The following is a 57,671-nucleotide window of genomic DNA, read 5'->3' on the forward strand; positions in this document are numbered from 1 at the left end:
ATAATTCGATAAAATGATTGATTTGTTCTTTTTTTAAGAGGTTGGTGATGTTTTCTGTTAATATTTTATTAATTCTTAATTACGAAAAAGACCATTTTAGACATATAATTCTAATTTTTTTTTCAGATAATGTAGAAAAAACACCTAAATATGACTATAAAAAACCATAACATGACGTTTATTAAAAACAAAATAAAAAACTGAAAATCAATTAATTAAAATAAACAAACAGGGCATTTAGTATAACAACAGGTAAAATAATACTGAATTATGACAAAATAACATTAATCGCAATTAGCTTCAAAATTTAGCTTTGTCATCAATGTGAACAAAATGTTAATTCAAACTAAACATTAATTTCTTTTCCGTAGCAATTATGAGAAAAATAAACACCCCCTTACTAAGCCCGGTTCTACAGAATAAAGCCGCCTTATTTTTTGCATTAGCCTTTCTTCCTGTAAGTTGGGTGCATGCTCAAAAAACAAAGAGCGATACTCTAAAAGAGACAAAAATTGATGAAGTTGTAATGATAGGTTATGGCGCTCAGAAAAAAACGGATATAAACTCTGCCGTATCTTCTATTAAATCTAAGGATATTCAGGATCTGAAGCAGGTTTCCGTAGACCAGATGCTTCAGGGAAAAGTTGCGGGAGTTTCCGTAACGAACGGTAACGGACAGCCGGGAGCGGCTGCTTCTGTACGAGTGCGCGGAACGACTTCCATCAGTTCCAGTAACGAACCATTGTATATTATTGATGGTGTCCCCATTTCCGGAGATGCAACCAACAGTTCTACTACGGGAAGACCGATTGCAGGTAACGATACTTCTGCTACGGGAGGTTCGGGAAACGCCGCAGTTTCTCCGCTTACCTTTCTTAATCCTAATGATATAGAATCGATAGATGTACTTAAAGATGCTTCTGCAACGGCAATCTATGGTTCGAGAGGAGCAAACGGTGTTATTATCATTACTACGAAATCGGGCAAAAAAGGAGCGGGAAAGATAAGTTATGAAGGGTATACATCGGTTTCCAGTATTTATAAATATCTGGATGTGATGAATCTTCAGCAGTACGCAAGATATCAGAATCAATTGGCTGATCTGTTTAATCTTCAGCCAAGACCTGAGTTTGCCCATCCTGAATTGCTGGGTAACGGGACAAACTGGCAAAAAGCAATTTACAAGACTGCTTTTTCTCAAAGCCATCAGCTTTCATTTTCCGGCGGAAAAGATAATACCACATTTTATATTTCGGCAAACTATCTTAACCAGGAAGGTAATATTATCAATACCGGACTTAAAAGATATACGTTCCGTACGAATGTAGATTCTCAGGTAAATAACTGGCTGAAAGTGGGGACGAATATTACAGGCGGGGTAAGCAATGAAAACTTTACGGTAAACCAAAGTTATAACGGGCTTATCTCCAACACGCTCTTACAGGCTCCGGATATGCCAATTTATAATTTCGACGGAAGTTACGCTTCTCCTCCTGCAGGACAAAATGTTAATTATTTCAATCCTGTTGCCGAAGCTCTTACCAATACAAATAAATTAATCCGTAAAAATTTCCTTGGAAATCTGTATGCTGAAGCTAAAATTACGAAAGGACTGAAATACAGAATGGAACTTTCTGCGAATACGGAGTTTTCTGAAAACACAGAATTTCATCCTTCTTACGACAGAGGTTCTCAATTTAATCTGATCGCAGATTTGTATGTGAGAAATCAGGATTGGTATTCTGTAAACTTTAAAAATTTATTAACGTATGATTTTTCTTTAGGAAAGAATAAATTTACAATACTTGCCGGACAGGAAGCACAGGATGTTCATTATAAAGGATTCAGCTCCATAGGACAGGGATTTAAATCGAACGATGTTTACGGATTAAATCTTGCGGACGATGTTACAACAACTTCATTCCAAGGAAGTAATTCTCTTTCTTCACTTTTCGGAAGAATTATTTATGATTTCGACGGAAGATACAGCCTTACTGCTTCCATAAGAGCAGACCGTTCTTCGAAGTTTGATCCTGAAGCGGATAACGGCAAAAAACAGTTGGGATATTTTCCGGCAGTTTCTGCTTCTTGGAGAGTAACAAAAGAAAAATTCATGGAATGGATTCCTTCAAACATCATCAGTAACATCAGATTCCGTGGTGGTTACGGAGAAACAGGAAACCAGAATATTCCGAATAACAGATATACTTCCCTGCTTACTATTTACAACCTTGTAGGTAATCTTTCTAACAAAAACCTGAAGTGGGAATCTATGCAGCAGACGAACATCGGGGTAGATCTTACTTTACTGAAGAGACTTAATATAGCCTTAGACTGGTATAATAAAAAATCGAAAGATTTCCTTTTTCAGGCGCCACTTCCTAGTTACGTAACCGGAGGAGCAAATTATTACGGAGGTATTGATGCCATGTACTCGAACATCGGCTCTATGGTGAACAGAGGTATTGATCTTAATATTTCTTATGAAACAAAAGGAGAAAATTTCAACTGGACATCAAATCTTGTTGTTTCCAGATACAGAAACAAATTATTGAGTCTTGCGGACGGTTTGTCTGATATTAATACTCAGGTAAACCTGAATGGTTATCTGCCAATGGTGGCAACCAATACTTTAATCGGCGAACCTGTGGGCGTTTTCTGGGGATATAAAACCAATGATCTTTATCGTACGGCAGACCAGCTTAATAATGCACCGACTCAATTCGGAACTGCACCGAAACTGGGAGACGTTCGTTACGTGGATGTAAATGGAGATGGTAAAATCAACGAGTCTGATATGACGATCATCGGAAATCCGCACCCGGATTTTACATTCGGATTTACCAATACTTTCAGATATAAAAATGTGGATCTTTCTGTTTTTGTACAGGGTTCTGTAGGTAATGACATTCTGAATCTTACGAAAAGAAACGGTACAATGAATTCCCAGTTATATCAAAATCAACTGGTGGGTGCGCTTGATTACTGGACACCAGATAATCCAAATGCAAGTTTGCCAAGACCGGTTGCAGACAATAACAGTACGAATCTTCTTATTTCTGACCGTTTTGTGGAAAAAGGAGATTACCTGAGAATACAGAATGTAACTTTAGGATACACCGTTTCCCCTACTTTTGCTTCTCAGCTTAAACTTACAAGATTCAGAATCTACGTAAGCGCACAGAACCTGTTTACGATTACAAAATACAGCGGATACGATCCTGAAATAGGATCTTTCAACCAAAATGTCTTACTGACAGGAGTTGACAACGGAAGATATCCTTCTCCCCGAACATTTAATTTTGGAGTTAATTTAGATTTTTAATTAATTATTTATGAAAGCTTTACAATATTTTAAACATACAGGTTTAGCCGTTTCATTTTTGGGGCTTGGCCTTCTGTCTTCTTGCAGCAGAGAATTTACAGACCGTCCTTCCGAGGATTCCATCAGTCTGGAGAATTATTATCAGAACAACGAACAGGTACAGGGAGCAACAGACGGAATGTACTACAAAACATGGTTTCAGTTTAATAATAAGTTTTTCTACGCCATTTCGGAAGTAGGTTCGGGAAATATGTATACCAATTCTTCGGATGTAAATGCCATGCGTAATTTTTCCATCAACTCTTCCGATGCGGAAATGTTCAATGGATGGCAGTCGTTATGGGCGAATGTAGCACAGGCTAATAATCTCATCAATAATTTACAGAAAAGAGCCGGTGCAGGAGTTTCTCAGGCGGTGATCAATCAGGCTTTAGGAGAAGCTTATTTTATCCGCGCCACTGCTTACTTTTATTTAGTAAGATTATGGGGACCTGTTCCTATAATTATTGATAATGAAGCCGTTGCAGCCAATCCTAAAGTAAACACTAATTTTACAGAAGATGTATATGAGCTGATCCGGAGAGACTATTCCAAAGCAATAGAATTACTACCTGCAAAAATAAGAGGCGGAGATTATTCTTCGAACGCGAAGGTTTCTAAAGGTTCTGCGAAAGCTTTTCTTGCAAAAGTATATTTGTACAATAAAAATTATACAATGGCAAGACAACTTGCTGAAGAGGTGATTAACAGTGGAGAATTCAAATTATTAGGAGGAACATCCCAATATTCTATTACCAGTAAATCTTTTGGGGATCTGTTCACTTATCCTAATAACAATAATGAAGAATCTATATTCGCATTGCAGTGGAAAGGCGATATTAATTATGGATCTGCCAATAACTGCAACACACAATTTGGGATCAGCAACGGAACGTATTCTACCTCCAATGCGTCTTACGGCGGTGTTTTTGCGCCTTCTCAGGATATTTTAACGTTATATGACACCAATGACGTAAGAAGGGCAAATACGATTATGTTTCCCGGATATACGTACACAGATATAAAAGTTAAAAACGGACAGAATTTTCAGACTGGTTTCACTGTTCCGCCAGCAGACCAGATCGGAGGTCAGGGTGCAGGTGCAGCCATTAAAAAATATTGCATCGGAATTGTAAATGGTAATTCCACAGGTCCTGTAGACAGTTGGGCAATGATGAACAACAATACGTACATTATGAGATTTGCAGAGCTTCTGCTGATTGATGCCGAAGCGATTTTAGCAGGTGGAAATTCTACTTCAGACGCCAATGCCTTAAAGGTTTACAATGCTGTAAGAAACAGAGCCGGTCTGTCGAATGTTACTTCTTTCACTTTTGATGATTTGTTTAAAGAACGAAGAAGAGAGCTTGCTTTCGAAGGCGATTACTGGTTTGATCTCGGAAGGATTGACCGCAGTAAAGCCATTGCGATTATGTCTGCTCAAAACCGTGGAAATATGTTTACTGCCGAATATTTTACCCCTTCATCCAGCAGTTTCACTCTTCCTTATCCTGCAAATGATGTTGCTAAAAATCCGAAGCTTTTGGATAGCCCGGTACATTATCAATTTTAAAATTTACAGAAAATGAAAAATAAAATATTTTATACGAAATTATTAGCCTGGCTCATTCCTATCATGGGTTTGCTTTCTGTACAGTCTTGTAACAACGAGGATGATGATATGAAGGGGACGACTCCTGTTATCGAACTGGTTTCTGCATCGGTAGATGCCAACAACAAGCCTGTAGATCCTTTGGTAAGCACGCATATCGGTTATCCGTCTAATACTTACGTTATTAAAGGTTCCGGTTTTGCCAGTCTCAGACATATCTATTTTAATGATTATGAGTCTACCTTTAATCCTAATCTGGTTACAGACAATGCGATCATTATTACCATCAATATCAATACCCCTTATGTTAACGGAAGTAATAAATTAAAATTAGTGACCGCAAACGGAACTGTTGAGTATGATTTTGTCATTGCTCCACCGTCTCCGATTTTTAATGGATTCCAAAGCATCAACGCTGCCGACGGAACCAATATTACTCTTAAAGGGAACTATTTCGTTAATCCGACAGTGAAAGTAGGCAATATAGATGCAGCTATTGTTTCTTACGATCTTACCCATATTGTTGCAACTCTTCCCGCAGGATCGCAGGGTAAAAAAGTGTCTGTAACTACTTTATCAGGAACTGTTACGTACAACTCTCAGATAGGTACTTCTGTTTATGATGATGCTTTCTTTGGCGGTATTTCTAATGCTACATGGGCAGGAGATACTTATGATACGGCATACAATACAGATCCCGCAAACGTTAAACAGGGAGAAAAAGCAATAAAATGGGATGTAAAAGCATGGTCTGCATTCCAGATCGATAACAGCCCATCCATACCGTCCACTGCAAAAGGAATTCGGTTTTATATAAAATCTACCTCTGCAATAAATAGTGGATTACGTCTTATTTTAAATTACGGTTGGGGAACTACTCCATCTATAAGTGTAGGAACAGAATATCAATATTTTGAAATTCCGTGGGCGTCTTTCGGGTTATCTTCAGCACCTTCTACAATGAATGTTGTATTTAATAATAACACCGGAAATACAAATACGATATATATGGATGATATCGGTTATTACTACTAAAACAAGTTGTTATTGCTCTTGAGAGCATAGGATATTTTAACAATATTTTTTTTTATACAGTTTATCTTTAGACGTACATGGTAAATCATGTACGTCTTTTTTTTCAGCCAAATTTATTTTTATACCGACTTTCTTTCTGCCATCCAGCCTCACCATATGTGTCTACAAAGCATATTTTAACTTGTGCCATTCCTTCAGAAACTAAAGAAATAATACAGGTAGCATCCTGTTTGTTTCGTGTGATATACCAACGAGCATCACCATGAGCCGCACCCCATGAAGGAACTCTGCAAACTAATAAATCTGCCTCTTCTCTGCTGTTTACGACTGCAACCCTTACCTGTGCTTCTCCTAATGAAGCTGTCTGATATATCCTTGCCATATTTAACCGTTTTTTATGTTTTATGTTATGTACGAAATAACATTACGAAGGTTTCGCGTATTTCATTCTTTTAAGTAATTGGGTTGTGTGATAGCCGTCGAGAGAGGACCCGGCAACTGTTCCTGCCTTTTCAATATCCAAGATTCCTGTTTCTTCCCAGATCTCTTCAGGGAAGTATAAGTCTGTAATTTCGCCGACAATTAAGTGTGTATCGTTGCTTTTTACAGAAACAATTTCTTTCAGGATTAATCCCATTTGTATATTCGACTCTTTCACAAAAGGTGCTGAAAAATTATTTCTGTATTCAGCAGTTAGTCCGGAAGCATCAAATTCTGACTGTTCGCGCTTGTATCGTGCCGATGTCTGGTGTGCTTTTTCAAAAATCTCTTTATTTACATGATTAATGGTGTAATAACCTGTCTGTTGTATATTTTCCAGCGTATGTCTTTCAACGGAATCCGGTCGGGAAATAAACCCCATTAAAGGAGGATTCGCGCCAATGTGCATTACAGAATTAAAGACAGCCAGATTGGTTTGCCCATCTTTATTTGCGGTTCCAATTAAATTAAGACTTTTGAAGCCACTTAAAGAATTAACGAGTGCCGTCCTTTTCCTTTCTTCTGTTTCGGCTATCTGCTGATTGGTAAAATGAATTAACATTAAGTATTGTGATTTAAATTTTTAATTAAAATGTATTTAAAACAGAATTAATTCTGCTGATGTTGAATGATTTTTAGAGAAATGATATTACGCTTATAAAACTGTATGAGAAAATCTGTCAATTACATTATCAATTTTAAGCATAAATTTCACAGACAATGATTCATTGTCACAGTGCAGTTCTCTTTTTAAACATCTGAAAAAAGACATTCATAAAAATAACGATCGCTGTGATGATTGCCGCAATATAAACGGTCTGGTTGGCATGCTGATTGGCTACCGCAATTGCAATTAATGCCCAGACTGCCACCAAAGCAAAAGCTCCCATCTTCTGTTTCCAAACCATATACAAATGAATAATGGCTGCAACGGCAAACATAATCACCGTCCACACAGTTTCTGAAATTCCAAAGCCTGACCACTGTATTTTTTTAAGATAAGCTGCTATATCGGCAATTAAAGCTACAGAAATCCAGCCCGAATAAATATAAAAAGGCAAACGAAGGAAAATTGCTGTTTTAAGATCTTTAGATTCTAAAATATTACGGTTATTTCCTATAATTTTAAGCAGAGATATGAATAAAACCACCATAATCGGAATCGTAAGAAAAGTATATTCATACAGCCACGTAAATATCCAAAGGCTGTTTGCCACACAGGAAACGGTAAACCACCAACCGACATTTAAAATAGTTTTTTCTTTGGTATCGGTATTTTTCGTAAACGGGCCGTAATATATAACAAACCCTAAAAGCCCGAGATAAATCAGTCCCCAAATGGAAAAGGCATATCCTGCAGGAGTAAACAGGTTCTGATATCTGGCTGAAATGGTAGCCATCGTTTCATTATTAAAAATTCCGGTGTTGGAAAGATAGTTTACCACAATGGTTGCCACCAAAGCAACTGCATTTAAAATCTGAAATAGCTTTGCCATAATTTATTTTCAGTTAAATTAATCAAATTTACATCAAGCCGAGAAATTCTGCCAACAAAAAAAGTATGAATTTTAAACTCTGTGAAGATTTGAGTTGAATCTGTTTTAGCTTAGCTGAGCTTTTACGAAAGAAAAGAAAAATAACACTCCCAGTTTGAAGTTTTACTTTTAAGTCTGTTTAAACTTTTATTTAACCGCAAAAATCACAAAAGATCTACCAAATTTTTTATTTAAAGTTGATCATTATCAATGAAAAAGAACTCAATAGTTTTTAAAAATCTTTGATTTTTATTCTTTTGAGCGCTTTGATTATTTTGGAAATTCGCTTTAATATCATCTTTTGTCTCTTTTGCGCTTAATTCTGAAATTAGTTTAAACAAGTTTTTTGTTTTATTTTGGGCTTAATTTTTGACATCAGTTCGAAAAGTGTATATGAAAACTGACTTTTTTTGGTAGATTTAATTAAAATTTAGGTTGAACATTCTTCGATCATATTCGTATCGTAAACATCATATTTCATGTATTCAATTCTTGAAAAATTTATCCGGAGCAAAGGTGAAATCTCTTCCGAAAAGATAGAGATCATTACTTCCTGTTTTCAGCCGGTGAACACAAAACGAAACGAAATACTTCTTCAATATGATGAGGTATGCAAATGGTATTACTTCATCAATAAAGGATGCATCCGTCTGTTTACCACCACCAAAGACGGAACAGACAGTTCAAGGTATTTTGCTTTTGAAGGAAATTTTGCGACTGCTTTGCCCAGTTTTATCGACCAGAAACCGGCACAGGAATATCTTCAGACCATTGAAAAATCGGAGCTGCTCCGCATTTCGAGGAAAGATTTTTATCTTCTCGTAGAAAATGTACCCGAATTTGCCAAAATCTATACCGAAATTCTGGAACTCGGATTCATCATTGCCCAAAAGAGGATTTATGGATTTCAGGGTTTTGATGCTTTGGAAAGAGTAAAATGGCTGATCGAATATCAGCCGCAGCTTTTGCTTCGGGTATCGAACAGGATGGTTGCTTCTTATCTGGGAATATCGCCTTCCACATTAAGCAGAATAAAATCGAAACTATAAAAACGTTGACATAGAGCAACGTTTTTAATTTTTGGGGTGTCTAACTTTGCAAGACATCGAAGTAATTTAAAATATAGAAAAATGAAATCATTAATTTTTAGCATTCTTTTCGCTCTTTTGTCGATAGGAGCTTCTGCTCAGAAAAATAATTTTCAGCTATCCACTCACATTCTGGATGTTTCAAAAGGAATTCCTGCTCCGGGAGTTAAAATTAAGCTGGAAAAATACAATGAGCAATCGAAAACATGGTCTTTTGTGGATGAGAAAAGTACAGATACAAATGGCAGAATTCCGGATTTTCTTCCGGCAGAAAAAGAAAATCTGGGCATTTTCAAATTAACCTACTACACGAAAGATTATTTCAAAAAAGACCATACCGAAAGCTTTTATCCTTTTGTTGAGGTCGTGTTTGAAATTAAGGATAAAAATCATTATCATGTTCCCATCACGCTTTCGCCTTATGGATATTCCACATACAGAGGAAGTTAAAAATAAAACAGTATTTTGAAAACAGGCTTTAGCATTAATTTTGGTTAAAGCCTGTTTACTTCTATTAATTAAAATTGACGAATGCCCATTCCTGTTTATAATCCTACACTGAACTCACGTTAAGATACATTCGTAATTTGGGCTGTCTGTACAAATATTCATTTGCCAGTTGTACGCTGTCATCTTTCAAACCAATGAACTGATTTTCTTCTGCGTTATATTCTTTTCCGAAATGGGCGTTTTCATGCTTAAGATAGAGATCAATATCAGAAAACTTTCGATAGGTTATATATAAACGCAAAGTATCATTAATTGTTGTTATGTAATGAAAATCGGTGCTTTCATTTAGTTCGATCACCAGATGCGGCCAGTTTTTAATGGTCTGTGAATGCAGCAGAATTCCGTAATACGATGCATGATAATCAAATACATTTTTCAGGACTTTATTCTGCATAATGTATTCTTCAAAATCTGTCAGACGCAATTGAGGACCCGCACTGAAAATTCCGAATAAAAAAGCGGTAATCCACGAATTGTCAATTTTAAAATATTTAATGCTTTCCTCCGTACTCAGATCCGGATGAGGAAGAAGGTAATAAACAGGAAAATTTCTGAACTGCATTAATCCTGTAATATAATTCAGCAGCAAATCCGGAACAGCGGGAGGCTGCGTTACTAAAGCAGGCAGATAACTGTATTGGTTTTGTTCCTTTAACAGATGATGTATTTCCAGATCGTTCTTCCATTTTTTCAGCTCCTGAAGAACCTTATTGTCATTCATAATCATTAATCTGCCGAGTTGCCATGCTGCAGAATAGGTCATGTCGTACATCTTCGTATCTTCATTCAAAAGATTAAGATAATCCTGATGATCCGGAACATCCGTCCATCCTCTTTCCTGTATCCAACCATAAAGATCGAATGAATAATTCCAATTGGTAAAAGGTCCCTGATACCACGAAACTATTTTCCCTCCTGCTTTCAGTTGATGTTCCAGCGGTATTTTTGCAAGGTCAATTAATTTTCTTACCGCTTCATGATCCACATTCATGGTCATTTTAAAAGGCTGAAGCTGTAATTCATACAGATAACCTTTTAAGTTTTTACCGTTGTATCTTAAATATTCAAGGATGTAATTATTCTGCTCTTTTCCCCCGTTTTCAGTTTCTTCAAAATCGCGGACGGATTTTGGTTCCGGCAGTTTTTCCCATTCTTGTTTACGTGCTTTTAAATAGGCTTCATTCTCGGATATTAACCGGGCAAGTTCAGGATGGGCTGCTTTTTTCAATTCTTCCAAAGTTAAAACTTCCGAGTCGGCTAAGCCTTTCTGAAACTTATTGAAATCAGGATGTTCTTTCAGCTTATTGATATTAATCTGATAAAGATCTGCACTGATGCTTTCAAAAGACCATTCTGCTAAAACAACGCAGGATTTTGTCTTTTCATATTCATTTGCTCCGCTGAAATTATTTAACTGATATTTTTCTTTTTCCTGATTGTTTACTTCAGCGGAATAATAACAGACGAATACTTTATATTTGGTATCTGGTTCTACCCTTCTGTGAGAGATCACAATGGAAGTTTCTTCGGGAAGATTCAGCTTTTTCAGTTCTTCATGTTCCTGAACTCTTACGTGCGCGAGCTGCGAAACAAAATCCACAGACGGAAAAATTTCGCGGCTTCCTTTTAAAAGATTAAGAATTTTTAGTGGTTTTGGCTCCGCAATGTCTTCCAGTGAATCATTAAGATGGTTGGTATCGCTCTCCAGTATTTCAAAATCTCCGGAAGCCAGTTCTTCTTCTTTCAGCAAAACCAAAAAAATGTAGGGAATTCTGTTTCCTTTATATTGACATTCAAATTCCCAAGGCAGAGTACTTCTCCTGAACTGTATATGCGGAAAAGCTCCTGCAAAATCGCCTGTATGTTCATTGGGAGGATACATTGCCAGTATTTCATTCTGAGGAATAGCGGCGTTGTAACCTTCTACATAGAAAACAATCTCCTGTTGCTGAACTGTGGTGAGATTATTCTGAAGATCAGTCTTAATCTGGTATTTTCCTGATCCTACTGTGGGGATATGCGACGGAGCAATGCCTGTTTTTTCTTCTGCCATTTTAAGCGATTTGATAGGTTCCTAAAGATTTTCCTTTGTATTTGTAAACTTCCGTGGTATTTTCCAGATCGGAATAGTCGATTTCCTCTTCATTTAAAATTCCTAAAACAGTCATCATGCTTTTATCCGGCTGCGCAGAATTTTGATTGTATTTTGCTTCCCGTGATGTAAAATCATCCCGATAGGTTTTAGAACAGGTATCGTATAAAGATGTGGTGACAGGATTAATTCCGGATTCTGTTTTAGAAAACTCCAAACGGATGCCTTTGCATATTTCTTTCAGCAATTTTGAACCGGATAATATTTCTTCCTGATCCGGAATTGTATTTGTGTGATTCCAAATGGACTTGGGAAGCGATTTCAGCACCGGAGAAACCTGAAAGGAGGAAAAGTGCGAAACGGCTCCTGTAACCGATAACCGGAGTTTGCTGTCTAACGGAGCAGAATCTTTGTAAACAGGATAGATATTCTCCTTTTTTACACTTTCGGCAGTCAGTTGATCTCCATTGATTTCTGTAACCGGAATTTCGGAAAAGATTTCTAACGCAAATGTTTTCGGATTAACCACAATAGATTCTGTTCCGTCCTTTCTCTTTATTTTTTTTATGATTCCTGATGCAATATTGCAGACCAGAATTTTTGCAGGTTCGGGTAAAAAGCCGGCAATGAATTCTTCTCTGGTTAATGCAGTATTAATAGACTTTTTATGATTCCCGAATTTAACTTCCAGTTCATAACCCGCCACTTTAAAAGTCGCCAATCCTCTGAAATCCGGCCCTTCCAGTTGTAATCTGGCACTCAGATTAAATGTCTGGTTGATGCTAAAAAGCCATACATCCACCACTATTTTGGCATAGATCTGAACATATACTTCTGCTTTGTAATAAAACGGCTTCCATGAAATAATGAAATCTGCACTGAAGAGAAGTCCTATTTCTGCATAAACCACGCGTCCGTTCAGGATAAGATTCAAACCTCCTGCAAGACCTGCCATAATGCAGCTTGGCGTTAAAGCAAAATAGGCTTTACCGTAAAAATTAACAGACCCCAGATTAAAGCTGAATCCTAAACGCGGCGTATTATTGGGATAGTGAACGGGAACTTTAAAATTGGGATGATACCCCCCCAGAGTAAATACGAAGTCTCCTGCAGCTTCTCCTTTCAGCCACATTCCTAAAGCAAAACCGCCTGTTAATTTCAGTTGAGGCAACAATATATAGTTGTTCTCCGTGAGTTGTCCCTGTGCGAGAAAGGTTCCTTCTTCCAGATCTGCGCGCATGGAAAATGCGAATTCAAAATAATAAACTCCTTCCAGCTTCATGGTAGATAAGCCCAAAAGATGTAAAGAAGTTTTATTCCCGAAAGCTACTGCAAGTATTCCTGTAGTAAAAATCATTTTGTAGGAATCAAATTTAATTCCTGCAATAATTATATAACTGTTTTCGCGAACAGGCAAATAACGGTTTAAATCTCCAAAAATCTTTTTAATGGAATCTCCCTGTTTTAAACCTCCCTGATGAACGATTTTAATGAGGGGAAAATCCGGAATCTCGGTAATCTGAGGCATTATAAAATCTCGGTTTAATCCAAATCCCAAAGCAAATCCGTGGATGTAAAAAGCAGGATCTAAAGGTATGGGAATGCCCAAATATCCGAATGCGAATAATGAAGAATAGTTTGGCGTTTTGATGTAAGATCCAATGGCTATTATTTCAATTTTACCCAATCTGAAGGTTAATAAACCATTGTATTCTTCCGTTCCGTTGTGTATTTCTCTTAAAAATGCTCCTGCTATTGAAAGTGATGGCGTATCATAGATTATGGCAAGTCCCTGCAAAGTAAACTGAAGCTCCTTCCATAATTTTTCCAGACTGAAGTCCTGAAAAACCGTAAAAGGAACTTTAATTCCCAAGCCTAACAACTGCAAACCAAATGATCCGACATTGAAATCTGCAGATACCGCAATCTGTATGAGATTTTTTTCGATGGAGGGTTTTATCTCGTTAATTTTTACCAACGGATGCTGTTTCTCTTTTTCCTGCTGAGTATTTCCTGAAGTCCCGGAATTTTGTTTTTTTGCGGGATCTGAAGCCGGGAGTGAAGGAACTTTTATGCCTTTAAGATCAAAACCGGGAAAAGTAATTTTCTGTTCTTCGTTTCCTGTTTTTAAAATCAATCCTGCATTGAATCCCGCGTTGAGAAACAACTTATCATTGTTTATCCAGATTTTCTGACTGATGAAATTTTTCTTTGAAAGGCTGATTAATTTCTCACGATCAGGCGTTAATGGATTTTCCTCCTGCGAAAGATACACGAGTTCAAGATCTGAAATTGCATATTCTTTAAGATACTCTCCCACCAAAGGCATTTTTGAAAAACTGATGGCTTGGTTAATGGCTACTGAAAACAGTTTAAACTCTTTAGAAAATACACCTTTAAGCTTTAGGTATGGATATTTTGCTTCCAGTTGAAAAGCGGTAAGGCTTTCTGTATCGTCTGAGATTTTATAGATCCCGAAATTAAGCTTTTCCGGTACAAAAGGAATGATAATGTCTTTTACATCGCCTTCGTCTTCCAGAAGTCCGGAAATATTTTTTGAAACATCCGGCAACTGACCAACCAAAGAAGTTACGGAAACGTCATCATCAATTTTCGTTCTGTTTCCCTTAATTTTAAAGTCAATCTTTTTTATTGAGACATCAAGCTCAAGCTGAATATCAGCTTTTGATAATGACGGTTTTTCCATGATGTAAAGCTGTTTGATGGTTTTCGCGGATCATATTATAAAGATTCAGTTTTTTCTTAAAATCATTATCTTATTTTCATGATATAAGCTAATTTTACGTGCTGTGGATTCGGGACTTCCACCGGCGTTGGAGTTTCATGACCGATCGCAAATTCTGTGGCTATATTTTCGTCTGTACACCAACTGTTTTCTCTGTAAATAGTCTGATTTCTGGAAGTAGCTTTCGTTCCTAAAAAATCAAAATTATTTCCGCCTGTTCCGGCTTCTACTTTATAATATTTTGTGGTAACGGTACTCCAAACCCGCGGAATATTTTTTTCGCTTAGTGTAATGGTATTAGACCTGTTGTAAACCTGGCTGTTTTTCTGGCCGATTCCGGAGTTCCCGAGAATAAAGCTTCCTCTAAGATCCGGAGTGTTATTAAAGCCGTCGCAAAAAGCCCAGCCTTCGGGAAGCGTGGTTCCGTAAAATGCAACGATGGCTCCTACCGGTAAAGAAACCAGTTCGTTATTGGTATATAAAGAGTTGTTGACATCGGTTCTGCCGGAAGTGATCTTCACCAGTTCTTTTGATCCTTTCATAATTTTAAGCTCCTCATTAAGTAATTCTATCTGGTTTTTCAGCTTAATGAGATCTGCTGTTAAAGTACTGATGACTGTATTCTGAGAATCCAAAGCATTAATGGTTGCTTTTCCGGAAGTAAGCTTTTCAATGTCTGCTTCATTCGCTTTAAAGTCTTTGATGTTTAAATTTTCTGCCATGATTTTAATGCTTTAGAGTGAGTAAAAAATTTTGCCTGTTTTGATGTGGAATTTCATCTTTCCGTTTCTGTAGCCGGGAATATTTTTGTATTCGAGATAGAAAGGATATGCACCGGACGGATTTGCAGGGGCAGATTGTTTTGCTTTTAATCCCGATATTTCCATAATAATGGATGTTCCTTTTTTCAACAGGTATTCTTTCTGAAAACACAGGAAGTCGTTGTCTGTAGATTTGGGTTTTGCAGGTATGGTCGTGAAGGTCTGGTGTTCCAGCAATTTGGTATTGTTGCTTTGTTTTGCATCATTTTCAAGGATGGTAAAAAAGTTGCCTGTAATCCTGAAACCGCTGTTTTCCGACAGCTTAAGATCCAGCTCGGTGGTGTTGCTTATCGCCAGTCTTATGGTCTGTGCTTCGTTTGCTGTGCCATTGTACAACGTATCGTTGCCCAGAATAAATACTTCAAACGGGCTTTCGTTTTCTCCTCTTATATCCATTATTTCAAAAACTTTATCGATGATGAGAGGCTGAGATTTTGTATAGGTTTTAGAGAATTCATCTTTGGTAAGTGTTATATTATACATTTCAAGCTGCACTAAAATTCTTTCCTGATCTAAGCGGTTCACGATGGAAAGGTCATTCAATACTGCGGTTAAATTTGTATTTTCAGTGTTCTGATTTTTAAAGCCAAAGGAAATGTGCAGATCGTCTGATTCTTCGGTATTGTTTGCTTGTACAGCAGAATATTGAAAAAAGCCTTTTTTCACTTTAAGTTTTGCCGCACTGTTATCCTGTTTTTCTATGGTCATCTCTCCCGGAAGAAGTTCGAAGGATAAAGGTTTCGGATCATTTTCTATAACGAGTTTATCAAAAACGGAATTGTTGCTGAGAGCAAAGCTTACAGTATCAATTAAAGTGGATTTTGAGAGTAAGGTAAGGTGTTTTCCGATAGATGTATTGACGAGGTTTTCTATTTCATCTTTGGAAACATCATGATATACCGACAGATCTGCAATGCGAAGCTGATCTCCGTCTTTATTGCCTCCTACAATGATGTTCTGATCTTCTGCAGCATCGTTAAATGAAATTACGGCTTTTTTCAGCACCAAGAAATTATCGTCTGTAAGATAAAGCTCTATATTTCCGGAAGAATTATAATAAACGGAGGCATTAAACCAGTGGTTTTCCCGGATTCTGAAGTCTTCATCGTTTATTCTGACGTTACTTTTAAAAGAGACAGCGTTTCTGTTATTAGATTTGATGACGCTCAGTATTTTATCTCCGATGGTGATGAGATTAAGAGCCTCGCTGCTGTTTTTTTTATGATAGTTAAAAAAGAAATTAATTAAAGTTCCTTCTTTACCGATGCTTTTTTTAAAGTTTAATTCTAAAAGGGTTTTATCTTTAAAATTGAGATAAGAACCTTTATACTCATCAAAATCAACATTTAAAGCACTATTTTGTAACCCGGACTGAACCTGGGTTTTGTAATTATTAACAATGTCGTTATTCACTAAATTATCCAGTGGAAAGTAATATAACAGTTTTGCCATGATGTTTAGAATTTAGTAGATTTTATAGACAGCCATCCTTCTTTTAAAACAAGATGGGGAATGTTTCCGGAGTTGGTATTAAAGTCCCCGATCTCCAGAATGGCTTTGGAGGTATTCTCAATCAGCTTCAGCAATAATTTTTCATCGTCATCGGGATCTTCTTTTATTTTAATCTTTTCCCATTCTTCGCGGTTAACAAAATGGATCTGGTCTTCCGGATAAAAGGGATATTCCTGAATGATTTTTTTATTGATGAGGCTTTGCTTAAAGCGTTCTCTGATGATTGCTGAAGCGTTTTCTGTGGTGAAAATGTACAGTCTGCCCAACAATTCTCTGAGTGTGATGATTTTATTGGAGGTTTTCATTAATAGAAGTTCTGCCAGTTCTTTTTCGGAATCGTTTAATTCAGAATTGTTTTTTTCTTTCAGTGTTTTTGTTTTTTCAGTGTCTAAATAATAAATTTCTTCGCCCAGCAGATTGTTTTCCTGCTTCATCACATATTTTTCCCGAATGATAAATTCTTTGAGGGCTGTATATTTTTTATTTTTAAACTGATTAAAATCTAAAGCGATCTGCATGGATTTAACGTTTTCGCTTCTGCCGATTTTACCGGTTATCACATCGTTAATAAATTCATTTCTTATACTGTATTTTTCTGTATTATTTCGTATCTGAAATTCATTTTTATCGATAAAATAGATATCTTCCTCCGGAAAAAACGGCTTCAATTCATTAATTAAAATATGTTCTTCTTTTAATTCTGAAAGCAGTGTCTGTAAGTAGGTTTCGGATTCAAAATTCTGAGAAAAATCGATGGCTAAATTTTGGGTCATCCGTTTTTTTAAGGGTGGATTTGAAGGAGATAAAGGTTGTTTTTTATTCTTTTTTTCCAGTTCAATCCACGACCACTGATAGCGATTATCTTTCGCAAGGGATAGCTGAAGGTTTTCTTTGGGCGTTATAACAGGCGCTGTTAATAACGTAAGTTCAATTCTTCTCAAAGCATTTTTAATGGCATTGTACGGCAGTCTTATGCGCTTTTCTGGTAAAATTCCTGTTTTAATGTTGAGGTTTCCTTTAGGATGAATCAGAAGATATCTTTGGCAGGCATTCAGCGTATCATTAAGTGCCAGAAAGCTTTCTTTGTCCTGATTTTTATAACTTATTGAAGAGCTGTACATGGTTTTACCTTCAATTTCGTTCCATTTTTCTCTTCCGTCGATTGGGTTTTCTTTCAGAAAATCTTTCAGAGAATAGTAAAAACGGCTTATTTTCTTTTCTGCATCATTATTAAAATAAATTTTGCTTTCCAAAGCTTTCAAACCCAGTCTTTCGTTCTGTTCTTTATTTTCCAGATGGTAATGCCAGTAAGCCAGAACGCCGTCGTTATACTGATTTAAATCTCCAATGGACATCGGGATTTTCACTTTATCGTATTTTCTCTGGCTGTTGTAGGTATTAATGGTGATGTTTTCTGAATAACTGATGTCATGCAACGCTTCTCCTCTGGTGAATAAATTGATGTTCACTAAAGTAATCGCAACAGGCACGGAAGAGATGGTTTCCAACAGAGACGGATTGGCATAATCTTCGGGTGAAATATGCTCCATTGTTCTCTGCAGTTCTTTTATAAACTGATCTTTTTTGTTGGTTTTGCCAATTCTTTCGATAATCCAGTGAATAATTCTTCTGAGATGAGGATTTCTAACAACTGTTGTATAGTCTGTGTTTTCCTGAGCCAAACCGGCATCAAAAGGGGAAGATTCCCACGCTCCTTCTGTGTCTATTGCCCCTAAATGTTTTCCGTGTGAATCAAAAAATTCTATCCGCTGATTAAGATACACAGGAACCATCCATCCGAGTACAGGAGATTTTTTTCCTTCTGTTGCTGTTCTTGTAAATCTTGTGCTTACGGCAGAAGGCTGAAGATATCTTGGCGGCAGTGCAACCCAGTTATCTTTATTTTCGATTTTCTGCACATGGGTGGTGATTATTTTTTCCGGCTCGATGATTTTGTTTCTTCCGAAAGAATCTACAATTCTCAGTCTGCTCATTTTAAAGGCTCCGTTTCTGAACGGATTGAATATGGATAATCTGTTTGGCGTTAAAAGATCGAGACTGTTTCCATATTCTTTGCATAAATCTTCTATGCTTTTTGCCATCTCTTTATGATCTGTAAATCCGTTGGGAATGAGGGGTAAGACGGACAAGCCATTGCTTCTCTGAAGCATTAAATTATTGAAATCTGAAAGGGTAAGTTCAAACAAGGAAGTTTCTTCCAGTTTCTGAAGAAATATTTTTATTTTTTCTATTAATTCCGCGTTGTTTTTTTCATCAATACGAAGAAGATTTTTGCCTAATTTTTCTTTTACATATTCTTTAACCTCATCGCTTACAAAAGAATGCCCGTAGTAGATATTAGGATTCGGCATATACGCAATATCATGCAAAGGATAGGCTTTTATTAAGTCTGCATTAAGCTCATCCAAAATGTAGGAGTCCTGTAAAAAATTTTCTGTAAAATGAGTATCGGAAGCCAGATAATGGCCTTCTTTTTTAGGCAGAAATAAACTTTCCCATTCTACTTTATAGGTATGCCACTGATTGGTCTTGATTTCCTGAGAACTGACCAGATTGAGCACATTCTGACGGCTTTCTTTCTTTTCCGGATTGAATACAGGTACAGACTGTATTTCTTCCTGAGCAGAAGGATTTCTGAAAAGATTGAAAATGCTGTTTTTTTTCGGAGACGAAATAATAACGCTTGGCGGCAGCGGTTCGTAATAATCGGTTCTGTTTTTTTTGGACAGAATCATTCTTGTTTTATACCGCTGATGCAGGAGGTTCCGGAGTTCTTTCTCATTTATGGTTTCTCCGGTCTGTTTTGCTTTCAGTAGAAATTTAATGAGGGCATAATCGCGGTATCTTGTGTAATGTTCTGATATTTTTCCGGAAAATAAATCTTTTGCATTCAGAGCTTTGTCTTTTGTATTTCCCAGCTTTTCTTTTAAGATGCTGATCTGTGAGATTAACAGTTTAAGATCTTCTTTAAGCTTATTGATGTTTTTATCTTTGCTTAAAAATAAAGCGTTTAAATACGTAGACCAGTGCAGGTACAGACTTTCAATTTTAGCCTGTAATCTGAAGGTATCCAGCTCATAGCTGTTTTGTATTTTGTTGAGATTTTCCAGCTCATCTTCCAAGACTTCGGTATAAGAAATATTGAAGAGATCCGGTAAAGAAACGCCTTCCCAAACCGCAAGAATTTCATCGGATTTTGCAGACTCCTGAAAGGTTTTAAGCTTATCTTTTATCTTTTCATACTGTAAAGCCACATTTCCGCTGAACTCAAAATCCAAAAGACTGCTGTCTACATCATATTCCTGAACAGCATCCTCCTGATCAGAAATAACAATATTCAGAACATATTTTGTCGTTCCGGATGTTTTATTAAACTGTTGCTCGTGCTGTTTATTCCTCAGTCTGGAAATCCAGTCCAGATTCAGCTCCTTCAGTTCATCAAAATTAATGATTGAAGCAATCTGTTCTTCCTGTTTCTGAAGATCCTGCCTGGAAAGATCCGGGTTGTTGGTATTGATGATTAATGCAGAAAGTGTCTCGGGCAAGGTATTGGCAACAGCAACATCAAAGGATTCTTCATTTTCTGTGGCTTCCCCGGATTTTAACTGAAAATTACCTGCAACGATATATTCTTCGGCTGCGTTTTGTCCGTAATGATCTACCCATCCGATAACCTGATATATTTCGTTTTCTGTTCCGTCTTCATCATAAAATCCAAATACACTTCTGCAGTTGGGATAATGAATATCGAATGAAAAACTTCCCCATCCCAAAGCACTGAGATTTTTTAAATAATTTGTCTGGGCATTGGTCTGATAGATCCAGTCGTTCAGTTTATATTTTCTTCCCACATATGCAAACTGAAAAGTATCTGTTGCTTCTTCCGCGTAGGTACAGGTATTGTTTTTATTCAGTTTAGGATCGTTAACGTTCCATATATAATCGCTTTCCACAATCCATTCTTCTCCATCACGCTGTCTTTTTATATACCAACGATTGGGAGCTTTTGGCAGATTTCCTTTATCATTAAATTTTTTAAAGAATGAAGGAAGAATAAAATGAAGATGAACTCCCTTATCCAGATAAATGGAATTATCCCATGAAAAAGGCCTTGGAATAATCGAGTTTGTTTCGAGGGGAACATTGGGATTTTCAAAGACATGACGCTCTGTATTCATCCACGGAATATTTTCAAAACGGATATCCTGACCAATTACCTGTTCAGGCGAATTGAGATACAAAGCATTTATCCGGAAAGGAAGTATATTGGGCATAATTATTTTACAGAGTCTTCTAACTGTTTAAAGATATCATCCGTAGATCCCAAAGTCATCATTTTCTTCACCACGTTGCGGTCTGTATTCCAGATAGAAAAATTAACTGAATTGATGGACATCGTTTCAAATTCTGAGAAGAACGCCTTACTATCTATACTTATGGACAGTGCATATTCCCATTTTGCTTTTTTATCATCATCTAGCTTGGTTCCGCTTTCATCGCATTCCTCGATTACAGGTGGTTTTTTTGAATCTGTTTCTGTATTAATATAATATGCCTTTTTATATAAATAGGCAGTTTTCAGATAAAAATGAATCTTATCGATGTCGAATTTATTATCCGAGCTATTCTGTTTTAGCTGATCTGTAACCTGTTTTGTAGCTTCTTCAGAATCACTCCCAAATATTTTATTAAAATCACTTTTTAAATCCTTGAAAGTTACAAAATCATCCGATGAAACTTTTGTAGGGACAAGCAAATATTCTTTAGCAGTAATCTTTCCATTCGCAGTCTCCTGATCCGTACTTTGCACCACTAAGGCTAAATCTCTTTTTAAAAAAGTCAGGGATATTCCCAATTGAAATTGACTCATGATATAATTTTTTTAAAATTCCTACTCGTGTGGCTTTTCAGAATACGCCCCGTTTTGTAATGGTTTCTGGTCTCCATGATTATTGTTTTATTTTTACGCCTGATTCAGAATCGGGTTATGTAAATTTAATAAAAGAAAGCACTCGGCATCATTTTCTCTATCATAAATTTCTGATTTTTAAATCATTAATAAATCGTCAGAGTTTTTCATTCATCCTCTCCGTCATTTGTCCTGTTCAGCAACCAAAATTATAGGAAAATAATCCTATTCATTTCAGTAGAAATACTGGTTTTTACTTCTAAAACAATGTTGCTTTAAATGAAATATTTGTACATAAAAAAATCACGTCACTTTATGAAGCGACGTGATGGTATGAAATTTATAAATTTCTGAGCTCTGTTGTATTTGAAAAAATTACATCAACCTGTCAAAATGAATCGGAAGATCATAAATTCTCTTTCCGGTTGCATGGAAAATCGCATTGGTAATGGCAGGAGGCATTCCTACTCCACCGATTTCGCCTACTCCTTTTACGCCCAAATCATTTACAAATGAATCATTTTCTTCCACAAATACCACTTGCAAATCATGAATATCTGAATGAACAGGAATATGATATTCACCCAAATTGGCATTCATATATTTTCCCAATTCATGATCGAGTATGGTTTCTTCGTGCAAAGCTTTGCTGATTCCCCAGATCATGCCTCCCAAAACCTGACTTTCTGCTGTTTTAGGATTGATAATTTTCCCTGCTGCAACGGCTGTAACCGCTCTTTTCACTTCAATAATTCCCAACTCTTCATCCACTTCTACCTCAACGAAAACCGCACTGTGAACGGCTCTGGCTTTTTTTCCGTACTTTAAAGGGTTGGGCATTGCAGAATTTGTGGTTCGAATTGCTTCTCCGCCATTTTTTTTGAAAATTTCTTTGACATCCAACTGTATTTCAGGCTGATCTTTTACGGTGATAAAACCATTTTTGAATATAACGTCTTTAAAATTTACATTTTTTAAAACGGAATCTTTCAAATCTTTAGCTTTTTCGAAAAGTTTTTTGTTTAAAGCCTGACAGGCATTCTGTACTGCAGGTCCCACTGTTGCCGTAGTAAACGACCCTCCCTGAATCGGAGCAAACGGCATCTTACTGTCTGCATACGAAAACGTAATATCTTCCATGGAAAGTCCCAGTTCATCTGCCGCAATCTGCGTCATGATCGTCTTCGTTCCGGTTCCGATGTCGGTCACGGCACTTTTTATTTCAACTTTTCCATCCGGTGTCATAATCGCTTCCGCACGTCCTAAAATCCGATTGGCATCCCAAATTCCGGTAGCCATTCCGTAACCGACCAGCTTATTTCCGCGCTTCATGCTTCGGGGTTCAGGATTTCTTTTATTCCAGCCAAATTTTTCCGCTCCTTCCAGATAACATTTTCTAAGTTCTTTACTCGAATATTCCTTATCACTGCTTTTATCAATTTCTGAATAATTGATAAGCCTTAATTCCAGCGGATCTATATTTAATTGATAAGCGATTTCATCCATTGTTACTTCCACAGCGTGCATTCCGGTACTTCCGCCGGGTGCTCTCATATCAAGCGGACTGTAAACGTCTAACGGAACAATTTCATGTTCCAACAAGGTATTTTCTGCGGGGTACAGCATATTTGCCCAGTTCACTACAATTTCCACATAATCTTCAAACCGCGAAGTTTCACCGGTTGCTTTGTGATAAATGGCATTTACTTTCCCCTCTTTATCGGCTCCAAATTTTGTATGCTGCAACGTCGGAGGTCTGTGTCCGATCATGTACATCTGCGCACGATCTAAAGTGACACGAACATTACGTTTTAAAGCCAGCGAAGCCATTACCGCCATAAAAAGCTGATGCTGCGGACGAAGCCCCGAACCAAAACCACCGCCTACAAACGGTGAGATGACCTGTACATTTTTCATTTTAAGCCCGAAAACATTCGCAACATACATTTGGGAATTAATCGTTCCCTGTGTTTTATCGTAAATAGTGAGTTTGTCTTTTCCTTCGTAGATCACGGTGGAAGCATACAATTCCATAGGATTGTGATGCTCGGTTCCGTGGCTGAAATGGCTGTCGGTTTTTACAAACGAATTTTCATATTCTTTTTTGAAATCACCGGTAGGTTTTGGCGGAGGCGGTTTCAGCAGCGAAGCCAGTCCTTTTTTAGGATCTCTGGCTTTTTCAAGATTTTTCTTCAGATCCGTTTTAAAATTTTCTTCTTCTTCATAAACCACTTTTATTTTTGCAGCTGCATACCGTGCCATTTCAAAGGTTTCTGCAACCACCAAAGCAATCGGTTGTCCGTTATATCGGATTATATTATCTTTAAGAGGTTTAAAAACAGTTCCGGGAGGAGCATCCATATCGGCATACTGAAAATCAAACCAGGCAGTTGAAGGTTTATTTTCATGGGTGAAGACCTCAATAACTCCTTCTAATTTTTTTATTTCTGATGTATCGATGGTCTTGATTTTACCTTTTGTAATCGAACTGTTCACAATGTACCCATACAATAAGTCTGGAGCATCATATTCTGCTGCATATTTCGCTTGACCTGTTACTTTCAGATGACCTTCGAGACGATTTATTGATTGTCCGACAGACGGTGTATTTTTCATAAAATTTTAATTAGCATTCATAATAATTTATAAAGAAGGTTTTGCTCCCGGTCTCTGAGACGTCGGATCAAGAGCCATCATACAATTTCTGACGACTGCTTTTTTGGCGAGATTAATTTTAAAACTGTTATGTTCAAAACCTACGGCTCCTTCCAAAATAATGTCAGCCGCAGCCGAAAAGTTTTCCGGATTTGCTTCTTTATCTATTAAAAAATCTTCAGCTTCTTTTACACGCCACGGTTTGTGCGAAACACCTCCCAAAGCAATTTTTGCTTCTTTAATTATTCCGTTTTCCAGTTCAAGACCAGTAGCAACGGAAACTAATGCAAACGAATAAGAACTTCGGTCTCTTAATTTCAGGTAAGAATAATTTTTTGAAAATCCTTTTTCGGGCAGTTCAATTCCTGTGATAATTTCTCCTTTTTTCAGGTTATTATCGATCTCCGGAGTATCTTCCGGAAGTCTGTGAAAATCTGAAAATTTCAATGTCCTATCGCCATCCGTTCCCGATATATGGACAACTGCCTCCAAAGCTGCCAGAGCAACACACATATCCGAAGGAAAAACAGCAATACAGTTTTCGCTGTGTCCTAAAATTGCGTGAATTCGGTTGTACCCTTTCATCGCAGAACATCCGGAACCCGGAACTCTTTTATTGCAGGGAGTATTAATGTCGTAAAAATAATAACATCGGGTTCGCTGTAATAAATTTCCGCCATTGGTCGCCATATTTCTGATCTGTGCCGAAGCTCCCGCCAAAATAGCTTTAGAAAGAAGCGGATATTTCACTTCAATAATTGGATGATATGCTGTATCTGCATTCGTCATTAAAGCACCGATACGAATTCCTCCGTTATCAAGTTCAGTAATCTCAGCTATTCCGTCAATGGGATTAATATCGATTAAAGTGTCTGCCTCGGTAACAAAATATTTCATCAGATCGATGATATTAGTACCTCCGGCAATAATTTTATTTTCTTCATTTGCATAAGTCAATGAAACCGCTTCATCAACACTATTGGCTTTTGTGTAGGAAAAATTATTCATAAAGACCTTGTTTTACTGCCATTATAGCGTTAATAATTCCTCTGTTGGCTCCGCATCGGCAAAGATTTCCGCTCATCAGTTCCTGAATTTCCTCCCGCGTATTTGCCTTATTTTCATTCAGCAGTCCTATGGCACTACAAATTTGTCCAGGAGTACAGTATCCGCATTGAAAAGCATCGTGATCGATAAAAGCTTTCTGAACGGGATGCAGGTTTTCACCGTCGGCAATCCCTTCTATGGTTGTAATTTCAGCATCATTTTTCATAACACAGAGACTGAGGCAGCTTAATACTCTTTTGCCATCAATCAGAACCGTACATGCGCCGCACTGCCCATGATCACATCCTTTTTTTGTTCCGGTAAAATGCAGATTTTCTCGAAGAGCATCAAGAAGTGATACCCATGGAAGTACATCCAGATGATGTTCCTTTCCATTTATTTTTAATGTAACAGATTGTTTTCCAGTGTTCGCCATAAATCGGTAGTTTGGTTATGGGTAGTGATACAAAAAAAGAACCGTTATTATCCAAAATATCCGTTCCGTGGTATATTAAAGCCTGAAATTGATTTAAATATATTCAATCTAAATAAGGAAAACAGATCATGAAAGGATAAAAAAATATTCTGTACCGTTCAGATACAGAATATTGATATGATTCTAAAATAGAAAACAGCAGTCTATTTGTGTGACAATGCCATTAAAATTTTATCGGGAGTAATCGGCAAATCTCTCATTCGTATACCAATGGCATTATAAATTGCATTGGCTATCGCAGGGGCTGTACCAATAATTCCAACTTCTCCGAGACCTTTCGCTCCGGAAGGGTTAATATTCGGATCAGGTTTATGAATAAAGTCGACTTCAATAATCGGAGCATCCGCATTAACGGCAAAATGATATCCCGCAAGATCATTACCAATTAACGTTCCTAATTTCGCATCGATCTGGTTTTCTTCCATCAGCGTCATTCCGATCCCGCCAACTGCGGCTCCCGACATTTGATTGGCTGCTGCCTGACTGTTGATGATTTTTCCTCCGTCTGCCACGACTGCCAGTTTTTCAATTTTCACTTTTCCGGTTCGCTTATTGACGCGGACTTTGCAAAAATGAGCCGCTGAAGAGCAGAACGCAAATTTCTCACGCTCGCTTCCTGGTTTTGAAGCTACTTCAAGACGAATTTCAGCCAGATTATTCTTTTCAAACAGTTCTTCATAAGAGACAGAAACAGTTGAATTATTTTTTAAACTGATGCTTTTATCTGAAAGAAGAATATTTTCCAGAGCAGCTCCTTTAAAGCTTCCATTAACTGAGGATGCATATTCTGCCAGTTTTTGCTTCAACTGATTGCTCGCATCATATACCGCACCACTTACCGATGACAGTCCTGTACTTCCACCCTGACTTGGCGCAGGAGGAAGCGCAGAATTTCCCAATTCTATATTGATTTTATTTTTTGAAATTCCGGTAATTTCGTGGGCAATGTTCTGCATTCCGGTTCCTGTTCCCGTCCCGATATCAGTCATCGCAGTCTGTACAATGAGACTTCCGTCTTTGCTCATGATAATTGCTGCTTTGGCTTCTGCTCTTCCGGCATTCCACATTCCGACTGCCATTCCGTAACCAATATACCAATCCCCTTCAATTACCGTTGCGGGCGTTGCTTTTCTTGCGTTCCATCCGATCATTTTAGCACCTTTGTTTATACATTCATCCAGAAAATGAGTAGACCACGGCAAATTTGAATCAGGATGTTTTTCAAGAGAAATATTCTTTAATCTCAACGCTACAGGATCCATTTTCAGTTGGTAGGACAGTTCATCAATTGCGGATTCCAAAGCAAAAACTCCGGTACAGTCTCCCGGACCGCGCATCCACGTTGGTGTGCTTAAATTTAACGGAACATTAGCTGCTTCCGTTTTTAAATTGGGAAACTTGTAAATTAATCTTGTCACGCGGGTAATACCGTCGTTAAAATTTTCATAGACTGAAGTTTCGTTCTTTGCCTGATGTAAAATTCCTGAAAGATTTCCCGACGGATCTGATGCCAATTTTATTCTCTGCCATGAAGCCGGTCTGTATCCTGTTGCCGCAAACATCTGTGGTCTTGTAAGCATAAGTTTTACCGGACGTCCAACCTGTTTAGCTCCCATTACTGAAGCTAAAACGTGTGGCCAGATTCTGAGTCCGGAGCCGAAACCGCCTCCTACAAATTCACTGAATACCTGTATATTTTTTTCAGGGATGGAAAATAACCTTGCAAATGTTCTCTGAACATTATTTACTCCCTGATTTTTATCGTAAAGCTTCAACGTATCATTGCCTGTCCAATGAGCAATCGTGGCGTGCATTTCCATCGGATTATGCACATCTGCCTTAATATTGTATTGCTGATCTATCGTAAATGGTAAATTTTGCCAACTGTCAAAATTTCCTCTTTCTTTTCCTTCTGCTTTTAAAACAACTTTTTCTTTCGCAGAATTAAAATCGACTTCAAAACTGTCTTTCTGATATTCTGTTTCTACCAATGATGCGGCAAAAGTTGCGTCTTCCAGTGTTTCTGCAATCACAATCGCAACAGGCTGTCCTTTGAAAAATATTTTATCCGTATGAAAAATCGGTAAACCGAATCTTGACTGTTTAATTTTTTCTTCATTATCCATACCCGGAACCGAAGGTTTGTGCAGATGGGTAATGATATCAATAACGCCTTCCACTTCTTTAGCTTTATCAACTAAAATCGACTGTATTTTTCCGGAAGGAACTGTACTGTTTACCAACACGGCGTAGCACATATTTTTAACTTCGTATTCAGCAGCGTATTTACCGCTTCCGGTAACTTTTTCCATTCCTTCAACACGTCCTTCGGGTCTTTTGGATCTGATGTTCAGTAATTCGAGTAATCCCATAATTGTTACTTTTTAATATATCCCGATCTTATTGATTTACACAATTTTGTAATGCTGTAACGATAGCTCCCTGAAGCATCGGTATTTTGTAACCGTTCTCAGACAAGGGTTTCAGATCTTTGGTTGCCAGTTTAGCAGCTTCCTCAAAGATTTCTACCGTAGCTTTTTTTCCGTTCAGAAATTTTTCTGCCTCCAACCATCTCCAGGGTTTATGCGCCACACCTCCTGAAGCTAAGCGGGCATCTTTTATTCTTTTCCCGTCCAGATCCAGTGCTGCTGCAACCGAAACCAATGCAAAAGCGTATGAAGTCCTGTCTCTTACTTTTACATAAGCAGAATGTTTTCCGAAAGCATTATCAGGAATTTCTATATTGGTTATTATCGCATCCTGTGGTAAAGTATTATCTAGCCAGGGCGTATTTTCCGGCAGTTTATGAAAATCTTTAAAGGGTATTTTAATTTCTTTCTGATCTTTTGTCTGAGCGGTAACGGTGGCATCCAATGCAGCCAGAGCCACACAAAAATCCGAGGGATGAACCGCAACACACTGATTATTATATCCCGCAACGGCACTCATCCGGTTTGCACCATCAATGGCACTGCAACCGCTGTTGGGTTTTCTTTTGTTGCAGGGTGTTGTAATATCATAAAAATAAGGACATCTGGTTCGCTGCAACAGATTTCCCGCCGAACTTGCCATATTTCTGATCTGTGGTGAAGCACCCGCCAAAATAGCTTTTGAAATGAGAGGAAATTTCTCCGTCACATCTTTACTATTTGCAACTTTGGTATTACTTGCCATTGCACCAATCTGCAATTTGTTATTCTGATGATTTACGGCATCGGATAATGCCGTGGTAACATCAATCAGCTTCTCCGGCTGGGCAATGTTTTTTTTCATCAGATCTACCAGATTCGTTCCGCCTGCAATATACTGACTGACTGCTGATTTCATGGCAGAAGCTTCAGCAGCAGATTTTACTTTTTCAAAATTAAATGGTCTCATTGGGCTGCAACTTTTTGAATGGACTGAACAATACCGTTATACGCTCCGCAACGGCAAAGATTACCGCTCATATATTCTTTAATTTCTTCTACAGAACCTGCATGACCTTCATTAACGCAGGCAACAGCAGACATAATCTGTCCCGGCGTGCAATATCCGCACTGGAAACCGTCACATTCTATAAATGCCTTCTGCATCGGATGAAGCTCATCTCCGTTTGCGAGACCTTCGATGGTTGTAATCTCTTTTCCCTGAGCCATTGCCGCCAAAGTAAGGCAACTCAGTGCTCTTTCCCCATTGATATGGATGGTACAGGCGCCACATTGTCCGTGGTCACAACCTTTTTTAGATCCGGTAAGATTAAGCTGTTCCCTGAAAAGGTCTAAAAGTGTGGTTCGGGTATCCACATAAAGGGTATGACTTTTTTTATTGATGGAAAGCGTAAGTCTGGATACGTTTTTCTTGGGAACAAGATACTGTTTCACATCCTGATAAAATGCTTTTACCGAAGACGGAATAGCCATAAAACCAGCCAGTAATCCTGAAACTTTGAGGAAGCTCCTCCTGCTGTATTGTCCTTTTAATTCCATAAGTTATTTTTTAATCAATATAATTGTATACGGATAGGTTTTAACAAATATCATCAATTAAAATAAGAAATTGATGATATACATTACAGTTTTATATACCAATATTACAGTTTTTGAGTGTAGCCCCGAAAAAAACAGATAATATTTATGTAAATTTGAATATATAATAACTTTTTAATGATTTTATCTCAACAAAAATCATACATAAGTTGAAAAAACAATGAGTAATCCATAAAAATGTTTTCGAATGAAAGAGATCAATGATATTGTAAAAGCATATAAAAAGGCGCATTTAAATGGGTTAAAGGCTGCTTTGGCAACGGTGGTAAAGGTAGAAGGTTCTTCATACAGACAGGCAGGAGCGAGAATGCTGGTTACAGAAGACGGACAGCTTACAGGCGCCATCAGTGGAGGATGTTTAGAAGGTGATGCTTTGAGAAAAGCATTACTCGCCATTCATCAGAAAAACAATAAGCTCATTACGTATGATACGAGCAATCCGGAGGATGTAGAATTTGGCGTTCAGTTGGGATGTAACGGAATCGTGCATATTCTTTTTGAATATATTGATGAAAATTCCCCTCAAAATCCAATATCCCTTTTAGAGAAAACAACGGAAAAAAGAGATGAATCTGTTATTATCACCATATTTTCATTGGAAAAAAGAAATAAACAGACCGGAACTGTAGGATTGATAAAAAAGGAAAATACAATAATATCGGACTCAGGCTGTATTTCAGAAAGTGAACTGAATCGTTTTTCTTCAGAAGTTTTAGAAAAAAAACAAAATATCCTCACTCAGATTTCGTCGAATGAAATTCTGCTGCAATATGTTCCGCCACAGACCACGCTGATTATTGCAGGAGCGGGAAACGATGTCAAACCCTTGGTAGAAACGGCTTCCATTTTAGGATTGAAAACAGTAATTGCAGATGGAAGAGCTACACACGCCCTGAAAAAGAGATTTCCTCTTGCGGATGAGGTATTGCTCGCAACGCCTGAAGAAATCATGAAGACCATAGAAGTTGATGAAGCAACGGTTTTTGTAATGATGACGCACAATTATAATTATGATCTCGCTTTGCTGAAGCTCATTATCCATCAACCGGTACAATATATAGGATTATTGGGTCCTAAAACAAGGTTCAACAGAATGATGGATGATCTTAAAAATTCAGGAATTACGATCGGAGAAAAAGAATTAAATAAACTTTTTGGTCCGGTTGGAATAGATATTGGTGCAGAGACTTCGGAAGAAATTGCCATTTCGGTAATTGCAGAGATCAAAGCGGTCTTAAGCGGAAAAAAAGGTTCCTCATTAAGGGATAAACCAGAAAAAATGCATACTGATATTCTCAGTATATAAGGAAATTATGATAACAGATCAATTCGGAAGAACCCATAATTATCTTCGGATATCTTTAACGGACAATTGCAATCTGCGCTGCTTTTACTGTATGCCGGAAGAAAATTATGATTTCACACCGCATGCTAAACTGATGCAGGCGGATGAAATTGATACCATCGCAAAAATATTCGTCGAGCATGGCGTTACTAAAATCAGACTTACCGGAGGTGAACCGTTCGTGAGAAAAGATGCTTCAAAGATCATCAGAAATCTGGGAAAACTTCCTGTACAATTGACGTGTACTACCAACGGAATTCGAATTGATGATATGCTTCCCGAAATTATTCAGTCGGATTTTCAGAGCATCAACATCAGCCTTGATACTTTACAGAAGGAAAAATTCCTGAAAATTACCCGCCGCGATTATTTTGACCGCGTCCTCAGAAATATTAATCTTTTACTGCAGCATAACATCAAAACCAAGATTAATGTTGTTGCTATGAAAGATATTAATGATGATGAAATTTCAGATTTTATCACTTTTACAAAAGATCATCCTGTAGAAGTGCGGTTTATCGAGTTTATGCCTTTCAGCGGAAACAGATGGAGCAGCAATCAGGTTATGACACAAAAAGACATTCTGAATATCATTAGGGAAAAATATGATTTTAATCCGCTTCCTGTCGGTTTTCATGACACGGCGAAGCCATACAGCATTGATGGGCATCAAGGAAGCTTTTCGATTATAAGTACGATGAGCGAACCGTTTTGCAGCGGCTGCAACAGAATCCGGCTTACCGCAGACGGAAAATTAAAGAACTGTCTGTTTTCAAAAAAGGAAACCGATCTTCTCACACCTTTACGAAATGGTGAAGATATTTTACCGATTATAGAATCTGCGATCTGGTCGAAAGCAAAAACGCAGGGCGGACAACTGAATGAACAATTTGAAAAAATAAACACATCAATCATTCAGAACAGAAGTATGATCAATATTGGCGGATGATGAAAAATACAGGAATTATATTACTGGCAGCCGGAAATTCTTCCAGAATGGGATCTCCGAAACAGCTTTTGGTGTATCAGGGAAAAACATTTTTAGAAAGAATAACTGATACTGCCTTAGAAATATTCGATCCAAATCAAATCGTTTTGGTTCTCGGAGCCCGTCATCATGAAATATCTTCTGTCATTAAAAATAAAAATATACACATCGTTATCAATGAAAACTGGGAATCAGGAATGGCTTCCTCCATACAATCAGGAATGAAAACACTGTTCGTTCTGTTTCCGGAAATGGAAAGATGTTTCATTTCGGTATGCGATCAGCCTTATCTTACCAGTAATTTATTTTCAAAAATGCTTCAGTTGCAGGAAACTTCAGGAAAAGAAATTGTTGTCACAAAATATGCCGATACATTGGGCGTTCCTGCTTTATTTTGTAAAAAATATTTTAAACCATTAATGGAACTTACCGGTGAACAGGGCGCTAAAAAGATCATTCAGCAGAATATAAACGATGTGGAATCTTTTGAGTTTGAGAAAGGTGCTGTTGATATTGATACTCCATCAGATTATAATCATTTAAAAACCCAACCATGATAAGTGTAGAAGAAGCAAAAAAAATAATTGAACAAAATATTCCGGAAAGAAAAACTCGAATTCTTCCTTTGAAAGAAGCATTCGGACTTACAACCGCAGAAGATATTTATTCAAAATATAACATCCCGAATTTTTCCCAGTCCTCAATGGATGGGTACGCGATCCGTTTTGAAGATAAAGATCTAAAGCTGAAAATTTCAGGCGAAATGCAGGCGGGATCTACAGAGCAGTTTCATCTCGAAAAAGGGAATGCCTGCCGTATTTTTACGGGCGCCCCACTTCCCATCGGTGCAGATACCATCGTTATGCAGGAAAAAGCTTTAATAGAAAACGGATATCTCACGGTTCTTGATAACGACCTCGAAAAAGGGCTGCACGTACGAAATGCCGGAAGCGATGCGAAAAAAGACAGTGTGGCAATGCGTTCAGGAAGTTATCTTTCGGCTGCTGCCATCGGATATCTAGCAGGAATCGGATGTACGGAAATCAACGTTTTTGCTCCTCCATCGGTTTCGTTAATTCTTACGGGTAACGAATTGTTACAACCGGGAGAAAATTTAGCTTTTGGTCAGGTGTACGAATCCAATTCCTATCAGTTGGAAAGTGTTTTAAAACAGTGTGGAATTACTACCATTAAAAGTTTTTGGGTAAAAGATGATCCTTCTGAGGTTGAAAAAACGCTGGATCTCGCCATTTCCAAAACAGATATTGTGATTTTGGTGGGCGGCGTAAGTGTCGGCGATTACGATTTTGTAATTGATGCCACAAAACAATGCGGCGTTGAACAGAAATTTCATAAAATCCGGCAGAAACCCGGAAAGCCTTTCTATTTCGGAACGAAGGGAGAAAAACTTGTTTTCGGGTTACCCGGAAATCCGTCATCGGCATTAACGTGTTTTTATTTATATATTTCGCCATTACTTTCAGAAATGATGAAACGTCCGGCGATTACGGAGAAAACGAATGCAACTTCAACTTCTTCGTATGGAAAGAAAATCGGTCTTACCCATTTTCTGAAAGCAATCTATGAAAACGGAAAAGTAACGCCGCTTCATGCGCAGGAATCGTATCGTCTCCAGTCTTTTGCAGAAGCCAATTGTCTGATGATTTTACCTGAAGATTCGGAAGGCTGTAAAAAAGATGAAGAGGTTGAAATTATACTATTAAAATAAAGATCAAATAATGAATGTAGAATTTTTTTATCTGATTTTATTCATCATCGCAGCTTTATATGCAGCAGTCGGACACGGCGGCGCAAGCGGTTATCTGGCGTTAATGGCTTTGTACGGAATAGCCCCCAAAGAAATGAAACCTACCGCTTTAGTGCTTAATCTGTTCGTCTCGCTTACTTCTTTTATACAATATTATCGGGGAGGACATTTTAAACTCAGGATCTTTATTCCGATTGCTTTGGCGTCTATTCCTATGGCTTTCGTGGGTGGAATGATTCATATTGAAGATACGCTCTACAAACGTATTTTAGGTATTTTATTATTATTTCCTGTTTTCCGTTTTTTCTTTTTTAAAAGTCCGGATGATAGCGAGCTGAAAGATCCCCAAATCTATTTATCCTTACTTTTCGGAGGAGTGATTGGTTTATTATCGGGAATGATCGGCATTGGGGGAGGAATTTTGTTATCTCCGGTTCTTATTTTACTGAAATGGACCAACCAGAAACAGACCGCCGCGATCAGCGCAGCTTTTATTTTTGTTAATTCCGTGGCAGGTTTAGGAGGAATGTTCACCAAAGAGATCGCCTTTACCAGCGATATGTGGATGTACATCATCTGTGCATTTGCAGGAGGATTGCTTGGTGCCTATTTAGCTTCAAAAAAACTGAACCAAAACGGTCTGAAATATGTACTTGCTGTTGTACTTTTAATGGCTTCCTACAAATTAATATCAAGCACTATTTAAAGATCATTAAATGAGAAATTTAATTTTACTTCTTACAGTTTGCTGCGCTTCCATTGCTTTTTCCCAATCTGCAAAAAGCATTGAGATTATCGCTCCGGATAACCAGAAAACAATTGTAACATCCGCCGAACTTTTAAAATATCCACAACATACAATAGACAGCATACAGATTACCAACCATTTAAAGGAATACAAATCTACCCTTAAAAATATAAAAGGGGTTTTGCTGAAAGATGTTCTTTCTAAAATTTCATTTAAAGAAAAATCACCAAAAGTTTTAAGCGAATACTACATTACCTGCATTGCAGAAGACGGCTATAAAGTTGTTTTTTCGTGGAACGAAATTTTTAACACGACTGTTGGTGATAATATTTTAATAATTCCGGAAATCGAAAACAGACCAAAGGATGGCATTTCTACCCTGTCTCCCACCGATTTTGCCACTGGAAGACGATATGTAAAAATGTTGAAAACCATTCAGCTAAAAAAAAGTAAATGAATGAGTACTGTAAAAATAATAAGCTTTGGCAGACTGAAAGAGATTTTAGGTCCGGATTTTGAAGCGGAAGCCGAAAATACCGATGAGCTGATCAATAAGCTGAATGAAAAATTTCCTCAGCTAAAAAATTTAAAACTGAGAATTGCAGTGAATCAGAAGATTATTTCAGAGAATACAGCTTTACAAAATAATGATGTGGCAGCTTTAATGCCACCTTATTCAGGAGGATAAATTATGTTGAATTCAGAACGCTACGACAGACAGATTAAATTACAGGGTTTCGGCATCGAATCTCAGGACAAACTTGCTTCAGCGAAAGTTCTGGTGATTGGAGCCGGAGGTTTGGGCTGTCCTGTTCTCCAATATCTCACCGCAGCCGGAATCGGGAATATCGGAATTGTAGATGATGACCGTGTTTCGCTGAGCAATCTGCATCGGCAGATTCTTTACAATTCTGATGACATTGGAAAACTTAAAACCGAAGCTGCTTTAGAAAGGCTGAATGCCATGAATCCCGAAGTACATTTTAAGATTTTTTCCGAGCGGATTAATCCCCAAAATGCAGTTAATATTGTTTCTGAATATGATATCATTATAGACTGTACCGACAATTTCGCAACACGCTACTTGCTTGATGATCTATGCCGGATTTTAGAAAAACCTCTTATTTTCGGGGCAATTTATCAGTATGAAGGTCAGATTGCTGTTTTTAATGTCAGAAATAAAGAAGGTTTTACAACCCATTATCGAAATCTTTTCCCTGAACCTCCAAATCCGGGAGAAGTTCCTGACTGTAATGAAGCGGGAGTCTTGGGCGTTTTACCCGGAGTTATCGGAACTTTGCAGGCTACAGAAGCCATTAAACTAATGACAGGAATCGGAGAACCGCTGATCAATAAATTAATGACAATCGATATTCTGAGTTATCAGACTGCTGTTTTTGAAATTCCTTCGTTACATTTAACCGATAAAAATATTCCGTACAGTATTGAAGAATTTGAGAACATGAACTATCAGCTTCACTGCGGAATTGAATTTGCCGGAATTAAAAATATTTCTCCTTCAGAATTTAAAGAAGCCGTAAAACTTCCCGATACGGTTGTTATTGATGTTCGCGAACCGGAAGAACAACCAAAACTGGATGTTCCGTATATCTCGATTCCATTATCTCAGTTGAAGGAAAATGTAAGCCAAATCAATAACAGAAATGTCATTGTTGTTTGTCAATCCGGTAAGAGAAGTCTGTCCGGAGCGAAAGTTTTGCAGGAAATTTTAGAACCGGAATACAGCATCAGTCATCTGGAAGGCGGAATTAATCATTTAAATAAAGAAACTCATGAGTAAGATTAAAAATATATTTCAGAACAGTCCTGTTTCACCTTTATTCATCGCGGAAAGCATTACCAAACATTCCACGAAAACGGAAATTGGAGCGCATCAGATTTTTCTGGGACAGATTCGCGCAGATGAAATTGACGGTAAAACGGTAAAAGCGATAGAATATACAGCTTATGAAGATTTAGCCCTCTCTCATATGGCAGCGATACGGGAAGAGATTTTTGCAAAATACAATCTTACCTGCATGCATATTTATCACAGCTTAGGTATAGTGAATGTAGGAGAAATATGCCTTTTTGTGTTTACCTCATCAAAACACCGCAAAGAAGCAACTTTAGCCTGTAACGAAATGGTGGAACGTATAAAAAACGAACTCCCGATCTGGGGCAGAGAAATTTTTGAGGATGAAACACATCAGTGGAAAATAAACCAATAAACCATGGTAGATATTACTTTTAAAACCTTTACGCTGCGAAAAGCAATTGCAGCAGCAACCATAAAAACTTCAGCTATTTCAACGGTAGAAGCCGTGAAAAACGGAACGGTTCCAAAAGGCAACGTTCTTGAATTTGCAAGAGCTTCCGCTTTACTGGCGATAAAAAAGACCAGCGATGTTATTCCGGACTGTCATCCTTTGCCTGTGGAATTTGCCGCGATTAATTACGAAATGAATGGTTTGGATATTAACATCACCGTTGAAGTTCATACCATTTATAAGACCGGCGTTGAAGTTGAAGCCATGCATGGAGCTTCTGTAGCATCTTTGGTTATTTACGATATGCTGAAACCAATTGATAAAAATGTAGAGATTTCCAATATCCGGCTTTTGGAAAAGCAGGGCGGAAAAAGCAGTCAGAAAAATATTGAAACGGAAAATCTTACCGCCGCAGTAGTTGTCTGCAGTGATTCTGTTTCTCAGGGATTTAAAAATGATACTTCCGGAAAACTTTTGGTAGAATCTCTTAACAATCAGGGAATCAGCAATGTTGATTATTCAGTGGTTCCTGATGATGTTTCTGCCATTCAGGAAAAGATAGAATTCTTTAAAAATAGAGGCTGTCATCTTCTTGTTTTTACAGGCGGAACGGGTCTTTCGGATCGTGATGTAACGCCGGAAGCGGTTTTACCATTCATTACCAAAGAAATTTCGGGAATTATGGAAACCGCAAGAAATTATGGACAGGATCGTGTGAAAACGTCCATGCTTTCCAGAGGAATCGCCGGATTTTCTGATGATATGCTGATTTTAACGTTTCCGGGATCTTCCGGTGCGGTAAAAGAATATGTTCAGGCGTTGTTTCCGCAGGTTTTACACGTATTTTCCGTAAAAAAGGGAGACGGACATTCATGATGTTGAGTTTCATTTCTATGTAGCTAAAAGTAAATAGTTAAAAAACTCCATGGAGTTTTATCTGTGTAGACACCATATTCGGAAGATGTTTGGCGTTCCGTAGGAACGCTATCTTTAAGACATTCACCGTATTATAGATATCAATCCTACGGATTGATTGATGGATGTATTCTTATTTCTACACAGATTCTGCTCCTAAAGGAGCAATTATTTTACTTTAAACAATCCTATGTAATAGTTACAAATGAAATTCAATTCTAACTTAAGTTCAATATTAAAAAGATTAAAATTAATTGATAGTCAAAATGTTGTATTTTATCAATTATATTAGGCTTCGGCTCGATGTAAAGATTCCAAATTAAAATTAACCATTCGAAATCAAGTATGAGTTTTGGCTAAAGCCAATTTTCATTCTTACTCATTAAAATGGGCTAAAGCCCATTCCTATTGATATTTGCGTTGTTCTTTCAAGCTCATGCTAATTATCTATTTATCAGGAGAAGAACTGTTTTCTCTATTTTTTCCACAGCGGTTTCAATCTCCGAAAGAGTGGTATATTTTCCTATGCTGAATCGTATTGAAGCCAGTGCATCCCGATCACTCATTCCCATTGCCTGAAGCACGTGAGAAGGTTTTGTGGTAACGGCATTACAGGCAGAACCGCTGGAAACGCAGATATTTCCTAAGGAAAGAATAAGATCTTCGGAATAAATACCTTCAAAACAAATATTGGTGGTATTGAAAATCCTTGCGGAATGATCTCCATTGATGCTTGTCTGAGGAATTTTCAGCAGCTTATTTTCAAGATGATCTCTTAGCATTTTAATTTTTTGAGCATCCTGTTCCATTTCCACAAGTGCGAGTTCGGCTGCTTTTCCCAATCCGATAATTCCCGGAACATTTAAAGTACCGCTTCTGAGGTTATTCTGTTGTCCTCCCCCCTGAATTTGCGGCTGTACTTTATTCTTAATCGCGGAAGCAATATAAAGTGCGCCTATTCCTTTGGGTCCGTAAAATTTATGGGCGGAAAAAGCCATCAGATCGGTATTCAATTCCTTTACGTTCACAGGTATTTTTCCAACAGCCTGTGTTGCATCACAGAAAACACAGCAGCCTTTTCGATGCGCGATTTCTGCGATTTCCTTTATGGGATGGATGACTCCTGTCTCGTTATTCACCAACATGATACAGACCATCAACGTTTTTTCGGTGATCAATGATTCCAGATCAGCAAGATTGATATTTCCCAAATGATCTACATTAAGATAATCAACTTTAAATCCATCTTTTTCGAGTTGCGCACAGGTATCTAAAACGGCTTTATGCTCTGTGGTCACTGTTATGATATGGTTTTTATCGGTATCTGTTTTAAATCCTTTTAACGCAAGATTTACAGATTCTGTAGCCCCTGATGTGAAAATAATTTCCTTAGTATCTGAGCCAATGAGTTCCGCTACTTCTTCTGCTGCATTTTCAATGGCTTCTCTTACGGTAAGTCCGAAAATATGGGAACTTCCTGAATTTGCATAAAAGTCATTGAAGTAAGGCAGCATCGCATCCACTACCCTTTTATCAACCGGAGTTGTAGCGTTATAATCAAGGTAAATAAAATCATTATCCATCATAACATTTTAATTCATTTATAAAAATAGTGAACTTTTTCAGGTTAGTTTTAAATTTAATCCAGAAGTTTGTGTATCGCCAAATATTTGTAGGGTTTAAAGCAATCTTTTTGCCGAAAAACATTCAGTATATTTGCAGTATGCTTTCCAAGAATGATTTTCCAAAATTAAACGGACTCGTCCTTGCCGGAGGAAAAAGTCTGAGGATGGGAAATCCTAAAGACAAAATCAACTGGCATGGCAAAGAACAGCGGTATCATGTGGCAGATCTTTTAGCTCCATTCTGTGATGAAGTATTTATTTCCTGCAGACAGGATCAGCTTGAAAATTTTAACAGAGATTATAAAGCGCTTCCCGATACTTTTTTAAATATGGGACCTTTTGGAGGATTGCTTTCCGCATTCCATTTTCAGAGGGATAAAGCATGGCTGATTATTGCCTGTGATTTACCTCTTTTAGAGAAAAATTCGATAGATTTTCTCTTACAGTTCAGAGATCCGGAAAAAGTGGCAACAGCCTATGAAAGTCCTTCTGACGGATTACCGGAGCCGTTAATTGCCATCTGGGAACCCAAAAGCTATCCTTTGCTTCTTCAGTTGCTTTCAACAGGAAAAACTTCATTAAGAAAGGCTTTGATTAACAGTGATGTAAAAATACTGAAAGCTGAAAATCCGGATTTTTTAATGAATGTAAATACGCCCGAAGATTTGGAAAAAGCAAAAGAAATTTTGAGAATTTAGTTTCATATCCAATTATTTTTACTCCAAACTTGTTCCGGATGCAGCGATAATATGCTCATCAATCTTTTTAAAAATATCTGGATCGTGTTTTCGGATTTTGATTCGGACATATTTGGAAGCGGGCATATTGGCTCCATTCACTACATTGTTGATGGATACCAACACATTGGTTTCCGGGAAATAAGTCATGGTGCTTTTCTGCGGAATAGGATATTTTACCACAATAAAAAGCGGTGCTATTCTCTCTTTGCCGTCTTCATAATTGAAAAGATCTACATGATCTCCTTCTTTCAGACCAGCTTTTTCAATGTCTTTTTCGTTCATCATTACCACTCTCCTTTCATTGAAAATTCCACGGTAGCGGTCATCTAAACCATAAACCACTGTATTGAACTGGTCGTGTGTTCTGGTGGTTCCCATCAGATATTCATCATCGGCAAGCGAATTATCGGGTACGGATGTTATATTGAAGGCTGCTTTTCCCGGATAGAATTCACTGTTGAAAACTCCGTCTCTCGCTGAATTCGGAAGATAAAAACCGGCTTTCTGCACTACTCTTTCGTTATAATTTTCAAATCCCGGAATGCATTGCTCCACATCATCACGAATGGCATCATAACTGTTGATGAATTTATCCCAATCCACTACAGAACGTTCTCCTAAAACCGCTTTTGCCATTCTGCAGGCAACGTGGGTTTCATTGATCAGATGTTCTGAAATCGGGTCCAGAATTCCTTTGGAAGCCTGTATCACGCCCATTGAATTTTCGGTACTTATATGCTGAATTTCTCCGTTTACAATATCTTTTTCACTTCTGGAAATAACCGGTAAGATCAGCGCTTCTTTGCCATGAATCAGGTGATTTCTATTCAGTTTTACAGAAACCATTACCGACATTTCGAGATTGCGCATTGCTTCTGCTGTAAAGCTGGTATCGGGTGCTGCAGAAAGGAAATTCCCTCCCATACAGAACATGAATTTTACTTTTCCTTCATGCATCGCCTTCAGCGATTTTACCACATCATAGCCTCCTTTTCGGGGTACTTTAAAACCATAATATTCCTCCAGTCTGTCCAGTTGTTCTTTGGTGGGATGATGGTTGATAAGCAATGTTCTGTTTCCCTGTACATTGCTGTGACCGCGGACAGGACAAGCTCCGCCGCCTTGAATTCCGATGCTTCCTTTCATTAGTAAAAGGTTCACAATATTGTAGATCATTTCCACGCCGTTGTGCTGCTGCGTAATTCCCATTCCCCAACAAATAATCATGCGTTTTTTTGAAGCGATCATTTGCGCTGCTTCTTTCAGACTTTCAACAGAAATTCCGCATTGTTCAGATAAAAAATTAAGGTCATATCGTTTTAATTCTTCAGTCAGTGCTTCAAAACCTGCTGTTTTGTTTGCTATAAAATCCTGATCCAATACTTTTCCGGGATTTTTTGCTTCTTCTTCCAGTACAAGGATCTGAAGGGCTTTTAAGAGCGCCATATCTCCATTGATCTTGACAGGAAGATACAGATCTGACAATTCAAAAGGCTTATTGAGTAAGGCACGAACGTTCTGAGGATCTTTAAATCCTTTCAGACCTGCTTCCGGAAGCGGATTGATGCCTATAATTTTTGCCCCGTTTTTCTTTCCTTTTGTAAGGGCAGAAAGCATTCTCGGTGAATTGGTTCCCGGATTCTGTCCGATAATTATGATGAGATCGGTATCATAAAAGTCTTCGAGTTTTACGGTTCCTTTTCCGATACCAATGCTTCTGGAAAGTGCATATCCTGAAGTTTCATGGCACATATTGGAACAATCGGGGAAGTTATTGGTTCCGAATTCACGGGCAAACAACTGATATACCCAGGTTGCTTCATTGCTGGTTCTTCCGGAGGTGTAAAATATAGCTTCGTCGGGAGAATCCAGAGCATTTAATTTTTCGGAAATTTTTGCAAAAGCTTCATCCCAGCTTATCGGCTGATAATGTGTTGCTCCTTCCGGAAGATACATCGGTTCTGCAATTCTTCCCAATTGACTGATTTCAAAATCCGTCATTTTGGCTAAATCGTATACGGAATTTTCCCTGAAAAATCCTGCTCCGATTTTTTTTGAAGTGGCTTCTTCAGCCAGAGCTTTTGCTCCGTTTTCGCAGTATTCCCCCAGTTTGGAACGTTCGTCATCCGGATCGGGCCATGCGCAGCTTGGACAGTCGAATCCGTCAAACTGATTCATGCTGAAAAGTGCTCTTCCTCCACGAAGAACTGAAGCATTGAGAACCAACTGTTCCAGTGAATGAACCACTGCGGGAACTCCTGCTGCCCAATTTTTCGGGGGCTTTACCTTTAGATTTCCCAGTGTATAAGGAGATTCCGCCGAAGGCTGTCCGCTGTTTTCTTCTTTTTTATTGAATACCTCTTTATTTCCCATGACTTCTACATTTTAAAAAAATGAAAAAAATTAACATTTTATATTCGGATTGGGATAATTATCGCTTTGATCTTCCAACGTATTATCGATGCAGACAAAATCTTTCTCTACCAAAATTTTCACCGGACCGGATTGTCCGTCAAATCCTACCCTGCCGGTGGAAATCCATTCAGCGATCATGGTTTCAGGCATTTTTAAAACCATGGTATTATCGATGAAAGCCGATGAGAGTTCTGCGTCTTCTGTTTTTTCAATAGAATAGATAAAAGGACGGTCTATAAATTGTGTAGTACTTGAAATTTTTCCGTTTTTTCCGAGTTCTGCTACTTCAGACTGAGTGAGACGGAATCTTACGGAGTTGTCTTTTATTCTTATTTTCATAATAGATTTTCAATTTTAAAATGGCTTGCGGAATGGTAGATATTAAACCGGTTGTTTCGCAAAAAGCCTAATAAAGTAATATCAAATTCTTTAGCAAGTTCTATTGCAAGACTTGAAGGCGCTCCTATTGCGGCAACAATTTGAATTCCTGCCATTGCGGCTTTCTGAATGAGTTCAAAGCTGGCTCTTCCGCTAAGAAGTAAAATTTTATTGTCCATAGGAAGCAAATCTGCAGATAATGCATAACCTATCAGTTTATCCAGAGCGTTGTGTCTTCCTACATCTTCGCGTAATGCAAGAAGATCTCCTTTCAGATTAAACAATCCTGAAGCATGTATACCTCCGGTCGCACTGAAATTATTCTGGAAAGAATGTAGTTTTTCGGATAATTGATAGATCGTATCCAGAGAGAGTTCTGTATTTTGTCTTTTTTGATCTTTAAAAATGCTCACTGTTTTTATAGATTCTATGGATCCTTTTCCACAAACTCCGCAACTGGACGTTGTATAGAAGTTTCTGTCGGCTTTCATAAGTTCGGGAACAAAACCTTCATTTAATTCTACCATGACAATATTTTCCCTGTTTCTGGAACATTCTTCCTTTGGAGAATAAATGGCTTTAACCTGATTATTACCGGTTATAATTCCTTCTGTAAATAAAAAACCAACCGCCAGTTCTTCATCATTTCCGGGGGTTCTCATGGTAACCGATATATTTTTAGATTCTTTTTTATCTGCTGAATAATAGGAAACTCTTATTTCTAACGGTTCTTCTACAGAGACATCATCTGTGTAATGAAAACTGATGTTGTCCTTAACTTTAACGATTTCTATCTGCTTTACCGATTTATCTGATAACAGATGGGCTTTCATAATATAATGGTAATTGGTAAATAAAGGTACAAATTTTATTCCTGAAATAAGCGGCAGACGAAAATTCAATTGCTTTTAAAGATTTTGAAAGCAATATTTTTCTCAGACTGATTCGAAATGATGTAAGCTCATTTCAGTTATTTATTATGAATTTAAATTTATTTTAAGCTTAAGATAATTTACAGATTCTAATTTAAGTTTTTGAAATACAATACTTCAAACCTCAACATTATATTCTGAATTCAGCAAAATAAAAATGACAACATCTCTATGAATGCTGTCATTGTCTTTATTTTCTGAATTGCTTTCGCGGATATTTTTACTTCCAGTCTCCGTGGAAAGCCAACATCTGTTCTGCTGTAGCCTGAAAATGTCCTTCCGTGAATGAATCCTGCAAACGCATCAGACTTCCTTTCTGTGCAGCAAAAAATACGGTCTTTTTATCAGTTATGATTTTAAAGAGCGATTCATACTTTCCGTCTCTCAGATAAATGTATCCGAATTCTACAGTTGTGTAATCTAATTTTTCAAAATCTTCTCCCTGCTCCAGTTCGCCTACCGCGGTATTCGCAAGGGTTTCTTTTACTTTATTCATCTGTTCAGCGGAGATTTTTTCTGCCTTTTCCATATTTATTTTTTTAAGTTTGTGTTTAAACTCATTAAAAACTTAACTAAAAACCTGTTTAAACTAATTTTTCATGAAAATACTAAAATTTCTTTTTAAACGAAAAAATAAAACCTCGCATATGCAAGGTTTATTTTATATATAATTCTAAGAAATTTATGCATGACCTGTTGCAAGGTACGACATCAGCCAGCCTGCACAGCCGATCGCCAATCTCAAGATTAGTTTTTTAAATATTGCTTTGGACATGGATTTTCCCTGTTCAAGATATTCGTCTGTTCTTTCATTGGCTGTTCCTACTTTTTTTGATAATTTGGTTCCCGCCACCGCACTGAGAGAAAAAACGTAAAGAATTGCAGCCCACGCAGCACTTGCGAATCCTATGAACATCAAAATAGTTCCTATAATTCCTAATGTATCCATTGTACTAGTTTTTTGAAAGTTTTTTGAGATACAGTTGATAACTCATGAATGCAAAAGCTGCTGAACCTGCCAAACCTAAAAACCCGATCAAAGCCATTGTTTTCGGATTGATTCCTGAATATTTCCCAGCCTCTATATCCGGAGCAATAATCCACATCGCAAGCGATAAAACAATCACCAGTAAACTGACAGCTCTTACAGCATTTTTTTTCATAAAGGCAATAACAATCATGACAAATGCCAAAATGGTTACTGCAATACCCAGAATTCCGGCTGTATCTACCTTCCATTTCGGGGGTACTTTTTCCAGAATCTCAAGGCTTTCTTTTACCTGAGGATCATCTATTTTTGTAATATCGATTCCCTGTTTTTTCAGATCATCAATCTGTTGCTGGGCTTTATCTGCAATACTGTAGTCATCGCTTCCAATTCTGCTCTCGATATTTTTAAATAGTAAGCCGGAACAAGTACCGCCTACCAAAAATGCAAGAACCATAAATATTAAAGTTAATACTCTCATAAACTGTTTAAATTAAATATGTTATTCGATTTTTTTTAATTATTCAACTACTTCTATACTGGTTATTTTGCCGTTTTGCCAATGTGTTGTCGCTGTTCCGCTGCTTCCCAATATATTTTGAATACGGAAGACATACGTTTTTCCGTCCTCTGTAAAATAAGAAAGTTCTGCTTTGTTGCTCATGATATTACTTGCCATAATATATCCATCCTGTGTTGCAATGGAATGAACATTTTTTCCTTCTTCAACATAAGGCGCAAAACCTTCCAGAAGACCAATAGGTTTTTCTGTGGTGTAAGCATCTATAATTCCGTATACTGCGTCAGGAATAGAAGATTTATCTTTAGTTACAGCCGGGTTTATCACAGTATATTCTGTATCAGCAGGGGTATTGATTACGATTTTATCAATAACTGTATTTTCATCTACAAGAAAATAGGCATCTTCAAATCCTGTATCTATATCATGACCGAAATACATAAGATCATCGGCGGCTTTAATCTCTTTATCTTTGCTGAATACTTTCAGGAAAATCATTTCATCCTTCGGATTTTTAACTTCCAGATAAATATATTTTTTTCCTTTTGGGGCAATTTTAATCATTTTCTCCTTCTCAGAGCGCAAAACTTTCATTTCTTCAAACTTCAGAATGGTAATGGGATTGTTTTCTATTTTAAATTCTTTGCCTATTTCTATTTTTACAGGTTCCTGTCCGCAGGAATTTAAAAGTAATGCAGCCGAAAGAATCGGAATCAAAAAAAATGATCTTTTTTTCATGGTTTGTTTAGTTAAATTATAAAATTATTCTTCTTTTTTTGAATATTTTATTTTTTTTAAAATTCAAAATGCAATAATAAACGAAAGCAAAATAGCAATTCTGACAAATGAACATTTGTAAGGTTTACCGGTAAATTCGTAAGGTTTACGAGCAAATCTGTGCTCAGTTCTATATATGAAGATGATCCAGCAGTGCCAGAAATTCCTCTTTCTTTCTCACCGAAAGTGGTATGGCTGCGTTATTTTTCATCATTACCGTATTACCACCATCCGATTTTACATAATGATCAAAATAAGACATATTAATAAGATGAGACTGATGGGTTCTGAAGAAATTAAAAGGTGTTAAAATATTTTCATATTCTTTTAAATTGGTAGAAACAACTAATTTCGGTGCGTTGATGAAATGAAACGTGGTATAATTTTTCTCGGACTGGCAATTGACAATATCCTGAATATTAACCGAGTAAATTTTATCCGTTGTCTTCAATCTAAGTTTCTGAATATTTTTAGGACGTTCAGGATTAGAAAACAAATAACTGAATTTGATATCGAAAAGTTCTTTCCTTACTGATTCTTCGACTTTTTTTACTGCTTCTATCAAATCCTCTGTTTTCAATGGCTTCAAGAGATAATCAACTGCTGAAAAACGGAATGCTTTTACGGCAGAATTCTCACAGTCTGTTATAAATATGAGTTTGAATGTATTCTGACTTAATTTTTCGAGCAGATCAAAACTGCTTCCGTCAGAAAAAAGGGTATCCAGAAAAACGATATCGGGAGAAAACTGCTCTATCACTTTTATACCGGATTCTACAGAATGCGCCTCTCCTACTAAAGTAAGATTCGGGCAGTTATTTTTTATCAGAGTACAGTGTTTTTTCCTTACCTCCGGATTATCATCAATGACGATGACTTTTAGCATGATTATTAATTTTCACAAATATAGAATATTTCCAATTTCTCACAATAAAAACGTAAATAATCCGGAAGTGCTTTAAAAGGGCATGTTTATTGTAAAGTATGAAGGACACCAAATAAAAAATTTAAATATGAACAACGAAAAAAATGTAGCCGTACTTAACGATTTACTGAACATTACCAATGACAGAATTGAAGGATTTTCAAAAGTGGAAGACAAAGTATGGGACACTCATTCTGCGTTAAGAAATGATTATGACCAGATGGTTTCTGAATCGCAAACTATGAAAAATGATCTGATAAGACACATTAATGAACACGGAGGCGAGGCAGATAATACAACAAGTACAGCAGGAGCTTTCCACAGAGCATGGATTGATGTAAAAAACGCTTTTTCAGCAGATAAGGATGAGTCTACTCTGGAAAATGTGGTTTTTGGAGAGAAAGCAGCCATCGATGCTTATCAGAATGCTTTAGACAGCGGAGATCTTGCTCCGGAATGTTCGAGACTGGTTTCGGATCAGCTTCATCATCTGAAATCTTCTTATTCAAAATTTGAAAATCTTGAAGCAAGAAATTAGTAAAATAAATTATTACCATCCCAATAAAGAGAGTTTTTCAGCTCTCTTTTTGTGATTATATAAAACAGTTACCCATGAATAATATCGACAGTATTGCCCTTATCGGAGGCGGACCGGCTGCTCTGTTTGTTGTGAAACATCTTATGGCAGAAAAAATTTATCCAAAAGAACTTTACATCTTCGAAAAAAGTGAAAATCTGGGATCGGGAATGCCTTACAGCCATTATGGAGCAAATTTTGAGCATGTTGCCAATGTTTCCGCAAATGAACTTCCGGAATTGCCACAATCTTTCACAGATTTTGTAACAAAAAAGGATTTAAAAGATTATCCTGATTTTGCCAACAAAGCCGGCGAAAGCATCAACGAATATCAAGTGATTCCCAGGCTGCTTTTAGGAAATTATCTCGAAGATCAGTTTCATCATCTGCTGAGAACTGCCGGTAAACATGGCGTTACGATAAAAGTTTTTAAAAATACAAAAGTTGTAGATATTGACAGGAAGAATGATGATTTTTTTACGGTAATTACAGAATCCGGTGATGCTCACAACGTGTCTAAAGTAATTATCTGCACCGGACATCAGTGGTCTTCTGAAAACGAAATCCGCAGCAAAGGATGGTATGATTCTCCTTATCCTCCTTCTAAATTCAATATTGCATCCAATCATTCGGTTGCCATTCGAGGGACATCTCTTACCGCGGTAGATGCGGTGAAAACTCTGGCAAGGCTGAACGGAAAATACGTTGAAGAAAATGGCGGTCTGAAGTATCTTATTAATGAAGAAAACAAAAACTTTTCTATTACTTTATTTTCGAAAAGAGGATTTCTTCCAGCTTTAAGGTTTCATTCGGAAGGAAGTCCGTATTCTGAAGGATGGATCATGTCTCATGACGAAATCTATGAGTATAAACAGAAAAATAATGGTTTTGTGGATCTGGATTATGTATTTAATCTGAATTTTAAAGAACCTCTCAGAAAGAAGAATGAAAAATTTTATCAGGAAATAAAAGACCTCACGATTGAAGAATTTGTTGAAAAAATGCTTGAATTGAGAGAAAAACTGGATAGTTTCCAGCTTTTTAAAGCCGAATATGCTGAAGCAGAAAAATCAATAGAAAGACATCAGACTATTGCATGGAAAGAAACGCTGTCTGCTTTCAGCTATGCGATTAATTATCCTGCAAAACATTTTTCAGCAGAAGATATGATAAGACTCAGAAAAACCCTGCTTCCGCTTATATCCGTGATTATTGCTTCTCTTCCGCAGTCTTCGTACAAAGAACTTATTGCTCTTTATGATGCAGGAATTTTGCATCTGGTGAGTGTAAATGAAAACAGCCGTATCGAATCTCATGAGGAAGAAGGAATTATTTATCATTATACGGATGAAGCGGGAGCAGAAAAATCAGATCACTATAAACTGTATATTGATGCCATCGGTCAGCAACCGATACAATTCAATGATATTCCTTTTGAAGGTCTGAAAAACGGAAGATTAATCAGTTCGGGCTATATTAAATTTAAAGATGCGGAAAAAGGTAAATGTGAATTTGAAAAAGACAGCAGCCATATTATGAAAACGGAACCTGATCATTATTATCTTCGGGTAGACGGACTGAATATCAATGATCATTTTCAGGCACTGGATTATTACGGAAAAGCAACAGAGGATCTTTACATTATGGCTGTTCCGTATATCGCAGGATTAAATCCCGACTATTCCGGACTGGATTTTTGTGATACCGCAGGAAAAAGAATTGTACAGTCTTTAGTATAAATAAAACCATAAATTATGCATTCGTCAAAATTCTGTAAACCGGACGAATGCATTTTTTCTGAATTCTTAAAGATGGATAAGCAATTTAGAATTGTTTTTCTGTTCAGTTTATTATTATCCTGCTTTTTTATAAGGAATGGTAAACCAGAATGTACTTCCCTCTCCCAGCTTACTGTCAACTCCAATTTTTCCCGAATGTTTTTTAACGATTTCTGAGCAGATATATAAGCCGAGACCAAGTCCGGAATAGGATTTACTCATGTATTCAACACGATAATACCTGTCAAAAAGATGAGGAATAACAGATTCTGATATTCCGCTTCCAAAATCGCGCACGGAAATTTTAATGTCTTTTTCCAAACGTTCTATCGAAATATGGATTTCTTCTGATTCTTTGGCGTATTTAACGGCGTTGTTCACAAGGTTTACCACAACCTGCTCAATTCTGTGTTCATCGGCATATATTTCCAGATTTTCATCACCCTGTACAATAAGTTTGTATTTATTTTCCAGCCTTACATGGCTGCAGCTTTTGCTCAGCATTTCATAAAGATTAAAGTATCCGTATTCCAGCATCAGTTGATCCTGTCCCAGTCTGCTCATATTCAACAGGTCGTCAATCAGCATATGCATCTTGCCGATTTCTTTATCAGACTGCTCTATAAGGCGGTTATGAATTTCAGAGAAAGGACGGTCTTTTATCCTGTTCAGCAACTGTATGGAAGCCTTTACAGCAGTTAACGGAGTTTTGAGTTCATGGCTTGCAACGCTTAAAAAATCATCTTTGCGCTGTTCTGCATGTTTTTTTTCTGTGATGTCGGAAGTCATTCCCACCATTCTGTCCGCTACTCCATTTTCATTGTATCTTGGTCTTCCATGCGCCTGAATCCAGTGGATAGAGCCATCTTTCCATTTTACGGGATATTCGGCTTTATAAATTCCGTTGGTTCTGATGGCTTCCTGTACCAGACTTTTTATTTTTGGTCTGTATTCCGGAAGCATTGCTTCAAATAGATCGGTATAATTGAATTCTTCTTCCGGCATAAATCCGAAATTATATTTAAACTGATCGTTACACTGCATTTTTCCGGTAGTAAGATCTACTTCTGTAGAACCCAGCTTGCTTGCATCCAGAGCAATTTCAAGCCTTTTCTTTATTTCAATAAGCGAGTGTCTGGATTGTACCTGCTCGGTTACATCACTTGCCACCACAAGAACAGAAACGCTTTTGTTGTTTTCATCAAAAATCGGCTGATAGGCAAAATTGAGATAAAGTTCTTTAAGTACTCCGTTTTTTTCGATCAGCACCTTGCTTTCCTTGCCAAAATAGGGTTTTCCGTTTTCATGCACTTCCGCAAGAATATCAATAAAAGATTGCCCCATCAGTTCCGGAAGAGCATCCTTCAACGGCATACCGATAATAGAACGGTCTTTATTCCAGAGATTCAATACTTTATCATTCACAATATCCACTTCAAAGTTCTTTCCTTTTAAAGATGCGATCGCAACCGGTGCTTTTTCTACGAGCGTTTTAAATCTTTTTTCATTTTCCGTTAAAGTATAATTAGCTGTTAAAAGTTCTTTTCTTGCCTGTAAAAGATTGCTGTTAACACGGAAGAGTTCTTCATGCTTGGCATTGAGATCTTCGTTTGTAGCAAGATATTCTTCATTAAGCGCAGAAAGATCGTCTATAAGTTTTTGCTCGGATTTAGATTTTTCCTCTACCATTCTTAATGCTTCCTGCCGTTCTGTAACTTCAAAAGCGGTATGAAGAATATACTCGGTTTTTCCGGATGCATCTAAAATTGCTTTGTATTCGAAATCGAAATAGTAGGTTTTAAGAGTTCCGTCTATATTAAGAATCGCAGGATAATCTTTTGCAATGAAGGTTTCTCCCGATCTCCATACATTCTGCAGCATATCAAAAAAAGGCTGTCCTATTAATTCGGGAACTGCATCCAAAATATTTTTTCCAACAACACTTCTGTCTTTCCCCCAGAAATTAATCATGGCTTCATTGGCACTTAATATTTTTATATCGTCACCCTGATATACTGCCGTTGCATTGGGTGAATAAAATAACACAGACAGTAATTTTTCAGGTTCGATATTCTGAGGAGAATTCATAATTCAATTTAATTAATCAAATATAACCATTAAAGACTATTAAAAATCCTGAATGTGAAGTTTTATGAATTTAGTAATCGCTTTTAATTGGATCTGCTAATAAAATCGAAGGTAAAAAACAATCTGATGCTGCTTATATTTTATCTTGATGTGAGTGAATACATCAACAGGAATGGAGCATTAGCGAAAATTCATGCCGATTTTCTACTAAATCACTCTGATTATCTTACATTTAGAAGAATTACGGATTAAAAACAGATATGCTTCCATACAAAAAGCGGCTGCAAAAATTTTGCAGCCTGCTTCCTAACCAAATAATATGAAGATCTATTTACTTTTCTGAAGTATCAGGTTTTATTAGAAATACACAACTTCCGGCTACTACAAACAGCACTCCTGCGAGAATAATTGCCGAGGAAGGATTATTTCCTAAAAAGTTATTGAATACAAAACCAAAGGATAATGTCTGTATGAGCATCGGAATTACAATCATCATATTAATCACCCCCATGTAAATTCCTCTTTTGCTGTGAGGAATGGATGGTGAAACCATAGAATACGGCAGTCCCATCATCGAAGCCCAACCGATTCCCAATGCAACCATCGGAAGTAAGATAAAGTATTCATTTTTAATAAAAGGTAAGGTCATAATGCCTAAACCTGTGAGGAACAAACAAAATATATAGGTGTTTTTAGAACCGAATTTTTTAGCAAAAGGTACAAGAAGCAAAGCAGAAAGCATCGTCACGATATTGTAAGAACCGTTCATTAATCCGGTCTGTCCTACTGCAACCTCAACCTGATGCAGAATTCCTTTTGCCCAGCTTAAGTCGGAGGATACAACAGAAATTCCTTTTTTAGCACTTTCTATCAATGCATTGGCTTTAGTTTCATCAGCCTCAGAGATTCCGTACAGCGAAGACTTCAGCATCGGCGTGATGAACTGCCAATAGACAAAAAGTGCGTACCACTGGAAAAGATAAACCAGTGCGAGTTGCCAGAGAACTTTCGGCATTTCTTTTATTGCGACAATAATTTCTATAAAAGGTGTGAAAAATGTACTTTTTTCTTTTGCGATTCTTAATTCTTCAATTTCTTCTTCCGTTGGCGGGATTTCGGGTGTTTTATACACAGACCACGCCACAGATGCGATTGAACAGAACGATCCCAGAAAGAAGGAATAATAAACCCATACAGGAATTCCTCCGCTTGCAGAATTTCCGCCTAAATATTTCTGAAAAACAAATAACGATAGATTGGCAAGGGTAATCCCCGCTCCCACAAAAAGACTCTGCATCTGAAAGCCGAAGGTTTGCTGATCTTCCGGAAGTTTGTCTCCGATGAAAGCGCGGTAAGGTTCCATTGCGGTATTGTTTGCGGCATCCAGAATCCATAAAAGTCCCGCTGCCATCCAGATGGTAGAACTGAAAGGAAATAAAAACAAGGCAATACTGCAGAATAATGCTCCCAACAAAAAGAACGGTTTTCTGCGCCCCCATTTCGGACTCCATGTTTTGTCGCTGATGGCTCCGATTAACGGCTGGATCAACAATCCGGTAATGGGACCCGCCAGATTGAGGATCGGAAGCTGTTCTGCATGCGCTCCCAAAAACGAATAGATGGGATTAACCGCAGTCTGCTGAAGCCCGAAACTGTACTGAATTCCGAAAAATCCGACATTCATATTCCAGATCTGCCAGAAACTCAGGCGCGGAATGATTCTTTTTGCGTTCATAAATCTGTGTTTACAAGTTCATAGTTTTTTCCGAGAATAAGATCTGCATTATTTTTGAAACTGCGGATAATCTGATGTTCAATTTCCAAAACTTTTTCTACAAAGTCACTTTGCTCGTCACGATTGCGTTTCATCCGGTTTTCGTGAGTGTCTCTGTAATTGCGGTCTATGAAAATTTTAAAATCAAATTCTTCAATTTCCAGAATGTAGGTTCCTTCCACAAGGATGACTTCGTACCTTGAAGTGTCAATTTTTTCACTGCTAATCAGATTTTCGCTGTAATAAACCAAAGGCTTTTCAATCTCCGCAGATTCTGTTTTAAAATCTTTTATATTCTGAGATAATTTTTCAAGATCTACTTCCTGAATTCCTACATTATCCAGAGATTTTAGTCGATTCTCGTGGTTGGTTTTCGGAGGAAGTTTGAAATAATCGTCCATCTGCAAAACCAGACTTTTTACATTCTCCTGCTCCAGAATTTTCTGAAGGGCAAAAGCAGTTACCGATTTTCCGCTTCCACTTTCTCCTGCAATCCCGATCGCAATTTTCTGCTTTCCATCCAATGGAAAACTTTTTTTCAATAATGCTGTTATTTCTTTGGCTGTAGCCAGATGTTTTTCTTTTAATTCTATAACGTCGCCGACCATTTTTTACTTTTTTAAGATGAAAAATTTGAAAAACTGTCTTTTAATAAGTCATTAAAAGATATCCCGATGCCGAAAAGCAAAGCTGTTCTGTTCCCAATGGCAATAGCTGATCTGTGGAATAGTATTCTCTGAAATGCTCTCCTTTTTCATTCATCAGTTCTTCATATTGTCTAAGGATTTTTTCAGGAATATCTTTTACGCCTTTCTGTTTAAGTCCGAGACAAAGCCAGCCTAAAAATATCGGCCAAGAACCTCCGTTATGGAAATGATAGGGTTCATTTTTGAAGCTGTAGCTGTAGTTGTTTTCCAGCAGACGCCAATCGTCATCTCCGGGGAAAATCACGGGATAAAATGCAGGAAGCATCCAATGTTTAAATTCAGCCTTTACACCATTCAAAAATTCTGAAAAAGCTTTTGTATCAAGATCAAAATCCAGTAAAAGAGCGAGTGCATTTCCTGCAAGATCAAAACGTCCGTCATATCCGTTTGCATTCAGCGAAGCGTAGAAATAGGGTTTTGCGGTAACTTTAGCATAAGCCGTTTCGTGATATTTAGCTGAATCTGAACCATTTTCATTTTTATAAAAGTTTTCCTGAATCAGATTTTTTGTATTTTCCGCTACAGTTTTTAATGTTTCATCATCATAAACTTCAGCAGCATTTTTTAAAGCCCAATATCTCAGAACGTTATCGTACAAAGTATATCCGGAAGTTACATATTCATCTGCCCAGTTTCCACCCAACGGACTGTACACCAAACCTCTCTGGTTGTATTCCCAGCTTTTAAGACAGGAAAGTGCTTTATAAATTTTTTCTTTCAGACTGTTTTTAAGCTCGTGATTTTGCGTTTTTGTAAGATATTCGCAGGTTGTAACGATCCACCATGTTGTGGCGTCGGTTCTTCCTACGTGTGTTCCGTAGCTTGCTTTATCATTCACCACATTGGAAGGGATCTGTCCGTTTTCCGCCTGATGTTTAGCGAGTGTAAGAACAGATTTTTCCAGTCCGGCAAGGATTTCTTCATCATGTACTAAAATTCCGGCATATCCCGTCATCATAGAATCTCTCGCCCATACTCTTGCGTAGTTGTCTCTCTGTTGTGCAGATGCCAGAATTCCTTCTTCTGTAATGGCTTTCCTTATAATTTCAATGGCTTCCTGTCTAAACATATTTTATTTTTTTGAAAAAATGCGGAATGAACGTTCATTCATTCCACATTTTTAAGGTAAAAGTATTAAAAGTCAAATTTTACACTTGCGCTGTAGCTGCTTCCCGGAAGCGTTCTTGCTCTTACGATTCCGTTTCCTCCTGCGATAGATCCTTCTTCTGCTTCTGTAACTGCAATGGTATTGAAGATGTTGTTTGCATTTACGCTAACCGAAAGATTTTTCATCAGTTGGTAAGAAATATAAGGGTTTACAATCGCATAACCAGGCATAATTAATTTGTTTGAATCCTGCGTGTAAGCTTTTGTTGCTCCGATAAGATAGAAACCAACATTCAGTTTATCTACGCTGAAGTTAGGGTTTACGGAGTACATGAATTTAGGTGTTCTTCTAGGCGTGTTTCCAACGATGGTAGGATCCAGTGCGTTTTTAATTTCCGCATGGGTGTAAGTAAGTCCTGCTTTTATATCAAAACCTTTTGTAATTCTGTAATATCCGTCCAATTCTACCCCAAGAGACTGGTATTTGTTTTCTGTTTTTCTCTGTGTAGTCGCTTCGTAATTCGCTTCCTTAGTTCCTGCATAGAAAAGCGTTGTATTAAGGAAATATCCTGCTCCTCTCAATTTGTAACCGGCTTCCACCTGATTTACTTTGTTTACTTTTACAGCATCCAATGCAGGATCGTCATTATTGGTATAGTTGTATCCGGAGAATAAAATTCTGTCCGCAGAAGCACTTCCACCCTGGCTCACTCTTGCAAATACGGCATTTTTGCTGTTTAAAGCATAATTAGCACCTACTGAATATCCGAAAATTCCGTATCTGTAGTTTACAGGAACATTGATGTTGTCGTTAGAACCTACCAATTGTTCTGGAATATCGATTAATCCATTTCCGTTCATATCGCGACTTGTATACGTAATGGTTCCTCCAGAGAAAGTTCCTGTCACCTTTCCGATATCATATCTTGCACCCGCATCAATCGTTAACTTATCAGTCGCATTAATTTCGATCTGTGCGTGAGGCGCAGTAATGTCATATTTCGTGTTGTAGTTTCTTTTTAAATTTCCCCAGTCTTTCATTCCATAGTTAAGTAAACCCTGATCTGTGATGAAAGCTCCTGAAAGGTTTTTAACATCTACCAATCTTGCATTGCTGTCGCTTACTTCCTGAATGTAGTTGTTCCACATCCAGTCCATATTGATGTTTTGGGTAGCCTTGTACAATCCTGCGTTGAATTTCACATTGCTCCATTTTTTGCTGATGTTAAAATCGTTTACAAAATTATTGAAGTTGTTAAGCTTTACATTGAAAAGTGCAAGTTTCATGTAATAAGCATTCATATCCACCGGAGTATTGGTTCCTGAGTACACTGCACTTCCGAAATTGGTAAAGTTAGCTGCCGTAAAGAAATCGCTTCCTTTGCTTACACTTGCAGGGAAAGGTGCAATGAACTGTCCGTTGTTTGCGGAATAACGGATTCTGTCTTCAAATTTCCATCCTTCTCCAAGGTCGTAATTGAATTCTGCACCGATGGTTTTTGAAATGGAATGCATTCCGTCTGTAACATCGCTGTCAAAAATATTACCGTCGTTTCCTAATGTTCTGTCGTGTTGAAGATTGATCGTCTGTAAAGCACCGTTCAGGATGTTATAATTGGATAAAGAAGACCATTTCGGATCTGCATCTGTTCCAGAAACCGCAACCGGCATCGGCATATACGCAGCAGTTCTGTCATCCAGAAATTTAGCATAAACTCTGAAGCTTCCTTTCTCGAACTTTTTCAGTAATGAAACTCTGAACTGTCCTCCGTTATTGGAATTGAATCCTGTTTTTCTTGGTCCGTCCCCGATTCTGTAGAACCCTCCCAAAGCTAAAAACGTGTTATCTGCGATTTGCGTTCCGTAGTCGAAATCTGTTCTGTAGTTTTTATAGTTTAATCCTAACTGTTGTGTGATGCTTCCGCCTTCTTTTTCTCCGGTTTTCGTGATGAAGTTGATGATCCCCGCCGGAGAATTGCTTGCAAAAACAGAGGCAGAACCTCCTCTTAATGCTTCCACTCTGGAAACAAAAGAATCGAATCTTGTAAACTGATCCTGTGTTCCGAATGCAATATCTCCGAACTGCATTACCGGTAAACCGTCTTCCTGAATCAATAGATATCTGGAACCTCCTGCTGAAACAGGAACCCCTCTTACGGTAATATTGGAGTTTCCTTCCCCGCCTGAAGATTCTGAACGGATTCCCGGAATGGTACGGAAAATTTCGGCAGTTGTTCTTGGAGCAGCATTTTCTATATCTTTCATTTTTAAAGTAGAAATAGAAGTACTGGTTTTAATAGAAGCTTTAGGGTTGGAGTTACCTGTGATAACTACCTCATCGATTGCTTTACCTCT

General features: G+C 37.6%; 49 protein-coding genes (2 of these 49 cut by a window edge). 20 read left to right on the forward strand and 29 right to left on the reverse strand.

Going from position 1 to position 57,671, the window contains the following annotated elements:
* From H6W52_RS06765 to H6W52_RS06780, 4 genes are all read left to right on the forward strand, one after another.
* A protein-coding gene (locus tag H6W52_RS06765) for a helix-turn-helix domain-containing protein (RefSeq protein WP_185205471.1) crosses the window boundary here: on the forward strand, positions 1 to 4 show its final stretch. 875 nt of this gene lie to the left of the window's left edge; 4 of the gene's 879 nt are visible here — the last part of the coding sequence; the start codon falls outside the window, past its left edge; its stop codon occupies positions 2 to 4.
* A 372-nt stretch (positions 5 to 376) separates the two neighbouring features.
* Positions 377 to 3,325 carry a SusC/RagA family TonB-linked outer membrane protein gene (locus H6W52_RS06770; RefSeq protein ID WP_185216555.1) on the forward strand — a complete coding sequence of 983 codons (2,949 nt, stop codon included), beginning with the start codon at positions 377 to 379 and terminating at the stop codon, positions 3,323 to 3,325.
* 10 nt (positions 3,326 to 3,335) lie between these two features.
* Entirely contained in the window at positions 3,336 to 4,937 is a 1,602-nt protein-coding gene (locus H6W52_RS06775; RefSeq protein ID WP_185216557.1) for a RagB/SusD family nutrient uptake outer membrane protein, read from the forward strand.
* 12 nt (positions 4,938 to 4,949) lie between these two features.
* The gene (locus H6W52_RS06780; RefSeq protein ID WP_185216559.1) at positions 4,950 to 6,011 is read left to right on the forward strand and encodes an IPT/TIG domain-containing protein; all 1,062 of its coding nucleotides are present in this window, start codon (positions 4,950 to 4,952) and stop codon (positions 6,009 to 6,011) included.
* Between the two features lie 103 nt (positions 6,012 to 6,114).
* Here H6W52_RS06780 and H6W52_RS06785 read toward each other — a convergent pair whose 3' ends face one another.
* The 3 genes from H6W52_RS06785 to H6W52_RS06795 form a co-directional block, all read right to left on the reverse strand.
* Positions 6,115 to 6,393 carry a DUF6150 family protein gene (locus H6W52_RS06785; RefSeq protein WP_185216561.1) on the reverse strand — a complete coding sequence of 93 codons (279 nt, stop codon included), beginning with the start codon at positions 6,391 to 6,393 and terminating at the stop codon, positions 6,115 to 6,117.
* Positions 6,394 to 6,435: 42 nt separating this feature from the next.
* On the reverse strand, positions 6,436 to 7,053 hold the full coding sequence (locus H6W52_RS06790) for a flavin reductase family protein (RefSeq protein WP_185216563.1): 618 nt from the start codon (positions 7,051 to 7,053) through the stop codon (positions 6,436 to 6,438).
* Between the two features lie 169 nt (positions 7,054 to 7,222).
* Complete coding sequence (locus H6W52_RS06795) at positions 7,223 to 7,987, reverse strand: tryptophan-rich sensory protein (RefSeq protein WP_185216565.1); 765 nt, start codon at positions 7,985 to 7,987, stop codon at positions 7,223 to 7,225.
* A gap of 518 nt (positions 7,988 to 8,505) precedes the next feature.
* Here H6W52_RS06795 and H6W52_RS06800 point away from each other — a divergent pair.
* Positions 8,506 to 9,075 (forward strand): Crp/Fnr family transcriptional regulator, encoded by a 570-nt coding sequence (locus H6W52_RS06800; RefSeq protein WP_185216567.1) that lies wholly within the window; start codon positions 8,506 to 8,508, stop codon positions 9,073 to 9,075.
* 81 nt (positions 9,076 to 9,156) lie between these two features.
* Positions 9,157 to 9,564, forward strand: a complete 408-nt coding sequence (uraH, locus tag H6W52_RS06805; RefSeq protein ID WP_076395914.1) for a hydroxyisourate hydrolase — start codon at positions 9,157 to 9,159, stop codon at positions 9,562 to 9,564.
* A 103-nt stretch (positions 9,565 to 9,667) separates the two neighbouring features.
* On the opposite strand, the gene H6W52_RS06810 is transcribed toward uraH, so the two are convergent.
* The 12 genes from H6W52_RS06810 to H6W52_RS06865 form a co-directional block, all read right to left on the reverse strand.
* Positions 9,668 to 11,677, reverse strand: coding sequence for a hypothetical protein (locus H6W52_RS06810; protein ID WP_185216569.1), 2,010 nt, complete (start codon positions 11,675 to 11,677; stop codon positions 9,668 to 9,670).
* Between the two features lies 1 nt (position 11,678).
* Complete coding sequence (locus H6W52_RS06815) at positions 11,679 to 14,423, reverse strand: DUF6603 domain-containing protein (RefSeq protein WP_185216571.1); 2,745 nt, start codon at positions 14,421 to 14,423, stop codon at positions 11,679 to 11,681.
* 65 nt (positions 14,424 to 14,488) lie between these two features.
* Complete coding sequence (locus H6W52_RS06820) at positions 14,489 to 15,184, reverse strand: phage tail protein (RefSeq protein ID WP_076395908.1); 696 nt, start codon at positions 15,182 to 15,184, stop codon at positions 14,489 to 14,491.
* Between the two features lie 12 nt (positions 15,185 to 15,196).
* On the reverse strand, positions 15,197 to 16,735 hold the full coding sequence (locus H6W52_RS06825; RefSeq protein WP_185216573.1) for a hypothetical protein: 1,539 nt from the start codon (positions 16,733 to 16,735) through the stop codon (positions 15,197 to 15,199).
* A gap of 5 nt (positions 16,736 to 16,740) precedes the next feature.
* Positions 16,741 to 21,090 (reverse strand): hypothetical protein, encoded by a 4,350-nt coding sequence (locus H6W52_RS06830; RefSeq protein ID WP_185216575.1) that lies wholly within the window; start codon positions 21,088 to 21,090, stop codon positions 16,741 to 16,743.
* 2 nt (positions 21,091 to 21,092) lie between these two features.
* On the reverse strand, positions 21,093 to 21,686 hold the full coding sequence (locus H6W52_RS06835; protein ID WP_185216577.1) for a hypothetical protein: 594 nt from the start codon (positions 21,684 to 21,686) through the stop codon (positions 21,093 to 21,095).
* Between the two features lie 414 nt (positions 21,687 to 22,100).
* Positions 22,101 to 24,341, reverse strand: coding sequence for a xanthine dehydrogenase family protein molybdopterin-binding subunit (locus tag H6W52_RS06840; RefSeq protein WP_185216579.1), 2,241 nt, complete (start codon positions 24,339 to 24,341; stop codon positions 22,101 to 22,103).
* Between the two features lie 27 nt (positions 24,342 to 24,368).
* Positions 24,369 to 25,388: an FAD binding domain-containing protein gene (locus H6W52_RS06845; protein ID WP_185216581.1), complete on the reverse strand. Its 1,020-nt coding sequence runs from the start codon at positions 25,386 to 25,388 to the stop codon at positions 24,369 to 24,371.
* Positions 25,381 to 25,863, reverse strand: coding sequence for a (2Fe-2S)-binding protein (locus H6W52_RS06850; RefSeq protein WP_185216583.1), 483 nt, complete (start codon positions 25,861 to 25,863; stop codon positions 25,381 to 25,383). Before H6W52_RS06850 ends, H6W52_RS06845 begins: the two co-directional genes overlap by 8 nt.
* 203 nt (positions 25,864 to 26,066) lie before the next feature.
* Complete coding sequence (locus H6W52_RS06855) at positions 26,067 to 28,295, reverse strand: xanthine dehydrogenase family protein molybdopterin-binding subunit (protein WP_185216585.1); 2,229 nt, start codon at positions 28,293 to 28,295, stop codon at positions 26,067 to 26,069.
* A gap of 28 nt (positions 28,296 to 28,323) precedes the next feature.
* A complete protein-coding gene (locus tag H6W52_RS06860; protein ID WP_185216587.1) occupies positions 28,324 to 29,301 on the reverse strand; it encodes an FAD binding domain-containing protein in 978 nt (325 codons plus the stop codon).
* A complete protein-coding gene (locus tag H6W52_RS06865) occupies positions 29,298 to 29,891 on the reverse strand; it encodes a (2Fe-2S)-binding protein (protein WP_108410492.1) in 594 nt (197 codons plus the stop codon). The genes H6W52_RS06860 and H6W52_RS06865 overlap by 4 nt, the downstream gene beginning before the upstream one ends.
* A 247-nt stretch (positions 29,892 to 30,138) precedes the next feature.
* Here H6W52_RS06865 and H6W52_RS06870 point away from each other — a divergent pair, with 247 nt between their 5' ends.
* From H6W52_RS06870 to moaCB, 10 genes are read left to right on the forward strand one after another with little or no spacing between them, the layout of a single operon-like run.
* Entirely contained in the window at positions 30,139 to 31,257 is a 1,119-nt protein-coding gene (locus H6W52_RS06870) for an XdhC family protein (protein WP_185216589.1), read from the forward strand.
* 7 nt (positions 31,258 to 31,264) lie between these two features.
* Positions 31,265 to 32,245, forward strand: coding sequence for a GTP 3',8-cyclase MoaA (gene moaA, locus H6W52_RS06875; RefSeq protein ID WP_185216591.1), 981 nt, complete (start codon positions 31,265 to 31,267; stop codon positions 32,243 to 32,245).
* Complete coding sequence (locus H6W52_RS06880) at positions 32,242 to 32,841, forward strand: NTP transferase domain-containing protein (RefSeq protein ID WP_185216593.1); 600 nt, start codon at positions 32,242 to 32,244, stop codon at positions 32,839 to 32,841. Before moaA ends, H6W52_RS06880 begins: the two co-directional genes overlap by 4 nt.
* The gene (glp, locus tag H6W52_RS06885; RefSeq protein WP_185216595.1) at positions 32,838 to 34,013 is read left to right on the forward strand and encodes a gephyrin-like molybdotransferase Glp; all 1,176 of its coding nucleotides are present in this window, start codon (positions 32,838 to 32,840) and stop codon (positions 34,011 to 34,013) included. Before H6W52_RS06880 ends, glp begins: the two co-directional genes overlap by 4 nt.
* Before the next feature lie 10 nt (positions 34,014 to 34,023).
* Positions 34,024 to 34,758, forward strand: coding sequence for a sulfite exporter TauE/SafE family protein (locus H6W52_RS06890; protein WP_185216597.1), 735 nt, complete (start codon positions 34,024 to 34,026; stop codon positions 34,756 to 34,758).
* 10 nt (positions 34,759 to 34,768) lie between these two features.
* On the forward strand, positions 34,769 to 35,257 hold the full coding sequence (locus H6W52_RS06895) for a molybdopterin-binding protein (protein WP_194304377.1): 489 nt from the start codon (positions 34,769 to 34,771) through the stop codon (positions 35,255 to 35,257).
* Complete coding sequence (locus tag H6W52_RS06900) at positions 35,258 to 35,488, forward strand: MoaD/ThiS family protein (RefSeq protein ID WP_185216599.1); 231 nt, start codon at positions 35,258 to 35,260, stop codon at positions 35,486 to 35,488.
* Positions 35,489 to 35,491: 3 nt separating this feature from the next.
* On the forward strand, positions 35,492 to 36,601 hold the full coding sequence (gene moeB, locus H6W52_RS06905) for a HesA/MoeB/ThiF family protein (protein ID WP_194304378.1): 1,110 nt from the start codon (positions 35,492 to 35,494) through the stop codon (positions 36,599 to 36,601).
* Positions 36,594 to 37,031 (forward strand): molybdenum cofactor biosynthesis protein MoaE, encoded by a 438-nt coding sequence (locus H6W52_RS06910; protein ID WP_185216601.1) that lies wholly within the window; start codon positions 36,594 to 36,596, stop codon positions 37,029 to 37,031. Before moeB ends, H6W52_RS06910 begins: the two co-directional genes overlap by 8 nt.
* Before the next feature lie 3 nt (positions 37,032 to 37,034).
* Positions 37,035 to 37,946, forward strand: a complete 912-nt coding sequence (moaCB, locus tag H6W52_RS06915; RefSeq protein WP_185216603.1) for a bifunctional molybdenum cofactor biosynthesis protein MoaC/MoaB — start codon at positions 37,035 to 37,037, stop codon at positions 37,944 to 37,946.
* Between the two features lie 482 nt (positions 37,947 to 38,428).
* On the opposite strand, the gene H6W52_RS06920 is transcribed toward moaCB, so the two are convergent.
* A complete protein-coding gene (locus H6W52_RS06920) occupies positions 38,429 to 39,571 on the reverse strand; it encodes a cysteine desulfurase family protein (protein WP_185216605.1) in 1,143 nt (380 codons plus the stop codon).
* 107 nt (positions 39,572 to 39,678) lie between these two features.
* Between H6W52_RS06920 and H6W52_RS06925 the strand changes: the two genes are divergently transcribed.
* Positions 39,679 to 40,308: an NTP transferase domain-containing protein gene (locus tag H6W52_RS06925; RefSeq protein ID WP_228457539.1), complete on the forward strand. Its 630-nt coding sequence runs from the start codon at positions 39,679 to 39,681 to the stop codon at positions 40,306 to 40,308.
* 18 nt (positions 40,309 to 40,326) lie between these two features.
* Here H6W52_RS06925 and H6W52_RS06930 read toward each other — a convergent pair whose 3' ends face one another.
* The 8 genes from H6W52_RS06930 to H6W52_RS06965 all read right to left on the reverse strand — a co-directional run bounded on the left by H6W52_RS06930 (position 40,327) and on the right by H6W52_RS06965 (position 47,246).
* The gene (locus H6W52_RS06930) at positions 40,327 to 42,723 is read right to left on the reverse strand and encodes an FdhF/YdeP family oxidoreductase (protein ID WP_185216607.1); all 2,397 of its coding nucleotides are present in this window, start codon (positions 42,721 to 42,723) and stop codon (positions 40,327 to 40,329) included.
* A 30-nt stretch (positions 42,724 to 42,753) separates the two neighbouring features.
* Entirely contained in the window at positions 42,754 to 43,104 is a 351-nt protein-coding gene (locus H6W52_RS06935) for a DUF7009 family protein (protein ID WP_116099123.1), read from the reverse strand.
* Positions 43,101 to 43,976: a formate dehydrogenase accessory sulfurtransferase FdhD gene (gene fdhD, locus H6W52_RS06940; RefSeq protein ID WP_116099124.1), complete on the reverse strand. Its 876-nt coding sequence runs from the start codon at positions 43,974 to 43,976 to the stop codon at positions 43,101 to 43,103. Before fdhD ends, H6W52_RS06935 begins: the two co-directional genes overlap by 4 nt.
* A 319-nt stretch (positions 43,977 to 44,295) precedes the next feature.
* Complete coding sequence (locus H6W52_RS06945; RefSeq protein ID WP_116099125.1) at positions 44,296 to 44,604, reverse strand: hypothetical protein; 309 nt, start codon at positions 44,602 to 44,604, stop codon at positions 44,296 to 44,298.
* Positions 44,605 to 44,757: 153 nt separating this feature from the next.
* Positions 44,758 to 45,024, reverse strand: a complete 267-nt coding sequence (locus tag H6W52_RS06950; RefSeq protein WP_087706116.1) for a hypothetical protein — start codon at positions 45,022 to 45,024, stop codon at positions 44,758 to 44,760.
* Between the two features lie 4 nt (positions 45,025 to 45,028).
* Positions 45,029 to 45,520 carry a hypothetical protein gene (locus H6W52_RS06955; protein ID WP_116099126.1) on the reverse strand — a complete coding sequence of 164 codons (492 nt, stop codon included), beginning with the start codon at positions 45,518 to 45,520 and terminating at the stop codon, positions 45,029 to 45,031.
* Positions 45,521 to 45,583: 63 nt separating this feature from the next.
* Positions 45,584 to 46,321, reverse strand: a complete 738-nt coding sequence (locus tag H6W52_RS06960; RefSeq protein WP_116099127.1) for a hypothetical protein — start codon at positions 46,319 to 46,321, stop codon at positions 45,584 to 45,586.
* Between the two features lie 169 nt (positions 46,322 to 46,490).
* Complete coding sequence (locus H6W52_RS06965; RefSeq protein WP_116099128.1) at positions 46,491 to 47,246, reverse strand: LytR/AlgR family response regulator transcription factor; 756 nt, start codon at positions 47,244 to 47,246, stop codon at positions 46,491 to 46,493.
* Positions 47,247 to 47,373: 127 nt separating this feature from the next.
* On the opposite strand from H6W52_RS06965, the gene H6W52_RS06970 reads away from it, so the two are divergent.
* Together H6W52_RS06970 and H6W52_RS06975 are read left to right on the forward strand one after the other, a co-directional pair.
* The gene (locus H6W52_RS06970) at positions 47,374 to 47,823 is read left to right on the forward strand and encodes a PA2169 family four-helix-bundle protein (RefSeq protein WP_116099145.1); all 450 of its coding nucleotides are present in this window, start codon (positions 47,374 to 47,376) and stop codon (positions 47,821 to 47,823) included.
* 74 nt (positions 47,824 to 47,897) lie between these two features.
* A complete protein-coding gene (locus H6W52_RS06975; protein ID WP_116099129.1) occupies positions 47,898 to 49,601 on the forward strand; it encodes an FAD/NAD(P)-binding protein in 1,704 nt (567 codons plus the stop codon).
* Between the two features lie 114 nt (positions 49,602 to 49,715).
* On the opposite strand, the gene H6W52_RS06980 is transcribed toward H6W52_RS06975, so the two are convergent.
* Entirely contained in the window at positions 49,716 to 51,728 is a 2,013-nt protein-coding gene (locus tag H6W52_RS06980) for an ATP-binding protein (RefSeq protein WP_116099130.1), read from the reverse strand.
* 126 nt (positions 51,729 to 51,854) lie between these two features.
* Here H6W52_RS06980 and H6W52_RS21320 point away from each other — a divergent pair, with 126 nt between their 5' ends.
* Positions 51,855 to 51,980: a hypothetical protein gene (locus tag H6W52_RS21320; protein WP_262511422.1), complete on the forward strand. Its 126-nt coding sequence runs from the start codon at positions 51,855 to 51,857 to the stop codon at positions 51,978 to 51,980.
* A 79-nt stretch (positions 51,981 to 52,059) separates the two neighbouring features.
* Here the strand turns inward: H6W52_RS21320 and H6W52_RS06985 are convergent, their stop codons facing one another.
* The 4 genes from H6W52_RS06985 to H6W52_RS07000 form a co-directional block, all read right to left on the reverse strand.
* Positions 52,060 to 53,463, reverse strand: a complete 1,404-nt coding sequence (locus H6W52_RS06985; protein ID WP_116099131.1) for an MFS transporter — start codon at positions 53,461 to 53,463, stop codon at positions 52,060 to 52,062.
* Positions 53,460 to 54,110: a uridine kinase gene (locus tag H6W52_RS06990; RefSeq protein WP_116099132.1), complete on the reverse strand. Its 651-nt coding sequence runs from the start codon at positions 54,108 to 54,110 to the stop codon at positions 53,460 to 53,462. Before H6W52_RS06990 ends, H6W52_RS06985 begins: the two co-directional genes overlap by 4 nt.
* 40 nt (positions 54,111 to 54,150) lie before the next feature.
* Positions 54,151 to 55,278, reverse strand: a complete 1,128-nt coding sequence (locus H6W52_RS06995; RefSeq protein ID WP_116099133.1) for a glycoside hydrolase 100 family protein — start codon at positions 55,276 to 55,278, stop codon at positions 54,151 to 54,153.
* Positions 55,279 to 55,343: 65 nt separating this feature from the next.
* Positions 55,344 to 57,671 carry the 3' portion of a TonB-dependent siderophore receptor gene (locus H6W52_RS07000; protein ID WP_206608146.1) on the reverse strand. The gene runs 96 nt beyond the window's last position, so the window shows 2,328 of its 2,424 coding nt (coding positions 97-2,424); its start codon lies off the right edge, out of view — the gene reads right to left on this strand; it ends in the stop codon at positions 55,344 to 55,346.

The sequence above is a fragment of the Chryseobacterium sp. C2(2020) genome (genome assembly GCF_014218915.1).
GTDB classification, from domain to species: Bacteria; Bacteroidota; Bacteroidia; order Flavobacteriales; family Weeksellaceae; genus Chryseobacterium; species Chryseobacterium mucoviscidosis.

Coding starts and splice junctions, on each gene's coding strand:
- H6W52_RS06770 (WP_185216555.1), top strand. CDS start 377: ATGAGAAAAATAAACACCCCCTTACTAAGCCCGGTTCTACAGAATAAA.
- H6W52_RS06775 (WP_185216557.1), top strand. CDS start 3,336: ATGAAAGCTTTACAATATTTTAAACATACAGGTTTAGCCGTTTCATTT.
- H6W52_RS06780 (WP_185216559.1), top strand. CDS start 4,950: ATGAAAAATAAAATATTTTATACGAAATTATTAGCCTGGCTCATTCCT.
- H6W52_RS06785 (WP_185216561.1), bottom strand. CDS start 6,393: ATGGCAAGGATATATCAGACAGCTTCATTAGGAGAAGCACAGGTAAGG.
- H6W52_RS06790 (WP_185216563.1), bottom strand. CDS start 7,053: ATGTTAATTCATTTTACCAATCAGCAGATAGCCGAAACAGAAGAAAGG.
- H6W52_RS06795 (WP_185216565.1), bottom strand. CDS start 7,987: ATGGCAAAGCTATTTCAGATTTTAAATGCAGTTGCTTTGGTGGCAACC.
- H6W52_RS06800 (WP_185216567.1), top strand. CDS start 8,506: ATGTATTCAATTCTTGAAAAATTTATCCGGAGCAAAGGTGAAATCTCT.
- uraH (WP_076395914.1), top strand. CDS start 9,157: ATGAAATCATTAATTTTTAGCATTCTTTTCGCTCTTTTGTCGATAGGA.
- H6W52_RS06810 (WP_185216569.1), bottom strand. CDS start 11,677: ATGGCAGAAGAAAAAACAGGCATTGCTCCGTCGCATATCCCCACAGTA.
- H6W52_RS06815 (WP_185216571.1), bottom strand. CDS start 14,423: ATGGAAAAACCGTCATTATCAAAAGCTGATATTCAGCTTGAGCTTGAT.
- H6W52_RS06820 (WP_076395908.1), bottom strand. CDS start 15,184: ATGGCAGAAAATTTAAACATCAAAGACTTTAAAGCGAATGAAGCAGAC.
- H6W52_RS06825 (WP_185216573.1), bottom strand. CDS start 16,735: ATGGCAAAACTGTTATATTACTTTCCACTGGATAATTTAGTGAATAAC.
- H6W52_RS06830 (WP_185216575.1), bottom strand. CDS start 21,090: ATGCCCAATATACTTCCTTTCCGGATAAATGCTTTGTATCTCAATTCG.
- H6W52_RS06835 (WP_185216577.1), bottom strand. CDS start 21,686: ATGAGTCAATTTCAATTGGGAATATCCCTGACTTTTTTAAAAAGAGAT.
- H6W52_RS06840 (WP_185216579.1), bottom strand. CDS start 24,341: ATGAAAAATACACCGTCTGTCGGACAATCAATAAATCGTCTCGAAGGT.
- H6W52_RS06845 (WP_185216581.1), bottom strand. CDS start 25,388: ATGAATAATTTTTCCTACACAAAAGCCAATAGTGTTGATGAAGCGGTT.
- H6W52_RS06850 (WP_185216583.1), bottom strand. CDS start 25,863: ATGGCGAACACTGGAAAACAATCTGTTACATTAAAAATAAATGGAAAG.
- H6W52_RS06855 (WP_185216585.1), bottom strand. CDS start 28,295: ATGGGATTACTCGAATTACTGAACATCAGATCCAAAAGACCCGAAGGA.
- H6W52_RS06860 (WP_185216587.1), bottom strand. CDS start 29,301: ATGAGACCATTTAATTTTGAAAAAGTAAAATCTGCTGCTGAAGCTTCT.
- H6W52_RS06865 (WP_108410492.1), bottom strand. CDS start 29,891: ATGGAATTAAAAGGACAATACAGCAGGAGGAGCTTCCTCAAAGTTTCA.
- H6W52_RS06870 (WP_185216589.1), top strand. CDS start 30,139: ATGAAAGAGATCAATGATATTGTAAAAGCATATAAAAAGGCGCATTTA.
- moaA (WP_185216591.1), top strand. CDS start 31,265: ATGATAACAGATCAATTCGGAAGAACCCATAATTATCTTCGGATATCT.
- H6W52_RS06880 (WP_185216593.1), top strand. CDS start 32,242: ATGATGAAAAATACAGGAATTATATTACTGGCAGCCGGAAATTCTTCC.
- glp (WP_185216595.1), top strand. CDS start 32,838: ATGATAAGTGTAGAAGAAGCAAAAAAAATAATTGAACAAAATATTCCG.
- H6W52_RS06890 (WP_185216597.1), top strand. CDS start 34,024: ATGAATGTAGAATTTTTTTATCTGATTTTATTCATCATCGCAGCTTTA.
- H6W52_RS06895 (WP_194304377.1), top strand. CDS start 34,769: ATGAGAAATTTAATTTTACTTCTTACAGTTTGCTGCGCTTCCATTGCT.
- H6W52_RS06900 (WP_185216599.1), top strand. CDS start 35,258: ATGAGTACTGTAAAAATAATAAGCTTTGGCAGACTGAAAGAGATTTTA.
- moeB (WP_194304378.1), top strand. CDS start 35,492: ATGTTGAATTCAGAACGCTACGACAGACAGATTAAATTACAGGGTTTC.
- H6W52_RS06910 (WP_185216601.1), top strand. CDS start 36,594: ATGAGTAAGATTAAAAATATATTTCAGAACAGTCCTGTTTCACCTTTA.
- moaCB (WP_185216603.1), top strand. CDS start 37,035: ATGGTAGATATTACTTTTAAAACCTTTACGCTGCGAAAAGCAATTGCA.
- H6W52_RS06920 (WP_185216605.1), bottom strand. CDS start 39,571: ATGATGGATAATGATTTTATTTACCTTGATTATAACGCTACAACTCCG.
- H6W52_RS06930 (WP_185216607.1), bottom strand. CDS start 42,723: ATGGGAAATAAAGAGGTATTCAATAAAAAAGAAGAAAACAGCGGACAG.
- H6W52_RS06935 (WP_116099123.1), bottom strand. CDS start 43,104: ATGAAAATAAGAATAAAAGACAACTCCGTAAGATTCCGTCTCACTCAG.
- fdhD (WP_116099124.1), bottom strand. CDS start 43,976: ATGAAAGCCCATCTGTTATCAGATAAATCGGTAAAGCAGATAGAAATC.
- H6W52_RS06945 (WP_116099125.1), bottom strand. CDS start 44,604: ATGGAAAAGGCAGAAAAAATCTCCGCTGAACAGATGAATAAAGTAAAA.
- H6W52_RS06950 (WP_087706116.1), bottom strand. CDS start 45,024: ATGGATACATTAGGAATTATAGGAACTATTTTGATGTTCATAGGATTC.
- H6W52_RS06955 (WP_116099126.1), bottom strand. CDS start 45,520: ATGGTTCTTGCATTTTTGGTAGGCGGTACTTGTTCCGGCTTACTATTT.
- H6W52_RS06960 (WP_116099127.1), bottom strand. CDS start 46,321: ATGAAAAAAAGATCATTTTTTTTGATTCCGATTCTTTCGGCTGCATTA.
- H6W52_RS06965 (WP_116099128.1), bottom strand. CDS start 47,246: ATGCTAAAAGTCATCGTCATTGATGATAATCCGGAGGTAAGGAAAAAA.
- H6W52_RS06970 (WP_116099145.1), top strand. CDS start 47,374: ATGAACAACGAAAAAAATGTAGCCGTACTTAACGATTTACTGAACATT.
- H6W52_RS06975 (WP_116099129.1), top strand. CDS start 47,898: ATGAATAATATCGACAGTATTGCCCTTATCGGAGGCGGACCGGCTGCT.
- H6W52_RS06980 (WP_116099130.1), bottom strand. CDS start 51,728: ATGAATTCTCCTCAGAATATCGAACCTGAAAAATTACTGTCTGTGTTA.
- H6W52_RS21320 (WP_262511422.1), top strand. CDS start 51,855: ATGCTGCTTATATTTTATCTTGATGTGAGTGAATACATCAACAGGAAT.
- H6W52_RS06985 (WP_116099131.1), bottom strand. CDS start 53,463: ATGAACGCAAAAAGAATCATTCCGCGCCTGAGTTTCTGGCAGATCTGG.
- H6W52_RS06990 (WP_116099132.1), bottom strand. CDS start 54,110: ATGGTCGGCGACGTTATAGAATTAAAAGAAAAACATCTGGCTACAGCC.
- H6W52_RS06995 (WP_116099133.1), bottom strand. CDS start 55,278: ATGTTTAGACAGGAAGCCATTGAAATTATAAGGAAAGCCATTACAGAA.